Below are 46,629 nucleotides of genomic sequence, written 5' to 3'. Positions count from 1 at the left end.
GAGGGACGGGGGCCTTCACGCGCTTGAGCTCGGGTTGTTACGCCGTCTTGAAGCAGAGAGTGGTCGGCGGCGTCGAGTACGTCGCCACCCTCGTGGCTTCGGTGCCCTCACAGGACGCCTTGTCCGCGGTAGTGGCGACCTTCACCACCTCCGCGTCCTTGGCGGGGTCGGTGCAGGACACCTTCTGGTAGCCGGCGGTCTCCGACATGAAGCCCTTGAGACAGTCGCCCTGCTTGACGTTGACGATCATGCACAGCTTGTACGACATCCGGCCGGTCATCGAGATGGTGTCGTAAGCACCCTCCGGACAGGACTCGCTGCCGCCAACGCGGGCGCCGATCTTGACGTTCGCCTCCGGCGCGCCGCAGTCGATCTTCTTCGGATCGTCGGCCGCCTTGGAGAACTCCGTCACGCTCAGGCAGTCACCGGCCTGGGCGCTGCCCGTCCCGGTGACGTAGTTGAAGAGGAACAGGCCGCCGCCGATCACGACGACGAGAACCGGGATGGCGAAGCGCAGCCAACCGAACTTGGAACGCTTGGGTGCCGTCGGCTGACCGCCGGGAGGCGGACCGAAAGCGTCGGGCTGTCCCACCGGCATTTGGCCCCCAGGGGCCGGCTGGGAAGTGGTCACCGAGAAACCTCACATGTGTGAAGAGGAATGAGAACCTCGGTATCAAACACTGAACGTGATCAACCACATAAACCGACCCCCCAAACGGGTGAAAACCCCAGGTCGAGGTCGCTATTTGGCGCTCTTGACGCAGACCGTCGAGGGCGGCGTCGAATAGCTCTTCAGATGCGTCGCTTCGGTGTCGTCACAGGTCGCGACGCTGTCGACGACCTTCACGACTTCCGCGTCCTTCGTGGGGTCCGAGCAGGAGACCTTCTGATAGGCCACGCTGTCGGCCAGGAAGTTCTCGAGACAGTCGCCCTGCTTCGCGTTGATCATCATGCAGAGCTTGTACGAGGCGAACGTCTTGTCGACGACGAGCTGGTCGTACTCGCCCGCCGGGCACGCGCCACCGGCATCGGTCTTCGCGCCCGCCTTCGCGTTGGCCTCGATCGAACCGCAGTCCGCTTTGGCCGGATCCGCGTCGACGTCGCCGAACGTGGTGATCGCGTAGCAGTCGCCCACCTGGATGCCGTCGGTGTTCGAGAGGTATCCGACGATCCAGGACGACGCGCTGAGCACCACGATCGCGACCGGCACCAGGATGCCCACCCAGAACCACTTGGATCGCCTCGGCCTGGCGGATTCGCCACTGTGCTCGGTCATGGGGCCAGAGTATTCACGGGAACGAAAAAGGGCGCCCCGATCGCTCGGAGCGCCCTTCCGTGGAGAAACCCGCGTCAATCGTTTTGGAAGTACGACAGCAGTCGCAGGATCTCGAGGTACAGCCAGACCAGCGTGGTCATCAGGCCGAAGGCGGCGAACCACGCCCACTTCGACGGCATGCCTTCGCGGATCATCCGGTCGGCCTGGTCGAAGTCGAGCAGGAAGCTGAACGCCGCGACACCGATCACCACGAGGCTGAAGATGATCGCGATCGGCCCGCCGTCACGCAGCGGGTTGAAGCCGAAGAAGCTGGTGATGAGGTTGACCAGCATCAGGATCGCGACACCGACGACGGCGCCGATGATCCACTTGGTCAGCTTCGGGGTGACCTTGACCGCACCGGTCTTGTAGACGACCAGCATCGCGATGAACACACCCGCGGTACCGATGATCGCCTGGATCGCGATCCCCGGGTAGAGCAGTTCGAACAGACCGCTGATCGCACCGAGGAACACACCCTCGGCAGCCGAGTACGCGAGCGTGAGCGGGCCGCTCGGCTTCTGCTTGAAGATGATGACGAGCGAGATCACGAGACCGACGATCATGCCGCCGACGAGCGCGCCGATGACGGCGCCCGGAACGGCGGTGACCTTGCCCGAAGCCGAGGTCGAGATCTGGCTGATGGCCCAGATCGCGGTGAGCACACCGGTCACCAGCGCGGTGCCGAGGCTCAGCGCCGTCTTGATGACGACGTCATCGACCGTCATCGGACGGTCGTCGGCGCCGGCGGAGGTCTGCGGAGGGCCGTAGCCGGGCACGCCGCCCTGGGGTTGGTTGAAGCCTACGTTGGGTCCGTACTCCGCCGCGCCGCGCGGCAGGTTCCGGAACGCCGGGTTGCTACTGGATCGCACCTGATCCTCCTGGATCTACTGGCACCTGCATCGGGTTCAACGACCGCGCGGGCCGCCCGGTTCCCGTCGAAGTAAAGACGACTTTACTCACATTCGACGGGAGGCCCATCCCCCACACCGTATGCGGCGGAGATCACGACCGTTCACCGATACCCCACCTGATGCCCTATTGCCAAAACCGCTGATCACAGGACACCCTGCACGTTGCGTGTTCGGATACTCACCGAAGGCGTGTCGGGGAACCTATCGATCGTGTGACCTGCGTCGACGTAAATGCGGCGGGGCAGAGCACGGCCAAAGGAGTCAACACACCATGGGGTGGACCACACGCCCGAGCGTGCGTTCGCGCGCCTTGACCAGCCTGATCGCGACGTGCCTGCTCGGCGCGCTATCCGCCACCGTCGCGGCGACACCGGCCTCGGCAGCCAAGGAAGAGGGCGTCGGCTACCAGGTCACTCCCGGCCAGACGGTCGACAGCAAGCCCAGAGAACGGGACTGGCTCGGCTCCTACGTCGTCAACGGCAAGCACGTGTTCTGTGTCTCCTTCCAGCTGAAGGCGCCGGACACGAACGAGAAGTACCAGCCCGGTGACGAACTCCTCGACAAGTGGGGCGCGAAGCTTCCCGAGGACACCGCAGCCAACATCTCCTACCTGCTGCTGCGTTACGGCGGCACCACGAACAACGCCGAAGCCGCGGCGCTCGCGCACCTGCTGCACTCGTGGACTTCGAAGCCGCGTTCCGATGAAGACCTCAAGCCGAACCTCCCGCCGGAGAAGATCGGCTACGACGTCCAGAGCCACCTCGACAAGCTGAAGGCCCAGCACTCCGACGCCGCCGAGGCCGTCGAGAAGCTGACCAAGGACGCCGAGGCCAACCGGGGTCCGTGGACGACCGCGATCGCACCGCCGAAGGAAGACCAGCACATCGGCACCGCGGGCGAGTGGACGATCAGCGTCAAGAACGCCAAGGGCAAGGGCGTCTCCGGAGTGCCCGTGCAGCTCACGCCATCGAACGCGACGGTCGACGAAGGTGACAGCACCAAGCCCGCGTCGACCTCGAACGCCAAGGCCGAGAAGGCCACCACGGTGAAGACGGGCGAGGACGGCACCGTCACGGTCAAGGTCACGCCGACCGGTGACCAGCCGAAGCTGGCCAGCTCGCTGTCCGCTCCCGCGGACCGGCCGTACGTGCAGTTCCCGGTCGAAACCGGGGTGCAGAAGGTCGTCTCGACAGGCGGCGAGAAGGAACTGAAGGCCCAGGGTGTCGCGGTCGTCTCGAAGCCGGGCAAGGTCGAGGTGACCAAGGTCGACGCGAAGACCGGCAAGGGCATCGCGGGCGCCGCGCTGCGGATCACCGCCAAGGACAAGTCCGCCGCCGCCCTCGGTCAGGACGGCAAGCCGCTCAACGGCGCCGACGGCAAGCCCGCCGTCGTCACCACCGAGGGCGAGAACGGGACTGTCACCGTCGAGAACCTGAGGACCCCGCAGGAGATCTGCGTGATCGAGGTCAACGCGCCGCCGGGCTACACCAACGCGTTCGACCCGAAGAATCCGCCCTCCGCCTGCGGTGAGGTCAAGCCGGGTGAGACGCTGGCGCTCAAGGTCGCCAACACGCCCAACGAGGTACCGCGCACCATCCCCGCCGGCGACCGGCCGGTGGCGATGATGCAGGGCACCGTCGAGAACACGGCGTCGACCGCCGGGATCCTCGGCGTCGGCGCGCTCGCGCTGCTCGGTTCGGTGATGGTGGGCGTGGCCGCGCGGCGGTCCTCGCGACGCTAAGAGGTTTCGGGAATGTCAGTACGACGCGGGTTCGCGCTGGGAGCCGTCACGGTCCTGTGCGCGGACCTCGTCGCGGCCGTGCTCATCTGGCCGCCGACGACCGTGGTGACGGGGACGGCTCAGGCCGTCTCCGTCTCCGTCGCGGGCGGCGCCCCCGCCGCGCCCGCCCAGCAGGAGGTCCCGCCTCCGCCGGAAATCGTCCCCACGACTCCGACGGCCGCTCCGCCGTCCTCGAAGCAACCCGAGGCCCCGAAGCCGCAAGGTCCGGGGACGATCCGGCTGCCCGCCGGCGGCGGCGCGAAGCTGATCCGCAAGCAACTCGGGCCAGGCGCGGAGCTGCCTGTGCCGGAGAACCTCGGCGAGGTGACGTGGTGGGGTGCCGAGCTGAGTTCCGCGACCGGGGCGAGCGTTTTCGCCGGGCACGTGAACTGGAAGGGCGCGACGGGTCCGTTCGCGGAACTGTGGACCGAGCGGATCGGCGGCACCGTCACCGTCGTCGACAAGGCCGGGAAATCCTGGCAGTACAAGGTTTCCCAGCTGATCACGCTGAAGAAGAACGAACTGCCGCAGCGGGCGGACGAGCTGTTCGGCCAGTCCGGTCCACATCGGATAGTCCTCGTCACCTGCGGCGGCCGCTGGGTCGGCGGGGAGACCGGCTACGCCGAGAACCGGGTGGTCATCGCCGACCCCGCCTAGTTACCCGTGAGTAACTTCACGGGACGCGACGGTGGTCCTCACCGTGATGATGCAGCAGAATGCCTGTGGACGCGGGCGAGCACGGTGAAGGGTGAAGCAGATGGCGACTTTTCTGGTGACCGGGGCGACCGGACTGATCGGGCGCCAGTTCACCCGGCTGCTGCTCGCCAGGGAGGACGCCGACGAGGTCGCGCTCGTCGTCCGAGCGTCCTCTCGGGACAAACTCGCGAAACTCGTGAACGCCTGGCCGCATCCGGAGCGCGTCACCCTCGTCACCGGTGATCTCGGCGAGCCACTGCTCGGCGTCGGCGAAGAGGACCGAGAGAAGCTTCGCGGTGTCGATCACGTCGTGCACCTCGCCGCCCTTTACGACCTCACCGCCGACGACGAAGCCAGCATCAAGGCCAACGTCGAAGGCACCGCGCAGGTGATCGCGCTCGCCGCCGATCTGAACGCGGGCTGTCTGCACCACGTGTCGTCGGTCGCCGTCGCCGGTGACCACGAGGGCATGTTCACCGAGGAGATGTTCGACGTCGGCCAGCGGCTCGTCACGCCGTACCACCGCACGAAGTTCGAGGCGGAGCGGCTCGTGCGCGAGCAGCACGACGTGCCGTGGCGGGTGTACCGGCCCGCGGTCGTCGTCGGGAACTCCGAGACCGGCGAGATGGACAAGATCGACGGCCCGTACTACCTGTTCCCCGCGATCAGCAGGCTGGCCGGGCTGCCCGACGTGCCGATCGTCGGCCCCGACCTCGGCGACACCAACGTCGTCCCGGTCGACTACGTCGCGAAGTCGCTGAACGCCCTGATCACCACGAAAGGCCTCGACGGGCGCGCGTTCCACCTGGTCAACCCGGAGCCCCAGCCGGTCGTCTCGGTCTACAACGCCTTCGCGAAGGCGGCGGGCGCGCCGACGATTTCCGTGCAGCTCAACGAACGGGTGTCCAAGGGCATCGTCAACCTGGTGAAGCTGAGCGAGCACATCCCCGGCTTCACGATCGCGCGCGACGCCGTGATGGAGCGGCTCGGCATCCCGCCGGTGTTGCTGGAGACCATGGCGTTCCCGTCGGTTTTCTCGTCGGCGTCGACGCGCAAGGCCCTCATCGGCTCGGGCGTCGAGGTGCCGCGGATCGAGGACTACGCGCCCACCCTGTGGCGCTACTGGCGTGAGCACCTGGACCCGTTCCGTGCCCGGAAGCACGGGCCGCGCGGCGAACTGGACGGCCGCCGCGTGATCATCACCGGCGCGTCCTCGGGCATCGGCCGGGCGACCGCGATCAAGGTCGCGGCCGCGGGCGGGGTGCCGCTGCTCGTGGCCCGGCGGCAGCACGAGCTCGAAGAGGTGCGGGACGAGATCATCGCCGCGGGCGGCACGGCGTCGGTGTACCCGGCCGACCTGACCGACGAGGAATCGGTGCACAAGGCCGTCGACGCGATGCTCGCCGAGCACGGCCGGATCGACATGCTCGTGAACAACGCCGGCCGGTCGATCCGGCGTTCGATCAAACTGTCGTACGACCGGTTCCACGACTACGAACGCGCGATGGCGATCAACTACTTCGGCGCGGTCCGGCTGATCCTCGCGGTCCTGCCACATATGTCCGAGCGGAAATTCGGGCATATCGTCAATGTTTCGTCGATCGGCGTGCAGGGAATCGCGCCGCGCTTTTCGGCATACGCGGCGTCGAAGGCCGCCTTGGACTATTTCTCCCGGATCGCCGCCACCGAAACCCACGGTGACGGGATCACCTTCACGACCATCCACATGCCACTCGTGCGCACGCCGATGATCCGCCCGACGAAGATCTACGACGCGTTCCCGACGAAATCCCCGGATCAGGCCGCGGACATGGTGATGAAGGCACTGAAGGAGCGTCCGAAGCACATCGGCACGCCCGCCGGGCAGGCGATCGGGCTCGCGTACACGCTCACCCCGGGGCTCACGGATGCCGTGGCCTACCAAGGATTCCGCGTGTTCCCGGACTCGGCTGCCGCCGGTGGTGGCGGCGGACTCAAAATCGGCAAGGGCGAGCAGCATCTGTCCCGTGCGGCGATGGCCCTCGCCCGGCTCAGCCGCGGCTTCCATTGGTGACACTGCGCACATGGGTAGCGGCCGTTCAGGTGAGGGAACGCAGCTAGGAGCCGACACACGTCGGTGAATCACCAAGCCTGGCCACGGCGACGCCGGGTACGCAGGTACCGTCGTGGCCATGGTTCCCGAGCGAGACAACGGCCTGTTGCCCCTGCGGCGCGAGTACACCCAGGCCTGGCACGGCTTCGACCGGAACGAAGTGCGCCAGTATCTGGATCATCTCGAAGCGCAGCTGCATCGCGTGATCACCGACCGCGACGCCGCGATCGCGCAGGCGACGTCGGCCACGCGCGAACTCGAAACCGTGCGCCACGAGGTGGCGAAGCTGAACGCCAGGATCGAGGAGCTGAAGAAACCGCCGGAGCGGCTCGAAGACCTCGACGAGCGGATGCAGCGCACCGTCACGCTCGCTCAGGCGCGTGCGGAAGAGGTCACGAAGCGTGCCGAGGTCGCGGCCGAGAAGCACTGGGCGTCGTCGAGCGAGGCTTCGAAGAAGCTCCGTGAGCGCTACACGCGGCTCGTCGCCGAGCTGGACAAGCAGGCGGACGCGCTGCACTCCGAGCACGAGTCCGCGCTCGCCGAGACTCGGGCCGAGGTCCAGCGGCTGACCGTCGAGGCCGCCCAGCGCCGGGAACTGCTGGACAACGAGGCCGAGCGCAAGCGCCGGAAGATCGAGCGCGAGTTCGATCAGACGATTTCGGCTCAGCGCGCTTCGCACGAGAAGCACATCGCCGACCAGCAGACGGCCAGCAAGAATCAGGCCGAACGCCGGATCGCGGAGGCCACCGCGGAGGCCAAGCGCCGCGTCGACGAGGCGACGAGCGAGGCCAAGCGCCGGCTCGACGAGGCCACGACGACCGCCGCCCAGCGCACGACCGCCGCCCAGCGGAAGGTCGAGCGGCTGGCGGAGATCCGCGAACAGGCCCGCAAGAGCCTGATGCAAGCCGACGAGGTCCTGAAGGGCAGCGAGGCGATGCTCGCGGCGCTGCCCGAGGAGTCGGTGATCCCGCACGCTTCGAAGCTCGTCGGCGGCGACAGCAAGGCCGAGGAGACGAAGCCCGCGGGCAAGCCCGCCGAGCCACCCGCGTCGAAGGCCGCCGCTCCGGCTCAGACGCCCGCTTCGACGCCGGCCAAGCCCGCTCCCGCCAAGCCCGCTTCTTCGGCGCCTGCCGCCGCTGCGCCGAAGAACGGACAGAGCGAGCAGAACGGCCCCAAGGCGAACGGGCAGAAGCCCTCGCCTGCCAAAACCGGCTCCTGACCAGCGCGAAGTAGCAAGGGACCTTTGCTATCGCTCTCCTGAAGAGAGTGATAGCAAAGGTCCCTTGCTCTCTTCCGGGCGTGGTCAGGAGAGGGTGGTGCGGGGCCAGGGATTGGCCGCTTCGAGCTGGGCGGCGAGGCCGAGAAGGAGCGCCTCCCCACCGGGCGCGGCGACGAGCTGAACGCAAGCGGGGATACCCGAGGGGTGCACGCCGACCGGCACCGACATCGCCGGATAGCCCGCGAGATTCCAGAGGCCGGCGAAACCCGCGACGCGCACCGATGGCAGCACGTTGGCGATCCACCGGCTTTCGTGCCACTTGCGTGCCTTGAGCGGGAGGGTCGCGATCACGGGCGTGACCAGGACGTCGTGGTCGGAAAAGAACTCCTCGGCACGCTCCAGCCAGCGCTCACGGGTGCTTTCCCGGACGCGCTTGGCCATCAGACGCCCGAGCCGGACGTGCGTGCGCGTGCGGGGCTGAAGTGCGGCGAGATCGAACTCGGCCGCTTGTTCGGCCGGGCCCGCGACCCAGCGCGCGAGAAGGCCCCCGATCGCGCCGGCGTTGTACCGGGGTGTCCCGGGCGCGACGGTGTGCCCGGCCGCGCGGAACAGGTCTCCGGCCTGTGCGACGGCCCGGCTGAAAGCACGCGGCAACGGCGCCCTCGTCAACGGGACCTGAGTGGACAGGGCGATGCGCGATGGTGCCGGGTCGGCGAGGTCCGCCAGGCCGGGCTGTTCGGCGAGGACCGACATCAGCACGGCCGCGTCGGCCACGGTGGTCGTCATCGGACCGTGTGTGGACAGGCCGAACCAGCCGTTCTCCCCCGGTACGCGGACCACGCCCTTACCCGGTTTGAGGCCGACGATGCCGCACATCGCGGACGGCAGCCGGATCGAACCCAGGCCGTCCGTGCCGTGCGCGATGGGCACCAGTCCCGCCGCTACGGCCGCGGCACTCCCGCCCGACGAGCCTCCCGCGGCGTAGGACGGATTGCGCGGGTTACGCGCCGTCCCGTCCGGGTCGTCGCTCGACGGCCAAATGCACAGCTCCGGCACCCGGGTCAGGCCGACGATCACCGCACCGGCCGCACGCAACCGCCGGGCAACCTCGCCGTCCTCTGTGGACACCGTCGACGAACCCGCGCGCGACCCCCACGAGGCGTACTCGCCCTCGACCGGCGCGACGTCCTTGACCGCGACCGGTACCCCGGCCAAGGGCAGGTCGACCAGGTCCGCGCGTTCGGCGACGGCGGCTGCCTCGGCGAGCGCCTCCTCGGCCCTGACCCGGCGGAACGCGCCGACCACTCCGTCCGCGGCCGCGATCCGGGACAACGCCTCACGCGTCACCTCGACCGGGTCGAGCTCCTTGGCGCGCACAGCCGCCGCGATTTCCACTGCCGTCTTGACCATTCCCGCACTGTAGATCGGGCGGCGAAGATCAGCTGCGCGCCGAACAGGCGAACTTCGCCGAGTCCGGTTCGAACGCCGGGAAATCGGTGTAGCCGTCGAGCCGAGCGCCGTAATAGACGTCGTGGTGCGCCTGGGCGAGCGGGGCGTCGAGCGCGAATCGGGCGGGCAGGTCCGGGTTCGCGATGAACAGCCTGCCGAAGGCGACCACATCGGCCAGCCCGGATTCGACCAAGGACTCACCCTCCTCCCGGGAGGTCGGCTCCTCGGAACGCAGGTTCGCGACCAGCGTTCCCGGCCACAAAGGCCGCAGGTGCGACAGCACCTCGACGTCGGGAGCGTCGATGACGTGCAGGTACGCGAGCTCGTACCGGCGTAGTTCCGCGAGCAGTCGTGAGTACACCTCCTTCCAGTCGTCTTCCACGACGTCGTTCTCCGGGTTGCCCGGCGAAATCCGCAGGGCGACCCTGGCTGCGCCGATCTGCTCGACCACGGCCGCCACCACCTCGAGCGGGAACGCGAGCCGGGCGGCGACGGAACCGCCGTACCTGTCTTCCCTGAGGTTGGTGTTGCGGGCGAGGAACTCCTGGATGAGGTACCCGTTGGCACCGTGGAGTTCGACGCCGTCGAACCCCGCTTCGACGGCCCGGCGTGCCGCCGCGGCGAAGTCCCGGACGACCTCGCCGATTTCTTCTTCACCGAGCGCACGGGGCTCGACCGTGTCCGTCCAACCCCCGGCCGAGAAGATCCGCCCGGCCTGCCGGACCGCCGACGGCGCCACCGGCGTCCGGCCCGTCACGCCGGGATGGCCGACCCGGCCCGCGTGCCAGAGCTGCGCGAAGATGCGGCCGCCTTTCTCGTGTACGGCCTCCGTCACCTCACGCCAGGCCTCGGCCTGCCGTTCAGTCGCCAGCCCCGGAATCCCGGGGCCGCTCTTACCGGTCTGATTGACCCAGACGCCTTCGCTCACGATCAAGCCGGCGCTCGCGCGTTGCGCGTAGTACTCGGCCGTCCTCGGATGTGGCACACCTGTCGTGTCGTCGGCACGTCCCCTGGTCATCGGGGCCATCGCGATGCGGTTCGGCAGCTGGATCGCGGTGCCGCGGAATGCTTCGAGCAACCTCATGAACGCGAAGCTAAACCCTGACACCGGCGTCACGGTCAACCTCGGTTTCCGCGACTACTGTGGACTCATGCGGATCGGCGAACTTGCGGAACGGACCGGGGTGAGCGTCCGTTCGTTGCGGTACTACGAAACGGAAGGCCTGCTGCGTCCCGATCGACGCGGCAACGGCTACCGGACCTTCACCGAAGACGACATCGCCCGGGTTCTGCAGATTCAGCTCTTCTATTCGGCTGGCCTGTGCAGCGGCAAGATCGCGCAACTCCTTCCCTGTGTTTCCGGGGACCACACGCATTTGGTGCCTTCGCCGGGGCTGACCGACGAACTGGAGATCGCCAGGACTCGGATCCAGAACCAGATTTCTTTGCTCACCACCTCTCTATCGGTTCTGGAGCGTGTCCTGGCCGCGGCCAAGGGGACCGATACCGCCGAGGTACCGGTTCCTTCCAAGCCCGTCCGGCGGCACCGGGGGATCCACGTCTGACGCGGATCAGGCGTTCGGGTCCCGGCCCAGCAGTCCGAGCAATCTGTCCTGCAAGGGCGCGTCTTCGGGAACCTTCACCTCGGGACCGAAGACGACGATGCCGGGACCGAACGCGCCGGGGATCCTCATCTGCTCGGGGATCGCCTGGGCCCCTGGCCACATCCGGGCGACCTCGTGCGGATCGATCGTGTCGTCCTGACCGGTGGCACGGGCCAGGTCCCAGCCGTGGACGACCATGTCGGCACTGACCACCTGGTCGATGTGCTGTTCGGCGGTCATCTTCCCCGCCGGCGTCTCGTGTTCCGTGGCCCCGAGCACCGGGTCGGCGAGGACGGCTTCGACATCGGCCCGAGCCGCCCGGAAGGCGCCGAGCGGATCTTCCTCGATCGAAGGCGCCGGCCTCAGCTCACGGTCGAGAGGACGCAGCATCGCACCGTGCATGTCGACGATGTGCCCGACGACATCCCTGGCGTTCCACTCCTCGCACGGCGACTTGCTTTCCCATCGCCCGGCTCCGACGGCGGCGACCTTGCTCTCGAAGGCGTTGGCCCGGACGCGATAGCGGTCCGCGATGGCGTTCATCGAGCTCCCGCCCTCACCGGAACGGCCACGACCTCGGCCAACCTGTCGAAGCCCTCACCGACTCCCCGCTCCATCCCGGATTCGAGCACGGCGTCCCGGATCCGCTTCGAGCCGTATCGCACCACCTGGGTCAAGGTGGTGACCCCGCCGTCTTCGACCAAGGTCAGAGTCGCCAAGGCATCACCTTCCGAGGCCTCGCAGTCCTCGTTCGTCTCTAGGGAAACGAGCCTTTCCGGACGGCTGATCTCCTGGTAGACGCCCTGCAGCACCATCTCTTTCCCGCCGTCGTGAAGCAGCCGGTAGCGCCATCTACCGCCGACCCACAGGTCGATCTCGCATTCGACGACTTCGCAGCCGTGCGGGCCGAACCAGCGGCGCACCAGCTCCGGTTTGGTCCACGCGTCGAACACCAGCCCTCTCGGCGCGTCGAAGGACCTCGTCATGACGATCTCGAGATCGCCGGATTTCGTCACGCTGAGACTGCGTCCCATCGTGGTGCTCCTTTCCGCTCGTGCGGTGGTCAGTCGGTCTCGCCCCGGCTCTCCGGGTGTCGCTGTTCTCCTTCGAGGACGAGGTCCAGCTTCGAGAAGGCCCCGTCCCAGAAGCGGCTGTACTCACCGAGCCATTCGGTGGCGTCCTTCAGCGGCTCGGCCACCAGCCGGCAGGGGCGACGCTGGGCATCACGTCCCCTCGCCACCAGCCCGGCCCGCTCCAGCACCTTCAGATGCTTGGAGATGGCGGGCTGGCTCATCGCGAACGGCTCGGCCAGCTCCGTCACAGTGGCCTCGCCGTGCGCGAGCCGCGCGAGGATCGCGCGGCGGGTGGGGTCGGCGAGCGCGGCGAAGGTGACGTCGAGCAGATCCTGTGTCACGGTCGCCCGCCTTTCGGTTCTCACGAGTTCGAGTTCTCACGTCCGGCTCCGGCGGCGCCTATCGGCACCGTGGATAACCTTGCGGTTCCATAACCATGTGGTAATGTAGCTCGCATCGGAGCAGCCTGTCAAGCACGACCAGCAGGAACGCGAAGAAGGAAGGAGGTGAGGCAGAGGCGAGCACGCGCAAAAGGGCACGCGATCGCGTACTAAAGGGCAACTGGGGTTACCGTCGATATCGGCATGGACGACGAACGAAACGAGCCGATGAACTCCGGGCGACCGAAGACGACGAAGCGATGGCTGGCCGTCATCCTGGGAGCGGCCGCCGTACTGCTCACCAGCGTGCAATGCGGCACGACGACCGAAGAAACCGGAGCGGCACAGCCCGCGGGGGCCACGCCCCCGCCGCGGATCAACGCCACTTCGAGCCCGTCCAGCTCCGGCACACCCGCGCCCTCGCCGTCACCGAGGGCGGAGCAGGCTCCTGATCCGGGTTGCGAGGCCGTCATCGCCGGGATGAGCCCCCGGCAGCGGCTGGCCCAGCTAGTGGTGGTCGGCGTGAACGCCGGCGATCCGCAAGCGGCGGTGAAGCTGGTGCGCGATCAGCAGGTCGGAGGGATCTTTCTCGGCGGCAACGAGACGGCCCTGCTGCAGAATCGCGCACTGGACGAGGTGCAGAAGGCCGCGAAGGTGCCGGTGTCGGTGGCGATCGACGAGGAAGGCGGCCGCGTACAGCGGATCGACGCCCTCGACGGCGATATGCCCAGTGCCCGGAAGATGGCCAAGTCCATGACGCCGGCGCAGGTGCGGACGAAGGCCGCCGACCGAGGACGGCAGATGCGGGCTCGCGGCGTCACCGTGGACTACGCACCCGACGCCGACATCACCGACCAGCCGGATCGCGACATCGTCGGTGACCGGTCGTTCGGCGCGGACCCGGAAGTCGCGCGCAAGTACGTTCTGGCCTTCGCGCAGGGCCTGCGGGACGCCGGGGTGCAACCGGTGCTGAAGCACTTTCCCGGGCACGGGCACGCCACCGGCGACTCCCACAAGGGACTGGTGCGGACGCCACCGCTGGCCTCGCTGCGGAAGGTCGACCTGGTGCCGTACCGGAACATCGACGAGTACGGCGAGGTCGGCGTGATGGTCGGACATCTGGACGTGCCCGATCTGACCGGCGGTACGCCGTCGACCCTGTCAGCGCCCGCGTACCGGCTACTGCGGAAGGACTACGCGTTCGACGGCCCGGTGATCACGGACGATCTCGGGGCGATGAAGGCGATCACGTCGCAGTACCCGCTGCCGACGGCGGTGCTCAAGGCCTTGCAGGCGGGAGCGGATCAGGCGTTGTGGTCCTCCGGAGGCAACGTCGGCACGGTCCTGACCACGCTGGAGCAAGCGCTTGCGTCCGGCGATCTCCCGGCCGCCCGGGTCGATGAGGCCCTGGCTCGGGTGCTCACGGCGAAACGGGCTTGCGGCTGACCGACCGCGAGCCCCGGCGAGGCGGTCGATCAGCCGCCCGACGGGGTGACAGGACCAGCGATCCGAAAACTCAATGAACACAATGCTGACCAGGCTCGAGCCGAGGGTGACCCTGATCACCGCCCCGCCGCCCGATCAAGGAGGATCGCGTGCCTGGTCCCACGAAACACCTGCGCCGTGTCGCACTGGCGGTCGCCGCCGCTGCCGGTTTGAGCCTGTTCGCCGTACCGATGGCGTCGGCCGCGCCGTCGCCGATCGACAGTCCGGTGCGGACCACCGGCTGTCATCGTCCGTCCCCGGTTCCCGCGGGGGCGACAACGCCGCGGACCTTGACGTCCGGCGGCCTGACCCGCGAGTACACGGTGCACGTTCCCGCGCGGTACCAGCCGTCACGGCCGTACCCGCTGGTGTTGTCGTTCCACGGACACAAGCGGACGTCGAAATACCAAGAGGAGCTATCCGGGTTTTCCGCGTATGACGCGATTTCCGTCTACCCGCAAGGACTTGTCGGCACCGACGGCGAATCGGCCTGGACCGGCGCACCGTATTCGGCGGCAGCCGACGACGTGCTCTTCACCAGCGATCTGCTGAACGCGCTCCAGCGGGAACTGTGCGTCGACTCCCGCCGGATCTACGCGACGGGCAAGTCGAACGGCGGCGGATTCGTCGGCGTCCTCGCCTGCCGGATGCCGGGCCGGATCGCGGCCTTCGCCCCGGTCGCCGGTGCGTTCTACCCGCAAGGCGGCGAGTGCGACCCGTCGCGCCCCGCTCCGATTCTCGACTTCCACGGAACGGCCGACACGACGATCCCCTACACCGGGAATCCCGCGAAGGGCTTGCCGACGCTTCCGGACTGGCTCGCCGCTTGGGCGGACCGGAACGGCTGCTTCTCTCGCCCGATCGAGTACTCGCCGAAGACCGACGTCACCGTCCAGCGCTGGCTCGGTTGTTCGCTCCAGCACTACCGGGTCGAAGGCGCCGGGCACGTCTGGCCGAGCACCGGACCGAACAACGACTCCGCCACCCCGACCGTCATCAACGCGACGCCGGTCATCTGGAACTTCCTGCTCGCCCACCGTCTGCGTTAAGAACCCGTCGATTTCCTTGCCGGACCCGTCCCTCCGGCGCTACCGTCGAACCTGACCGGATGACCAGATAAGCAAATCTGGTCACGAAGTCAGAGACTGGGAGCGCACGTGACAGAACGTCCGGACCGCACCGCCGGCCGCGCCGATCGCATCCTCGACGCGGCCGGCGTCCTGCTGTCGCGGCTGGGCTATCGCAAGGTGACCATCGAGGACATCGCGAGTCAGGCGGGCATCGGGAAAGGCACGATCTACCTGCACTGGCCCACCAAGGAAACCCTCTTCCACGCGTTGCTCCTGCGCGAATCCCTCCGGGCCGCCGCGAATCTTCTCGATCGGCTGGCCGAGGATCCGGCGGAAGTGGTCCCGCATCGGTTCCAGCGGGCCGCGTTCCTGTTCACCCAGCGCAATCCGTTGCTCGGCGCGCTCATCACCGGCAACACCGAACTGCTGGGCCGGTTGAAGCGACATCCCTTGCAGGATCAGGACGCCGTCGTCACCGAGCGGTATTTGAAGACGATGACCGACCGGGGCCTGCTCCGGAACGACATCCCGAACCTGCTCTTTTCCCTGCGCGCCTCGGCGTTGGGGTTCTACCTGATGGACAGCTTCACCAGCGACGGCACCGGCCTCACACCCGAGGAGAAGGCCGACGCTCTCGCGCACATCATCCGGACGGCGTTCGAGCCGCCGGAGCAGGCGTCCACGGCGAATCTGGCCGACGCCGCGGCCGAAGTGATCGAAGCGTTCCGGGATCTGATCTCGTCCTATGACGCCTGGATCTACCGAAAGGACGGCACCGAGGAGCCTGGCTGATCCGAGCTCCTCCACCACGAGAAGAAGGGGGCAAGCCATGACCACGATCGCCGAAAACTGGGGTGTCCACGAGGCACAGTTCTGGCTTCGAGGTGAATTCCCGGCCGACCCGGTCGGTTTCGAACCCGCGACGGGTGCGTGGAATGTCTACGGTCACGCCGAAGCACTGAAAACCTTGAGTGATCCCAAGGTGTTCTCCTCCGACACCGCCCGCCTGATCCCCAAGGAGGTGTCGCCGGCGAAGGACCAGTTCGTCGAGGGCAACCTGCTCCAGATGGACCCGCCGGACCACAAGAAGCTGCGCACGCTGGTCAGCCACGCCTTCACGCCGAAGGTCGTCGCGGACCTCGAACCGCGGATCGCCGCGTTGACGAACGAACTCCTCGACGCCGTCGACGGCGCGGACTCGATGGAATTGGTGACACACCTGGCTTATCCGCTGCCGGTGATCGTCATCGCGGAACTGCTCGGCATCCCGGCGAGCGATCGCGACCTGTTCAAGGAATGGGTCGACACGTTGCTGCGGAACAGCCAGCAACGGTCGCTGACCAAGCAGACCGAGGCGGACAAGAAGGCCGCCGAGGAGACGCAGGAACAGCTGAACAACCTCGTCGGCTATCTGGGCGAGCACGTCGACGACCGACGGAAGAACCCGCGTGAGGACCTGCTGACCAAGCTCGTCGAGGCCGAGGTCGACGGCGTGAAACTCACGCAGAACGAAGTCGTCAATTTCGCGAACGTGCTGCTGCTCGCCGGGCACATCACCACCACGATGCTGCTCGGGAACACGGTGCTGTGCCTGGATTCCCATCCGGACGAGTACCGGCGCGTCCGCGAGGACCGCTCGCTGCTGCCCGCCACCATCGAGGAATCACTGCGTTTCCTCAGCCCGTTCGCCCTCGTCGCCCGCGCCACGACGACCGAGGTCGAACTGGGCGGACAGACGATCCCGGCGGACAGCATGGTGTTCACCTGGGTCGCGGCGGCGAACCGGGATCCGCGCACGTTCACGGACCCGGGCGTCTTCGACCCGGCGAGGGCGCACAACCCGCATCTCGCCTTCGGCCGCGGGATCCATTTCTGCATCGGCGCCCCGCTGGCCCGGCTGGAAGGCAAGACCGCGCTCAACATCCTGCTGGACCGGTTCCCTGATCTGCGTACCGATCCGGCCGTTCCGCCGTCGTTCATCCCCAGCCCGCACATGACCGGGGTGAACGAGCTCCAGCTGCTGCTGAAGCCCTAACGGTCGGCGTACCGGGACGCTAGCGGGACCACCACCCGCGGAATCCGTTTCCCGGGCGTGTATCGCAGTTCGGTGATGTTGCCGTTCGGCACGAGGTAGGTGTCGGCGAACGTGCGGAATCCGCGCATGGCCTCGCTGTCCGGGGTGGTGACCCCGGTCAGCAGTGACCACATGACCGCGCGGATGAAGAGCCCGTGCGTGAAGACCGCGATCGGTCCGGGTTCCCGTTCTCCCAACCGTGCCAGGAATTCCCGGGTCCGGGCGAAGAGATCGGCGAAGGATTCCGCGCCGTTCACCGCGTGGTGTGGATCGGCCCGCTCCCAGTAGGCCTCCGTGTACGGCTTGCGGGTCGCGGTGGTGGTGACCTGTCCATGGAGTTCGCCGAGAAAGGTGAACTCCTGGACAGGCCACTCCTCACGCTCCGCGCCGGGGTACCGCTCGATCGTCGGCTCGGCGGTCTGTCGCGCCCGCAGGAACGGCGACGTCACGATCAACCGAGGCGGTTCCGCCAGTGATTCCGCGACTTCGAGGGCTTGCCGTCTGCCGAGTCCGGTCAGTGCCGACGCCCCCGGCTCGCCGCCGGGAAGACCCGCGTTGGACTCGCTCTCTCCGTGCCTGATCAGCCACACCCGTGCCACGATCGCCTCCTAGACCCCGTGTGTCCTCGACGATCGCACCGGGCGGAGTTGATCGCGACTCCCAGGATGCTCTGAATCATCCCGGAAGCGGCGCGGTTTCTCAGCTTTCGAACTGCCCTGGCGCGCGGCCCTCTCCCGCGGGACCGCGGTACGCCTGCGCGATGTCCAGCCAGTGCTCCGCGAGCGCGCCTTCGGCACGGACGTCGAGATCGTCGCGGTGACGGCGCCGCGTGACCAGGAGGCAGAAGTCCTCCGCGCTCCCGGTGATCCGCTGCGGCGAGTCCTCGGGGCCGAAGGTCCACAGCTGCCCCGACGGCGAAGTGATCTCGAAGCGGAACTCCTGCTCCGGCGGGGTCAGGCCTCGTGCCTCGTAGCCGAAGTCCCGCACCCGGACGGCGAATCCGACGAGGTACGCGAGCCGGTCGGTCCGTTCCGGCCGCACGCCCAGCGCGTCCGCGATGTCCTGGCCGTGGGCGAACAGTTCCATCATCCCGGCGCAAGCGAGGATGGCCGGTGGCAGCGGGTTGACCAGCCACGGCACGACCTGGTCCGCCGGGACCGCGGCGAGCGCCTTGATACCGGCGTCGCGTTCGGCGCGCCACCGGCTCAGCAGGACCTCGTCGGGGTCGCCGAGGTAATCGTCGAGCGCCGCGTTGACGGCGGCGTCGAAGCCGCGCGCCATCGAGCTCTTCATGACTTCGGCGAACTTCTGCGGTTCGGCCGCGGACAACCCGGCGATCTTGAAGATGAAGGAGAGATGAGCGATCTGGTGCTTGATCGACCAGCCGGCCGCGGGCGTGGGCAGATCCCATCCCGCGTCGTCCAGATCGGACACCAGGGCGTCGACCTGTTCACCCTCCGTGGTGAGGTCCCTGATCACGTACCGGAAGTCAGTCACCGTGCCGTCCTCTCGCCGTTTCCACCCTCTCGAATGATGCGGACGCGCCGCGCCGCCGTCTTCTCCTCGTGAGCCCCGTCGGATTTCGGGCTTGATTCTGGAGCCGGGTCCAAGTTCTACGCTCAGGACATGCGAACCGAAGCGGCGACGGCGTTGACGATGTCCCAGGTGACCTCTCGCGCCGGGGTCCGGCCGGACACCGTGCGCTACTACGAGCGCATCGGCCTCCTGCCCGTCCCGGCGCGGACGAGCGGGGCGCACCGGCGCTACGACGAGAACGTCATCGACAGGCTGCGGTTCATCCGCGGCACCCAGCGGCTCGGGCTGACGCTGACGGAGATCGGTGACCTGCTGAGCGTGCGCGACACCGGGGTGTGCCCGTGCGAACCCGCCGAAACCATGCTGAGGCGTCATCTCGCCGAGATCGAGGCGGAGATGAGCCGGCTCGGCGAGTTGCACGCCGAACTCAGTTCCCTGCTGTCCGGGATGTCCGGCGAGAGCTGCGCCGATCCGCTTCCCGGCGCCTGGTGCCCACCTGCCCGCGAATCCGGGGAAGGAGGTGGATGACCATGCGGAACGACGACTGGTGCGACTGCGACTGCTGCGGCACCGGCTGCTGCTGACCCGCTCCGGCGGGACCGGCCGGGCTTGACGTCACCCGGCCGGCCATCCGAGTCAGTCCTGCGGCAGGAGCACCGTCTCCCCGATCCGGTCCTTGCAGACTTCGGCCGAATAAGCCATCAGCCCACCGGCCTGCGCGTCCCGGAAAAGCCGCTGGATCGGCGAAGTGCGCAGGAAGCCCGATCCACCACCGGCTTTCAGCGCCAGCTGGGCGACGTCGCGGGCGATGTCGTTCGCGAGCACCTTCGCCGTCATGGTCGCGGGCAGGAACTCCGGCGAGTTCCGGTCCGCCAGCCACGCCATGTGCAGCGAGTACATGCGCGCCGCTTCGAGACGGGTGTGGACATCCGCGGCTTCGAACCGCAGCCATTGCATTTCCGCGAGCGGCTGTCCCGTCGCGGGGATGACGCGGCTTCGCGCATGCGAGATCAGCGCGTCCTCCGCCGCGTCGGCTATCCCCAGGGACAGGAACGCGAGGCCGGCCGCGATGTGGTTCGGGCGCCGCTCGGCCGAGGGCGGGCACCTGCGGTCCGCCCGCAGAACGGTCCCTTCGAAAGAGACGAGCTGACTGCGGCTGGCGCGCAACCCCATCGTGTCCCAGATCGGTACGAAGGTCATCGTGTCGTCCGGCGCCACACCGAAGAAGGTGGGCGCGCCGTCGACGAGCGCGTTGACCAGGAAATGGTCGGCGACCTCACAACCGGAAACGAACCGCTTGGCACCGGTGAGCCGGTGCCCGCCGTCGACGGGCTCGGCGACCTGCTGCGGCATCAGGAACATGTTCCCGCCGCTCGGTTCCGACAGCGCGTTCGCGAACCGTTTGCCGTCGATGAGTTCCCCGGCATAGAACCGGCCCAGTTCGGGAGCGGACAGCTGAGTCAGTCCGACCGCGGCACCGATGTGCATCACCCAGACGCACGCCGTGGAGGAACAGGCGGCGCTGAGGATCCGGACGATCTCGCCATAGGCCCGATAGCTGAGGTCCTCACCGCCGAACTCCGCCGGCAAGGTCGCCCTGTCGAGTCCTGTCGCATGGAGCGCGCGAAGGTTGGCGATGGGCAACTCGGCCGTTTCGTCGAACTCGGCGGCGCTCGCGGCGAAGTCCTTCGCCAGTTCGGTGACGGTTTCGATCCAGCGACGTTCGTGGGCGGGCGGGGCGAACGGATGGACGGTCTCGGTCATGCCCGCATCATGCCGGAATCGCGAAGGCCTCCCCGCCACCCCGAGAATGGCGAAGGAGGCCTTTCACCGCCCGGCCGTCACACTCCGGTGCAAGCGGCCGTGGCGAATTCCCCGGAAGCGGTCTTGGTGGACACCACCGCGCCGTCGACGGTGATCTTGCAGGTGACCGATCCGCCGGTCTCACCCGTCGAAACCGTGAGCGTCCCGCCCTTGTAGACGCCCTTGTTCTCGACTTCCTTGTTCCAGGGCAGCGCCGGAACCGTTTCGGTGACGGGGTTGAGCACCTCGCCGTAGATGACCTCGACGTTCGTGGCGTCGCCGGTGATCTCGTAAGACACCTTCGCGGTGCGGTTGATCTCGTTGTTGACCTCGTTGACGGCCGCGTTGAACACGAAGATCCACACCACGCAGACCACGAGCCCGAGCGCGGACAACGCGATGCCGGTGATGGAGAGCCCCTTGTTGGAGGCCTTTCCGTTCTTGACGCGGATCAGCCCGATGATCGAGAAGATCAGGCCGAGGATCACCAGCGGCCAGGCGATGACGCCGACGAACGGGATCGGGGAGAAGACCAGCCCCACCAGGCCGAGGACGAAGCCCGTGACGCCGATGCCGTTGCGGGGTGGCATCGGGCCGCCAGGGGCTTGCGGGGCCGGCGTGTAGGGGGTTTGCTGGGTCACGGGTTTTCCTTTCCAAAGGGATGAACGAGGCGGCATACAACCAGCGATCGCGAGGCCTCCGCGTCGTCCTCGGCGCTTGAACCCGTTACGACGAAAGTCGTAATTCGCGCTTCCGGAAGGATCTGTTCCGCTGATGCGGGGGACCAAGCCACTTTGCGTACGCTCAACGCATGGCAAGACGTGCGCTCGAGGTGGTGCTCACCGTGGTGGCGGTCGCGGCGTGCGTGGTCAGCAGCATTTTCGTCTTCAGCGCCCAGGGGTACCTTCCGGAGACGAAATCGTTCGATCCGACTTGGTGGTCAACGCTCGGTTTCTTCACCGGGATCGCGGCGGCCGTCATGCTCTGCTGGCGACACAAATGGCCGGAACTGGTCCTCGGGATCGCCCTCGTGCCGCCGCTTTGTTTCCGGTCCGACGCGCTGGCCGCGCTGGTCGCCCTCGCCGCCTTGACCGCGCGCCGGCGCGACCGTCTCATGTGGATCGGTTCCGTGCTCGTCTACGTCGCGACGGCGTGGGCGTTGTTCGGCGACGCCAACCGCCATCCCGACGTGACCGTCGCGGGGCAGATCGTCGGCAAGCAGTTCTCCGCCGTGCAGCTGATGGGGACGCTGACGGTCGCCGTCGTGATGACGGCCGTGCCGCTCACCGTCGGGGTCGTCCGCGGGATGCAGGACACGCTCGCGATCCGTGAGGCCAAGGAAGAAGAACTCCGCGCCGAAATGACCCGGCGCGCGGAACGCACCCGGATCGCGCGCGAGATGCACGACGTCCTCGGGCACCGGCTTTCCCTGCTGTCCCTGCAAGCCGGCGCGCTCGAGGTCAGCAAAGGACCCGCGACGACGGAAGCCGCGAAAACCGTCCGCACGACCGCGCGCCAGTCACTGGAAGACCTGCGGCAGGTCATCGGCGTCCTCCGCGACGGCCAGGGTTTCGGCGAGAACGGCGAGAGCGGCACCCAGCCCGAGCCGCCGCAGCCGACGCTGGCGGACATCCCCGAACTGGTCGCCAACGCCCGCAAGGCCGGGCTGGGGGTCAACGTGACGATCCTGCTCGACGACGCGGGCGGGGCTCCGGCGCTGCTCGGCACGACCGCGTACCGGATCGTCCAGGAGTCGATGACCAACATCCTCAAGCACGCGCCGGGCGCGGCGGCCGAGGTCTCGGTGCGGGGAGGGCCGGGGAACGGGCTGACCGTCGAGGTCGTCAATCCGCTGCCCGCGACACCGGGCGCGGGGAAGACTCCGGGCGCGGGCACGGGGCTGACCGGGATCGGCGAACGTGTCACGCTGATCGGCGGGAACGTCAGCGCGGGCCCCACCGAAGAACGCACATTCGCCGTCCGGGCTTGGCTACCATGGGGACACCACTAACCTGTCCGAGTGAACCAGCGCCCACTGCGAGTGCTGCTCGTCGACGACGACCCGCTCGTGCGAACCGGTTTGTCGATGATCCTGTCCAGCACGGACGACATCCAGGTCGTCGCGGAAGCGGGCGACGGGGACGAGGCCGTGCCGAAGGTGACCATGCACGCTCCCGACATCGTGCTGATGGACATCAGGATGCGGCGGATGAACGGTCTCGCCGCGACCGCGGCCGTGACCGCGCTGCCCAACCCGCCGAAGGTCCTCGTACTGACCACCTACGACCTCGACGAGTACGTCTTCGACGCGCTCGGCGCGGGCGCCAGCGGTTTCCTGCTGAAGGAGGGCTCGCCGCAGGAGATCATCGACGCGGTGCGCGTGGTCGCGGCGGGCGAGGCGATGTTGTCGCCGCGGACGACGCGGAAACTCATCGGGCATTTCGTCGCGGCCCGGGTGAGCCCTCGCCGTCATCGGGCGCGGGCCGGGCTGAGCACCCTGACCGAACGGGAACGGGAGATCGTCACCGCCGTCGCCCAGGGCTGGACCAACGCCGAGATCGGCGCGGAACTGCATCTGAGCGAAGCGACGGTGAAGACCCACATCACCCGGATCTTCGCGAAACTCGACGCGACGAACCGGGTCCAGCTGACGATCTTCGCCTACGAAGCCGGGCTCGTGGCGCCCTGACGATCCGTCCCGAGCAGCCCGGCGACGACGGTCGCCCAGAGCACCACGGCACCGCCGAAGCCCGGTACGAGCTGCCAGGCCGCCGTCCAGCCCGCGATCGCGAGCACGGCGGCCAGAACGGCGACGACGCACAGCAAGGCGCTCAGCACCAGGAAACGCCGCGAGCCGAACAACTTCGCGAACGGCAGGAAGTGCAGGCCGACCACGAAGAGCACCCACGCGGGCACGGCTTCCGGAAGTGCGAAAACCGCCGAGAGCACTCTCGCTCCAGCGAAGATCCCCACCAGCATGAGCAGCACGGCGATCCCGTACTGCTTGCCGAACGGGCTTTCCTCCCGGCCGCCGCCCGCGGGCAGCCCGGCCCCTCGCCGGGCGGTCAGCACGAGCCAGCCCGCCAGCCCCAGCACGGCGACGACACCCACGACCACCAGCGTCGTCGATCCGCCCGAGACGGAAGAGGCGCCGAAGAACCACCAGGCGGCGCCGAATCCCACTCCGATCGCGGAACTGATCAGCAACGTGATCAGGTGTCCCTTGGTGAACTGTCCGTCCGTCATCGCTCCTGGGTCTCCTCCTCCCCCCGGCGGAACAGTACCCCGGGGGCTACGCGAGCCCGGCGAGGATGGCCGCCGCCTCCTGCGGGTGCATGAGGAAGCGGACGTGGCTGCTGTCGAGCGACCGCACGTCGGTCGGGTTGTCCGGGGTGAGCGCGTCCGCCTCCTTGATGAAACGGTCCTGGAGCGCGAGCGGCATCGACCGGTCCCCGGTGAGCCTGATGTACGTGCGCGGGATCCGGCCCCACGTGGCGGCGTCGGCGCGTTCGGTGCCCGCGTCCAGGGTCTCGTCCGGTTCGAGGGTGTTGAGGTAGGCGAAGAACTCCTGCTCGGTGCCGTCTTCGAGCATCGCGGTCTTCAACGCGGCCAGCAGGGCGGGATCGGCCGTGCGCCAGTTCATCCGGAGCGCGCCGAGTTCGGCGGGGTTCGCGACGACGACAGCGCCGACGTCGTTGAGCGCGCTGCTCGCGTTCTCGGGTCCCTGCATGTACTCGCCCACCGTCGCGTCGACGCAGCACCACGCGGAGATGTAGACGATCCGGTCGATCAGATCCGGGACGGCGTTGCCCGCGCCGGTGAGCGGGATCCCGCCGCGGCTGTGCCCGACCAGGATGACCGGCCCGTGCTCGGCGACCTTGCGCACGACGTCCACCACGTGTTCGACGAGTTCGGCGGCGGTGACGCCTGCCTGGCTCGACGGCGCCGTGGCCAGCGTCCCCAGGTCCTGCGGCGCCTGGTACGCCGCGTGGAATCCGGCGCTGAAGCCGTGTCCGGGAAGGTCGACGGCCAGCGTGCGGTGCCCGAGCAGGGCGAGCTCGCGTTGCAGCGGGTTCCAGGTGAAGGAGTTGCAGTTGGAGCCGTGGACGAAAACGTAAGTCGGTTTCACGGTTCGTATCCTGACAGCCCTGCTTTGCCCGGATGACGGCTCAGTCCGCGATGAGCACCTGGCCCGCCCCGTCGAACCGGTAGCCGACCCCGCGCACCGTCGTGATCGGTGTCAGCGCGGGCTCCAGTTTCCCGCGGATCTTCCGGACGTGGACGTCCACGGTCCGCCCGTTGCCACCGGACAGCCCCCACACCTGCGCCATCAACGTGACACGGTCGAAGACGCGGTCCGGATTCCGGCTCAGGAACAGCAGGAGGTCGAATTCCAGCCTGGTGAACTCCAGCACTTCACCGTGCAGCTGGACTCGCCGCGGTCCCGGTTCGATCCGCAGTGGCGGCGCCACTTCGCCGAGACGTCGGCGCCGACCGGCGAGTTCGACGACCTGACCGGAATTCGTTTCACCGGCTTGGAAAGTCCGCGCCGTCAGTGTCACGCCGACAGTGTCCTCAAAGGACTCAAGCAGACGCGCGGCGATCGCGGCGGCGTGCTCTGAGTCGGTGCTCACCCGCAACGCCAGGGTCAGCTCGACGGTCGGTTCCCCGCTCACCGCGACCGACTGGGTCATCTCACACCACCCGGACCGGATGCCGGACGACGGCGTCGAACAGGTAGCCCTGGGTGTTGTGCGGAGTGACGTCGGGCTGGGTGATCCCGGCGATGTCCGTGGCCCGCGCCCGCAGGGTCTGGACGCCGGGAACACCGGCGCGCCAAGGGATTTCCCAGCGTTGCCAGCCCCGGTCCGCGGCCGCGCCCACGAACTTCGCCCGACGCCAGCCGTCGCCCGCGTCGACTTCGACCCGCCGGATCCGGCCGTTGCCCGACCACGACCGGCCGCGCAGCACATGCCTGCCGCCTGCCGCGAACTCGGCGTTCCACGGCAGTTCGAACGCGCTCTTGACCACCTGCCGGGTCACGACCGTGCCCTCCGCCGGATAGTCCGGCCCGAGCAGCCGGTAGTACTGCGTGTTCCACGGCGACACCAGCGGCGTCTCCGAAACCTCTATGCGCCCCAGCCATTTGATCGACGAGATGCCGATCCAGGACGGCACGACGAGCCGGACCGGATGGCCGTGATCCGGCGGGAGCGGACGGCCGTTCATCTCGTAAGCCAGCAGGACGTCCTGCAACGCTTTGGCGACCGGCAGCGGGCGCCGCACCTTGCCCAGGTTGGTCCCGCCGGTGACGTAGTCGGCGTCCAGTCCTTCCGGCAGGACGTCCACCGCGTGCCGGGTCAGCCCCGCTTTGGCCAGCACCGTGGAAAGCCGGACACCGCGCCAGCGCGCGACTCCGATCGCGCCGAGCTTCCACGCCGTGCCGGACACCGCCTGTCCTTGCTGGCTGGTGAAGTAGCTCCGGCCGTTGCCCGCGCATTCGATGGCGGACGTGATCGTCTCGGAGGGCAGGTGACGTAGATCGTGATAGCTGAATTCGACGGGCTTGTCCGCCGTCGGCGCACCGCGCAATCCGGTTCCGAACAGCTTCAACCGCCATGTGCCGACGTCGATCGACGGGGTGGCGGTGTGGTTCCGCACGAAGAACCGCTCGACCGGCGTCAGATATCCCTGACCGCTCAGCGCCTCCCAGCGCGTTTCCGCGTTGGTGCCGTAGACCTCGAAGATCTCCGGTGGCAACGGCTTCACGATCGGCGCGGCGGCAGACGCCGTCCCGACCGGAAGCGTTCCGAGTGCCGTCAGCGCGAGCGAGCCGCCGGCGGCAAGCCGAAGCATCCCGCGCCGCGATATCCCGGCGGCTCGTGCCTCCCCCGCACGCCACTGCGCGAGCCTTGTGCGGTCATAGGTGGCTTCGTCGGTCAGGCCGGTTCCGGTCATGTGGGTCATTGTCGGCAGCGGCCGTCCACACCGACCACCACGTCCACAGAGCGGAACGTCTTGTGCCCCGGACGGGGATCGAACCCGCACTGTGTCGATTTTGGCGCGGCAGTGATCGACATTTGTCATTCACTGCCGCGCGTTCGCATGACCTGCATGATTCGCAAAGGTTAACGAGCGTCGCTTCTCGTTGATCATCACCCGCTGACGTCCATTTCCGGGGGAAAGTCGGGGGTTTGATCTTCGATCTCAACCTACAAGTGGGGGCCTCTTCGTCCATCCCATCGACCTGGCGTCAGCCCGATCGAGCCTGTCAAGGGGGCACCGATCCCGCTGTCGTGAGAGTACCGCCGGACTGCCCCCTTGACAGGCTCGATAGCCCTCAGGAGGTCGGTGGGATGGACGACAGGCACACACGAACGCGAGTTCCACGCTCTCCTCGCCCATCCCGGAGACCTGCCCGTCCGGCGAGGACATTGCTCTTGTGGGCGAAAGCGAACCGCTAGCCCTTGCTCTCCCGGGGGTCACGAGAGCGCGGGTAGGTGTTCCGCTCCCCGATCTTGCCGTCCTGCTTGTGGACGACGTGTTCGACGCCTCGCTCGATGGCCATCTCCCGGCCCTTTGCCTGAGCTTCCGCCTTGGTCGACGCCGTGTTGCTCACGCGCTGGCCGCCCTCGACCTTGTTCGCCCAACCGTCTCCGTGCTTCACCGTGTGAACGTCGCCTTCTGCCATTTGAGCCTCCCTGAGCAGCCGTGTTTCCCGCGAAGTCGTCTGACTACAGGACTGCGTAACGGTTGTTACCGAGAGGTGATCCACTCAGGATGGCCGCCCTTGTTGACGGAACCTCACCGCGGGGCCACGCCGGCACTCCCGTATCCCCTGGTCCACGGCTCGAACCCTTGTTGACGGCCCCTCCGACGGGTGGGCCGCTGGCTGGCTTTTCCACGGGCGACCGCCGGGGACCGGGCGCCAGCCCGCACGCCTCGGCGGGGCTTGCCCGTGGATCAAACACCCTGGCCAGCGGCCCCGGAGGGGCCGCCTTGAACAAGTAATGAAACTCTGAACACGAGCACCATGGAGCCTCGTGGTCCGAATAGGAAACGCCCCGTGATCGCGAGGTGTGGCCCACGTTGCGATCACGGGGCGTTCAAGCTTGAACGATAGCGCCAATGACGGCTCGGAGTCGTCAACCGGTTCGGGGTGGTAGTTCGCACGCTGGGGTGAACTCGGCTTTGCAGTGGTAGCACCGAGACGCTGTGAAGGCCACGTCACGATAGCCGCAATTGGGGCACCCGTTTAGACGGACTGGGTACGTCTCTCCAAAATCGACAATGACCTCATGTGGTGTTGCGTCGCCGTACGGACGCTCCGGGTCGACTGAGCCCGAAGCGTCTGAAACGTAAGGTGCATCGTCGATTTCGGGATGGTGGCTCATGCGCTCGTCCTACCTGGGTCGGTCCATGAGGTACGTGAACTCGTATCGATCGCTCGGAAAGACGATGTCTGCCGCCTCGATGGGCACAAGGTCGTCAGTATCGTCATGTGTTGCACGCACAGTCTGCCTGATCTCGACGACTGCGACACCCGGCGGGATCGAGAGTGCTCCAACCTCGATGGTTGTTGGTTCACGAACGACAAGGTTCTCTTCGATCTGAGCCAGCGTCCAGCCAATGGCAGCGAACCGGGCATTGAGCCCATGCGTGGCGTGCGGCCCCTTGTGTGGGTGCTCGATGCTGGTGCCTCCGGTGATGCTGCGAGGCTCCCACGACGTCGACATGCTCATTGGGCGACCGTCTGCCGAGATCTGGTACTTGGTCTCTGTGACGGCATCACCGAGCTGAATCTCAAGTCGTCGCGCGACCCAGTCAGGCGCGTCAATGACCCGGGTCTCATGCTCTGCGGTTGGCGTTCGTCCCGCCCTCCCAGCCTCGTGAACGTAGGTCCGCTCGGCTGCCTGGAAGTGACGGAACGGCATGGTTCGGACCATTCGCTTCATCTCGGCAACGAAGGTCCCCTTCCCAGGGACGCTGTAGAGCAGGCCTTCGCTCTGCAAGAGCTGAAGTGCCTTCTTGCTCGTGATCATGCTGACGTCGTGCTGCTTGCAGAGAGCAGCAGCGCTCGGCACGGGTCCGTCAACCGGGAGAAGGCCAGCGCGGATCTGCTGGCGGAGATCCTCCGCAATCTGCATGTACTGCGGAGCGGGCTTCGTGGCACTTCGGTCATTGCTGCTCATGGCCTGCCGTCCTTAGTCCATTCGAGTGAGTCAGTTGGTATGCGTTGACATACCTGGTCTGCCATCGCATACTAGGTATGTAACACGATACCAGCTACCAGGAGGACGACATGAGGAACATCCCGGTGAACCTGGCGGGCTACCGGCTCACGGTCTCGGAGAACGTGGAGATGAAGATGCGGAAGGAGGACGGCGTGGAGAAGGTCGTGACCGACGACAAGGGCAACACCAAGTTCGTGGTCGCGCTCATGGTGAAGGCGAAGGGGCAGAAGGGCGAGGAGATCCGGGTGACCCTGGACACCGACCCCGGCGAGGGCTTCTCGGAGGACGACATGACCCGTGTCGAGCTGATCGACCCGCGCGTGACGCCGTACTCGTTCAAGAACGACAAGAACGAGACCGTCTCGGGTGTGGCCTGGGGTGCGGCCGGAATGAAGGCCCTGTTCTGATCACGCGTCGCGTGAATCCTGCCAAATCGGCATTCTGCCCGCTCGGGCACTGAATTCTTCTGATCATTGACAAATACATAGTGAGCCCAACTATGCCCAAAAACGCGCCTAATACGGCTACGCGCTTTGGTTCCTGACCTCATTTCGTCAGGGACTGGCGGGTGTATCCGTCCTAGACGAAATGAGGGTTCAAGAATGAGTGAACACGAAATTTTGGCCGCACAGTTGAATTCGTGGCCGTGGCTGCACCTGACGGAAGGTGATGAGCTGTGAAGACTGCAAATGAGGGCTTGACTGACGAGTTCGCGGCGATGCTTGAGGAATTGCGGGTTCTCGCAGCGCGGGCTTACCGCCTTGAGAGTGCCGGATCGCTCCACGACGCTGCTCATTCGCGTGTGCGGAGGGTCGCCCGGGAACTGATGAACTGCGCGGGCGATATCCAGTCGGCTGCATTCATTCAGGCGGACTGGATGCACGAGAAGGGGGAGTCATGAGCAAGGCAACTGTGAACGTTTCACGGAGCGGTCTTTCGTCGTTCGATCCGAATGGCCCGAAGCGGGGTGCGTGATGGGGAATCACGTGTGTTCGGCGAATTTCTGGCTGTCTCCGACTCGTGTCGCGACCTGCAATGTGTGCGGTCGCCAGTGGAATATGTGAGGTGCTGATATGTCGAGTTTCGCGAGTCTGACGTTCTATCCGCTGTGGCTGTTGCTGGTTGCTGCGTTGGTGGTCGCGATGCCGGTGGCCGGTGCTGCTGCCCTGGTTCTGGGTTTGCTGGTGGTGGCTGGCACGTGGGGGAAGCGATGAGCGCTCACGAGGGATTCACGGGTGTTCGGAAGGATCGACTGCTTTCCAGTTATTTCGACGCTTCGGAGTACAGCGTAACGGTTCTCAGGCTGATCGAAGAGGTGGTTCCGGAGACAATTCTCGCTGGCGACGGACTTTCCTTGCAGGGGCGAAAGTTGGCAGAGCAAGCGCGCTTGCTGCATGTCGACCTGTTGGCCATGTATCGGCGAATTGATGGGGTGTCCACCCATGAGTCCTGAGTCTGTGGACCTATTCGGGAATCCCGTGGACGAGCCGGTGACGACGGGATCGGCTGCCCTGCCGATCAATGATATGGGCCTGATCGAGAGGGTGTTACAGGTTGCGGAGAACACCGGGTATGTGCTGGTCGGGCATTCGGAGCGGGTGTATCACCTTGTGGATTCGAAGACGATCGAGGCCGCCCCCCGTTTCGAGGAGGAGGCGGTGCACCAGCTCCTGGCCTCGAAGTGGCTGACGAAGGGAGGTGTGCACGTCTACACCCATCACGGGTTTGAGGGGCCGGGCAATTCGGTTCTGGTGCCCAAGTCCACGAGGGTGAAGGCGCGTCAGTGGCGCAACTTGGCGCCGATTCCCTGTTCTCGCAAGCGAAAGGCATCATGATGACGTCGCAGACGATCAACAATGTCAACAAGGCCCGGTTCATCGAGTTCGAGTTCGCGCTCGATGAGGTTCGCAAGGCGTTTGATGAGGTCGGCAAGCTCGGGAAGTCCCTGGACGACAAGGGCGCCACGGCGGACCGGTTCGAGGGTTGGCAGGTCCCGACCAAGGCCGAAGTACAGGCCGCTCTCCGGGACGCGTCCACCGCGCTGGACGAGCTGCGGGAGGCCGCGCTCAAGCGCAAGGCGGAGCTGATCTCGCGGGGCTGGCGGGTCTGATGGCCACCCGCGAGGAAGATCTCGTTCACATCGCCGTGGAGGAGTCGTTCTGGTCGGGGGACATGACCGCCGCGTGCGGGATCACCGCGAACGTGGCCGATGTCGAGACCGCCTACTTCGGGTTCTGGTTCGCCACCTACTGCCCGGAGTGCCGACGGCTGGCTAAGAAGACCTGGTTCTGAACCGAGCGCCGAGGGAGAGACCGATGAGCACCAACCAGATCGACGGCAAGTTGACGGAGCTGGACAACGCGATGAAGAAGCTCCGCAAGACGCTGACGCACCTGTCCAACCGAGTCGCCGGGCTTGGAAAGCAGCACACGAATGCCGCCCGCAAGGTCGCGACCGCGATCACCACCGTGGAGTCGGCGAAACCGCTGTTCCCCGACCGCTCGAAGGCGAGGCCCCGCGCCCGGCGCCGCTGACGGCCGAACCGTAGTGCTGACAACCGCATGATCGATCCGTCTGGACGTAGTGAGGGCCGTAGACCTCGCGTCCAGTGTCCGGGGGCTCTACGGCCCTCCTGTGTCCACGAAACACAGGAGATCTACCGATGAAGACCCCGAAGTCGAAGACCCGCCGTCAGAGCGGGAAGACCCCTATCCCGGCCCGGTGCGCGGGCTGGATGCTGCGCCACCCGGGCATCACGACTATGCCGGCCGTTTTCGGCACGAGCGTCGTCGAACTGGGCGCGGTCACCACCGGTAGCGCGGTAGCTGGCCTAGTCGGTGCCGGGCTGTCCTGGCGCTACCTGCACAGAGACTCCTACACGGCGCTGGTGTCCCCGCGGCTTCGTGCCGTCCGCCGCCGCTGGACCCGCTACATCGGCCGATCCTGGAAAGAATCGCTGGACGCCTGCAACCTGGTGGGGCAGGACCGGCGTACCGGCGAACTCCTGGTCCCGCGTCTGCTGAGGGTGGCCGCACCCACCCCGTCGATCGACCTACTCAAGGTCAAGTTCGTCAAGGGCCAGTCGCTGCGCGTCTTCCAAGACGTCCAGGACGAGCTAGCCGCCGCGCTCGGGGCGGATGTGATCGCGATCGAGAAGACCGACAAGCCCCGGATCCTGTCGATCACCCTGGTGCACGGCAACCCGTTCGACGACGTGATTCCCCCGGCGGACCTGCCCGGCGAGGTGGATGAGGTCGATCTCAAGGCGATCGAGCTGGGCGACACCGAACAGGGCGAGGTCTGGTCCGAACCGCTGCTCGGTCACCACTGGCTGATCTCCGGCGCGTCCGGCTCCGGTAAGGGGTCGCTGCTGTGGAACCCGCTCCGGGCGATGGGGCCGATGATCCGGGAGCAGATCGCCCGGATCTGGATGATCGATCCCAAGGGCGGCATGGAGACCGAACGAGGCAAGCCGCTGTTCTACCGGCACGCCACCTCCGCCGACGAGGACGTGGAGTACGACGACGGCACCGGCCCCGAGGACGTCGACCCGATGCTCGCACTGCTGCTCGAATTCCGGGACCGCATGCGGGAACGTCAGGCCCACCTGAGGGAGCAGAAGCTCCGCAAGGCCACTCCTTCGGCCGAAACCCCTTTCGAAGTCCTGATGATCGATGAGCTGGCGATGCTCACCGCCCTCGGGGGCAGCCGGTCGACGATCAGCCAGGTGAACCGGATCCTCGCCGAAATCCTCACTCAGGGACGCGCGGCCGGATTCGCGGTCGTGGCCTACGTCCAGGAACCCACCAAGGACATCGTCCCCGTGCGGGACCTGTTCACCCGCCGGGTCTCGCTGCGCACCGGCTCGGCCTCCTATGTGGACATGGTGCTCGGCGAGGACGCTCGGCTTCGTGGCGCTCTCGCGGACGAGATCCCGGAAGAGGGCTGCGAGGGCATCGGCTACCGCACCTCGGAGAAGTCCCGCACCCCGATCCGGGTCCGCGCGGGCTACAGCACCGACGACGACATTGACGAACTCGTCCGCCTGTGCACACCGCACTTCGACGACGACGAACCGGGCGGCGTCCTGGTCCCCTTCGCCGCCTGACCATCCAGAAAGGACATGGAACATGACCATGGCACTTGCTCCGCTTGAGGGGGCCGCCAAACTCGCGGCCATCGCGACACGCATCATCCGGGAGACTCCCGCGCCCGAACCGGCCTCGGTCTGCCTTACGCCGGGCACGTCCAGCATCAGCATCCAGCCGAGTGTCGGACGCGACCCGGTGACCGTGATCGGCTCGCTGCTGGTCTGGACGCACTCGCTCACCGGCCTACACGGCGACTGGTGGCGCACGGCCCACGAAAGCCTGCACATCACCCTCCGTGGGCGGGGCCCGTCCGGTTCGCGGGTGTGCGTCTATGACGCCTTCCCCTACAGCCTCGCCCGGAAACACGTCACCCTCCGCAAGGGAGACCACGAAACCGTCACCCCGGACGAGCTGTACCTCCTCGCCCTCGAAATCGCCAAAGGTGATCACCGGTGACCGGGGGTACGTTGCTGACGCTGGTGATTTTCGGTGGCCTGTTCCTGACCGCGCCCCGATTCTTCCTTGAACCTCTGCTCGCGATCTTGGTGATAATCGTATTCCTCACTGCGGTCGCGCTCTTTTCGCTTATCGGGCTGTGCTGCACACCCTGGAAGACCAAGAGCAAGAAAGGACATGATCAGTGATCACTCTCAAGCTTCTCGGGCTCTGGCTCAAAATCACCGGCCTCACCGTTCTCGCGGTCATCTTCGAAGGTGTGCTCATCCGGAGCTTCTGGTGGACGTTCCTCGCGGTCGGCGTGACCGTCCTGGTCTACATCGGACTGACCGCTGGGATCTGGAAGGAGTGGCGCGCGGAACGCAACGGCGCCGGAACTTATCAGGTCATCCACTACACCCGCGACTGACCAGAAAGGGCTAGGCGATGTACGAATTGAGCTACTTCGGCGACTCGTACGAGGATATGTTTCAGGAGATCGACACAAAAATCGGAAAGCTGTTGACCGATTTGCTCTATTGGAAATGGCTGTTCACGGTGGGGGAGTACAACGCGCACTGTGACAGTGACCTCGAAGCGTTGAAGGCGCAGCGAGACAAAGCGAAGCACGAGGTGGAGGAGATGTTGTACCAGGCGCACAAGCTTCTCAGTAATGCGCGGGCTCTGTGATGTCCCACGTTGAAGAGGCGACTACCCCGGGCACCGTTCCGGACTCCGGCTCCGATGTGTGGCACTCGGCGGTGTCCACATTGGAGGACGGGTTAGCGATCTACCCGATTCGCTCGATCGAGGGTGTGCGGTTCGAACGGGCCAGGGTCACGAACACCGCCGTTGCTGGCACCGCGTCTATGGTGCTGCTCCGGGTGAGCCAGTCCCCGCCAGGGAAACCGGACCAGGCATGGGAACTAGCGATGCCCCCGGAGTTCGCCCGGTACCTCGCGGCTCAGCTCGACGCGCAAGCCCGCTACATCCAGACCGCTCCACCGGCAGGCACGGAGTCCTCGCGGAACACGTGAGATCTCCGTCGTGCCACGGGCGCCTCGCCCGTCCACCCCCGTGAAAGGAGGCAACATCATGTTCAGGAAACCCAAGTCTGACGGCGAGGACACCCCGCCACCCTCCCGCCGGGTTCGCGCGCTGGCCGATCAGCTCCACGAAGCCCGCGACGTCCACCGGCTCTCCACCGACCCGATGCTGGGCGCGGTCACCGCCGACCGGTTCCGGGCCTCGATCACCCGCACGATGTGGGTGTTCCTCGCGATCGGGCTCGGGTTCACCACAACCGGCGTGCACGACTTCCTGGCCGGTGACCGGCCGATCACCGATCCGTTGTGGTGGGGCGCGTGGCTGGCCGAACCAGCCCTCGCGGGCATCCTGGTCACCCTCCTTCGCTGGGAGGCCTCGATGCTCTCGCACGGCGTCACCGTGGACGTCAGGCCGGTGCGCTACCTGAAACGGCTGCTGCTCGGCGCGACTCTGGTGGCGAACGTGTGGGCCGGACTCGCACCGGCTCACGGCGCAGTCTCCAAGGGCATGGTGTTCTTCCACCTGGTGATCCCGCTCGTGGTGTTCCTCCTGGCGGAAGTCATGCCGGTGATCCAGCAGACCTGCACCCGCGTCCGCGAACAAGCCCTCGCCACAGGTCCGGCCCCGGCCAGCACGAACACCGTGAGGCAAGCCGCGGCTTCCCCGGTGACTATGCCGGCCGAAATCCAGACCCCCCGCCCCTCGGGGGTGAGCGGCACCCTCGCGAAGCTCCCCGCCAGCATCCGCACCACGGTCACCGGCATCACCGAGACTGCCCACGACGCTGGCAGGCCCGTCACGGCCGCCGATCTGACCGCGAGGGTCAATCTGCCGGACGCGATGCTCGCCACGCTGGTGGACGAACTGAACGCCTCGATCAACCACCACCCGGTCACCGCCTGACCGGCCCCCTCCCGCACCACGCACGTTCGCTGGGCAGCCCCCGGTGAACGTGCTGGGGTCTGCCCGGCTCTCTCGTGCCCGCACGAATGGAGAGCCATGATCACCGAGCACGACGGGTCCTCACTGGCTACCCGCATCACCCGCCACCTCAACATGAGCCACGTCCGTGACCGCGTCACCGCGACGGGCGGATGCCTTCAGCCGGTGCACCTGTCCGGCTACCGCGTCGTCACCGACCGCGCCACCGGCCGTACCCTCGACCACCACGCCGGGACCGTCTACGCCCCGTGCGGCAATCGCCGTGAGTCCGTGTGCCCCGCTTGTTCCGACCGGTACGCCGCTGACGCGTTCCACCTCATCCGCGCAGGAATGACCGGCGGCAAGACGATCCCGGAGATCGTGGCGGACAAGCCCCGCCTGTTCGTCACCCTCACCGCCCCGAGCTTCGGCGCCGTCCACGGCCGTCGCACCAGCCGCACCGGCCGCCGAATCCCGTGCGGATGCGGGGAATACCACCACGAAGCCGATCCCCGCGTCGGCACCGCGATCGACCCCGAGAGCTATGACTACCGGGGCGCGGTCCTCTGGCAGGGCCACACCGGGGACCTGTGGCACCGCTTCACGATCCGTCTTCGGCGGGAGATCGCCCGCGCGGCCGGGCTCAAGGTCAGCGAGTTCGCCGACCACGCCCGGCTTTCTTACGCCAAGGTCGCCGAGTACCAGAAGCGTGGCCTGATCCACTTCCACGCGGTGATCCGGCTCGACGGCCCCGAGGGTGCCCACGACCCCGCACCAGCCTGGGTCGATAGCACGCTGATGGAGCACGCCGTCCGCGCGGCGGCTGAAACCACCTGCGTGTCCCGTGAACTCCTGCTCGACGGCGAGACCACGGGACACGTGTTCACCTGGGGCCAGCAGATCGACATCCGCCCCATCCGCCCGGCACACGCCGCGCAGATCGAGGGTGATGACGGCGAGATCAGTGACCGCGCGCTGGCCGGATACATCGCCAAGTACGCCACCAAGGGCACCAGTACCAGCGAAGTCCCCGACCGTCCTATCCGGTCCGAACGCGCGATCGAGCACCTGGACGTCCTGCCGCACCACCGCCGCATGATCGCCACAGCCTGGGAGCTCGGAGCCAGCGAAGACCTTGCGTTCCTGAGGAAGTGGGCGCACATGCTCGGCTTCCGGGGCCACTTCCTCACCAAATCCCAGCGCTACTCCGTCACCTTCACCACGCTGCGCAGTGACCGCCGCGCCCACCAGCAAATCGCGACGCTCGAAGCCCTCGGAGCCAGCCCGGACAGCGTGACCGTCGTCAACCACTGGAACTACACCGGAAACGGCCACAACAATCCCGAAGAACGCGAGATCGCTGAAGCGATCTACGAAGGAAAACGCCTGCAACGTAAGGAAAAGCTCGCAAAGGAGAGCCAACCATGAACAAGCCACTCATGACCGTGGAAGACCTCTCGACCCATCTCAGTGTCCCTGTCGGCACTCTCTACCGGTGGCGCACCACCGGCTACGGCCCGGTCGGCAAGCGCATCGGCAAGCACCTCCGCTACCGCCCCGAAGACGTCGATGCCTGGGTCGCCGAACAAGGGGGCGCGTGATGGCCCGGCCACCTCTCGATGTGGGGACACACGGGAAGATCCGTTTCAGCGACACGGCCACCGGCGTCAAGGCTCGTGCGAGCTACCGGGGCTTTGACGGGAAGGTGCACGACATTGAGCGCACCGGCCCGACTCGTCCCAAGGCTGAACGGCTGCTGAAAAAGGCGATCAGCGAAGCCCTGAAGGCGCCCGGAGGTGGCGACATGGATCACAACACGAAGTTCAGCGTGGTCGCCGACAGGTGGATCACACGGCAGGCTGGGCGCGTCGAAGCGGGAGAGCGAGCACACGGCACCCTGGACAATTACCGAAGTGTGCTCAAGAACCACGTGCTTCCCGCGCTCGGTGATCTCCGGCTGCATGAGGTGACCGTGCCCCGGCTGGATGCGTTTCTCCCTGCGGTCAAGGCGAAAACCAGTGCGTCTCATGCGCGGACGACGCGTGCCGTGGTGAGTGGCGTTCTCGGCTTCGCCGTTCGTCAAGGGGCCTTGGGATCGAACCCGGTCCGGGAACTTGAACGGATCGAAGGCGGGAAGCGCAAGAAGCCTCGCGCCTTGTCGTCGACCGAGCGCCGCAAGTGGCTCGAACAGCTCGAAGCCGATCCAAAGGCCGTCGCGCGAGACCTGCCGGACCTGACGCGGTTCATGCTGGCGACCGGAGTCCGGATCGGCGAGGCGTTGGCGACCTTCTGGGAGGACGTCGATCTTGACGCCGGAACGGTCGCGATCGACTGGAAGGTGATCCGCATCCGGGAGGTCGGGTTGCGGCGGGTGAAGAAGCTCAAGACCGAGTCCGGGGATCGAACACTGCCGCTCCCCTCGTGGGCAGTGTCGGTGCTTCGGGAGCGTCGTCGTCTGGCCGAAGAAGCTGGGCGAGGCCCGGCCACCCCGGTCTTCCCGGACACGCTCGGTGGGCTACGCGATCCCTCGAACACCCGGCGGGATCTCCGGGAAGCACGCGGCACGGAGGACTTCGCGTGGGTCAAGTCGCACGTCTTCCGCAAGACAGCGGCCACAGTCCTGGACGACGCGAAGCTCAGTTCGAGGCAGATTGCCGATCAGCTCGGCCACGCTCGGCCGTCGATCACTCAGGACGTCTACATGGGGAGGACGACGGTCTCCCGGGACAACGCGACCGCGCTGGAAGGCATGTGGGATGACGAAGATCCTGCCAATTCCGGGGGTAAACCGGGGGCCGGTCAGGACCAGCAAGACCAGACAGAGCCCTGACCTGGGCGAATGGTGCCCCGGACGGGGATCGAACCCGCACTGTGTCGATTTTAAGTCGACTGCCTCTGCCAGTTGGGCTACCGGGGCACAGGCAAGCCTAGGCGATGGCTCTCAGCCCGCCGCTTCAGTACGCCGATATTCGAGCCAGCGAAGCCCGAGTTCGTTCCAGACGGCCTGGTACTCCTCGAACTTCTCGGTGATCAGCTGGGGATCGACCTGCTCAGGCGGGGTCGACGCGATGTAGAAGCTGAGTTCGTCGCGCAACCGGTAGAGCCGGAATTGAACCTCTTCCATCAGGACCCACAGGGAACGCCAGGCGAAGAAGGGTTCGAGCGCGCCGATCACGGTCGTCACGGCCACGAGCGCGAACGCGACACCGGTCCAGCCGTTGAGGTTCTGCAATCCGAGGATGATCGTGGACATCGCCGACAGCGCGAGCAGCAGAAGCCTGATCGACACGGCGCGCCAGCGGAAGCGCTTCTTCCGGGAACGGGCGTGCGCGTTGTCGCGCTCGATCCGGTCCAAGACGTGTTTCGCCAATTCGGCCGGGGTCAGGCCGGTGGCGAGCGGAACAGCGGGTACGGACCTCCGGAATGCCTGCACCGAAACACCCTAAACGCCGTGAAGGCCTCCTTCCCCACGCTGAAAGTAGGGAAGGAGGCCTTCACGGAGCTACCGCCTCAGGACTTCGACAGCCTGTCGAACTCCTCGCGCGGGTTGTTGATCTGGCCGAGCGAGATGACCTCGCGCCGGAACAGGCCACCGAGCATCCAGTCGAACAGGATGCGGATCTTGCGGTTCCACGTCGGCATCGCCTTGAGGTGGTACGCGCGGTGGAAGAGCCAGGCCGGGAAGCCCTTGATCTTCAGGTTCAGCGCGTCGGCGACACCCTTGTGCAGGCCGAGGCTGGCCACCGCGCCCAGGTTCTTGTGGTAGTAGTCCTTCGGCTTGCCGCCGCGGATCACCTTGATGATGTTCTTCGACAGCAGGCGCGCCTGACGGACGGCGTGCTGCGCGTTCGGCGGGCAGGTCGCGGTCGGGTCCTGCTCGGTACGCGACAGGTCCGGCACGGCGGCGTTGTCACCGGCGGTCCAGACGTCGGGGTGCCCGACGACCTGCATCGCGGCGGTGGCCTCGACGCGGCCGCGCTTGTCCAGCGGCAGGTCCGAGCTGGCGAGCACCGGGTTCGCCTTCACGCCGGCGGTCCAGATGATCGTGTCGGTGTCGAACTCGGTGCCGTCCGAGAGCACGACGTGCCCGTTCTCGAACGACTTCGCCGCTGTCGACAAATAGACTTCGATGCCGCGCTTTTCGAGCTGCTCGACGGTGTACACACCGAGCGTCTCGCGCACCTCGGGGAGGATCCGCCCGGCCGCCTCGACGAGCACCCAGCGGATGTCCTCGACCTTGAGGTTCGGGTAGTAGTTCTCCACCGCGAAGCGGGTCATGTCCTCGAGTTCGGCGAGCGCCTCGATACCGGCGAACCCGCCGCCGACGACGGTGAACGTCAGTAGGCGCTTGCGCTGCTCGGGGTCGAGCGTGCTGGCAGCCTCGTCCAGCTTCGTCATGACGTGGTTGCGCAGGTAGATCGCCTCGCCGATGGTCTTGAAGGCGATGCCTTCCTCGACCAGGCCCGGGATCGGCAGGATGCGCGCCACGGCGCCGAGCGCGACCACGAGGACGTCGTAGTTCAGCTGCTCGACGTGCCCGTCGGCGGCCTCGACCGTCACGGCCTTGCGCTCGTGCTCGATCTTCGTCACGCGCGCGGTGAGCACGTGGCAGCGCTTGAGCACGCGCCTCAGCGGCACGACCACGTGCCGCGGTTCGATCGCACCGGCCGCCGCCTCGGGCAGGAAGGGGGCATAGGTCATGTGCGGCTGCGGATCAACGACCGTCACGGACGCTTCGTTGGCCCGGAGCATCTTCTGCAGCCCGTACGCCGTGTAGAGCCCGACGTACCCACCACCAAGGACGAGGATCCGTGTCGGTTCCGACTTAACACCAGCCATATTTCTATAGTCGCACCCATCAGCTGAGATCGCTCGTGTACCCCATCCCGCTGTGACCAGCGTCGCCACGGTTTCCGCACCGATTCAGTTCAGCCCGGCCACCGAGGTCGCGGAGGCCAGGACGTCGCACACCATGTCAAGCGTCAGCCTGCCGGTCTGGACATTGCGCTGCGACACGTGGTAACAGCCGAAAAGGCGCAGGTCGCCGAGTCCCACCTCGGCCCCGTGACCGAATTTCGGGCGTGGCGCGGGCACCGGCCAGCCCGTCTCGGCGAGCACCGGCAGCAGTGCTTGCCAACCGAACGCGCCGAGCACCACGACGGCCTTCAGTGTCGGCTTCAGCAACCCGAGTTCGGCCGCGAGCCAGGATCGGCAGGTGTCCCGTTCCTCAGGTAAGGGCTTGTTGGCGGGTGGCGCGCATCTCACCGGGGCGACCATCCGGGTCCCCCGCAGTTCGAGACCGTCACCGATATGGGTCGACGTCGGCTGTGAAGCGACACCGATCCGGTGAAGCGCCTTGAACAGGACGTCACCGGAGGGGTCGCCGGTGAACATCCGTCCGGTCCGGTTCGCGCCGTGTGCCGAAGGAGCCAGGCCGACGATGGCGAGCGACGCGTCGGGCGGGCCGAATCCGGGCACCGGCCGGGCCCAATAGGTCTCGCCGGCGAAGGCCGCGCGTTTGACCTGGGCGATCTCCTCGCGCCACGCGACCAGCCGCGGGCAGGCCCGGCAATCGACGACTTCGGCGTCGAGTTCGGCGAGAGAACGGAACTTCATAGCGCCTCCTTCAACGCGTCGCGGCAGAGGCGATCGGCGTGCCGGGTCGTCTCCGGCTGCCGGAACGCGGGGCACAGCCGCAGCACCTGGCGGCACGCGTTGTCCAGCGAGATCTTGTGGCCGACGGAGACGTAAACGGGTTTCACGCCGCCCTGGGTACGCAAGACCGCACCGATGACCTCGCCGTCGTCCAGCAGCGGCGCCCGCGAGCCGCGTTCCGCGCCGGGCTCGTCGTGCTCGCCGATGAACCGGGTCTTGCCCACCCCGATGGACGGCAGACCGGTGACCACCCCGACGTGGCACGCCAGGCCGAACCTGCGCGGGTGCGCCAGCCCGTGCCCGTCGCAGACCAGGAGATCCGGGACGTGATCGAGCGCGCGGAGGGCGTCGAGAAGCGGAGGCAGCTCACGGAAGGCGAAAAGGCCCGGTTCATACGGGAACGAGACCTCGGAAACGACGGTGCGCTTTTCCACGACACGGAATCCGGCGATTTCGAGCGTGACAGCGGCGGCGGCGATCAGGCCGCTGCCCTCGTCGTAGGCGACGTCCAGGCCGGTGACCGTGGCGATCTCTTGTGGACAGCGATCCTCGGGATCAACCAGGCCACGCAGGGTTTCCTGGATCTCGATCGCCTGGCCGGGCGTGTTCGGGCGATCATGCGCCGTGACGATGTCCACCGGTACAGACTGCCAGTAAGTTGGGAGCATGCCGGACACCAATTCCGAATCGAACACCGCGAAGGCCGCCGACGAGAAGGACACCCCGTCGGCGGAAACCAAGGTCGAGCCGACCGACGACCTGGTCACCACGAAGCACACGCTGACGCTCAAGCGGCGCAAGCTCGCCTACACCGCCCGGACCGGGCGGCTCGTGCTGCGGAAGGAGGTCGTCACCGACGGGAAGTCCGAAGGCCACAAGGCCAAGGCCGAGGTGTTCGTGACCGCCTACACGCTCGACGACGCGGAACCCGGCAAGCGCCCGGTGACCTTCGCGTTCAACGGCGGGCCCGGTTCGGCGAGCGTCTGGCTGCACATGGGCCTGCTCGGCCCGCGCCGCGTGCTGTCCGGCGACGTCGACGACCCGGTCGCGCCGCCCTACGGGCTGACCGACAACCAGGAAACCCTGCTGGCGCACAGCGACCTGGTGTTCATCGACCCAGTGTCGACCGGCTACTCGCGCGCCGTGGACGGCGAGAAGGCCAAGGACTACCACGGGTTCGCCGCCGACATCGAGTCCATCGGCGAGGTCATCCGGCTGTGGGTGTCCCGGGAAAAGCGCTGGCTCTCGCCGAAGTTCCTCGCCGGCGAGTCCTACGGCACGCTCCGCGCGGCCGGGCTGGCGTCGCATCTGCAAGAGCGTCACGGGATGTACCTGAACGGGCTCCTGCTGATCTCCTCGGTGCTGGACCTGGGCACGCTGCGGTTCACCGAGGGCAACGACCTGCCGTACTCGCTCTACGTGCCGACGTACGCGGCCATCGCGCACTACCACGGCCTGCACGGCGACCGTCCGCTCGACGACGTCCTCGCGGACGCGGAGGACTTCGCGGCCAAGGAGCTCCCCTGGGCCCTCGCGCGCGGCGCCCGTCTGTCCACACAGGACCGCGCCGAGGCGGTGGCGACCCTCGCTTCCCTGACTGGACTGAGCGAGTCCTATGTGGACCGGGTCAACCTGCGGATCGAGCACGTCCGGTACTTCACCGAGCTGTTGCGGGACAAGGGTCTCGTCGTCGGCCGGATGGACGGCCGGTTCACCACGTGGGAGCCCGACGGCGGCCGCGAGCACATGAGCGACGACCCGTCGATCTCGCGGATCATCGGCGCCTACACGGGCGGGCTCAACCACTACGTGCGCGACGAACTCGGCTACGAGAACGACCTGCCGTACGAGATCCTCTCGACGGAGGTCTTCAAAGCCTGGTCGTACTCCGACTTCGAGGGCCGGTCGGTGTCCTCTGTGGACTCACTCGCTTCCGCGATGCGGGCGAATCCGCATCTCCGGGTGCACGTCGCCTTCGGTCACTACGACGGCGCGACGCCGTACTTCGCTTCGGAGCATGTTCTCGCGCGGCTTCAGATCCCCGAGGAGCTGCGGGAGAACATCGACACGGCGTACTACCCGGCCGGGCACATGATGTACGTGCACGAGGAGACGCGGGTACGGCAGGCGAAGGACCTCGCGAAGTTCATCAAGGCGGCCACCGCCGACTGAGCGGCTCGTGAGTGGTGAGGACGGTCAGAACCGTCCTCACCACTCACGAGAGCGTCAGCTGGACCGCAGTACCGCCCACGCCCGGTGCAGTTCCGCGGTGAGACGGTCGATCTCGCGCTTCTGCGCGGCGACGGTCTCCGCCAGGTGGTCGAGGTGCCCCGCCTGCCCCGCCGCCTCGAACTGCATCTGCAGCACCCTGGTGTACAACGCGATCCGGTTGTTCTCCAGCGCGGCCAGCAGGTTCGACGACGTGAACGGCCGCAGCGCGCGCTGCAGCCCTTCGTCGGTATCGCGATCCGTCCGGTACAGGATGCCCATCCCGAAAACGGCGGGGACGAGTTCGAACCGCCATTCCGGATGCGCGGCCAGCGCGTCTTCGACGGCCGTCAAGACGCCGTTCCGCTCGCCACCGGCGTGCTCGGCGACGGTGAAGGCGCCCAATCCGACGAAGCCCGCCGGGGTGAGATCGTCGTGCCAGACCGTCGGCCCGTCTTCGCTCACCGGATGCCGGTCCGACTCGGCCAGCGCGGACGGTTCGTAGTACAGATCCCGCCTTCCCCACGGCCAGAGGACGTCGTGCATCGCGACGACGGCGTCCGGGGCGTGCTCCAGGATCCAGGCCAGTTCCTTCTCGACCACGGCGTAGTTGTGATCGCCGTCGAGGACGTAGAGATCGGCGACCGGCAGCTGCGGCAGGACTTCGGGCGACGGCACGGTGACCAGACGCAGCGCGTCATGGGCCTCGACCGTCTTCCGCACCCGTTCGGTGGGCGCGGGATCGACACAGTAGACCTCCGAGGCGCCGAGTTCCGCGTAGATCCCGCTGACCTGGCCGGACTCGACGCCGATCTCCACGACCGTGCGGATTTTCCGCCGCGCGAAGATGAGCTCGAAGATCTCCCGGAAGACCGACATGGAGTGCAGCAGGACCGGCGCGTTCCTGGCCGCCCTCGTCTGCGCGTGCGGGTCTTCCCTGGTGCCGAAGTCGAAATCCGTCACCTATTCCTCAGCTTCCTCACCGCGATCCTGGCGGCACCTACGGCGAGACCGGTCGGGCCGTGCTCACGCAGCTCGTCACGCACCTTCGCCGACAACCGCTGGGTGCGGCCGGCGGCGGGCATGCGGTGCCCGAGCCCGGAGCGGGACCGCGGAAGCATAGCGAACGCGACGGTCAGCTGGAACGAACTCACCGGAGCACCGGCGCGGGCCGCCAGCGGCAGCCAGATCGCGGCGAGCGGCGAGTGGAACTCGACCATGTTCGCGCCGAGCCAGGTGCAGTCCTCGTAGTGCACCCGGGCGAAGTCCTCGGGAGTGGTCCAGCGCAGCGTCTGGGGCCGTCCGCCCGCGATGACCCTCGCCTCGATCCAGTCGACGCGCACGAGAGCGGGCCTGCCCGGCACCGCCAGCGCGATCTCCTCGATGTCGGACGCCTCGACGTCCATCCGCGCGAACGACAGCCCGTTGTGGTTGATCCGCACGCGGCGGTCGGCGCCGTCGAACCACTCGCCCTCGGTGGTGCGGTACCGCACCGAAGTCGCGGAAGGCTCACCCGCCGGTTCGAACATCGCCGGGTCGATCACCCCGGCGCGCACCGCGCGGGCGGCCGCGCCCAGATGCGGGTCGGACGCCGCGAGGAGGGCGGGCCAGAACGAGTCCCGCATCCCCAGGTCGTCGAGGTCGCTCGGCGACAGGTACGGCACCGCCGGGACGAGGTCCTCCGGCAGGACACGGGTGACCATTTCGGAGCCGAAATTGTCCTCGTGCTCCCAGTTCCCGAACACCGACGCCTCTTCGGCGGTCGGCAGCTTCAGCGCGGAGACCAGGATGTTCGCCAGCCTGTCGCGGCCGATGCCGGTCAGGATCGGCCAGGACCCGTCCGACGCGGTCACGTAGCGGTTCCACTGGCTCTGGAAGGCCCGGATGCCGTCGTGGATGGCGGAGCGCTCGGCGTTCTGCGCGTCGCTTCCGGCGGCTACGCCAAGCACCGGCGTCCCGTCGTCCGCGAAGTCGATGAGCGAGCCGCACAGCGCGTTCACCGACTGCTCGAGCACCTCCGGGCTGCGCACGATCGCCCCGACGGTCTCCAGCGGATGTCCCGCCTGACCGAGGTAGCCTTCCGCGCGCAGACCCGCGAGCAGCACCCGCTCCGACCTGTTGTCGGTGGCCAGGTAGAGGCCCGCGGGAGCGATGTCGATCCCGGCCAGCCGCAGCACCCTGGCGAGCTGGAGCTGGATGGTGCCGCCCCAGCCGAGGTCCACGAGGGTGAGGTCCGGCCGGTCGAGGGCCCCGACCTCGCGCAGCGAGCGGATCAGCCGCTCCCGCGCGGCCGTCGCGGTGACGGCGAGGCGGTTGACCAGGTGTGGGGTTTCGGTCAGCGCGACGGCGAGGCGGCCGACGATCTCGTCGTTGTCCAGGACGGTGTCGAGGTCCTGCGCGAGATGCGGTACCTCACCGACCCTCAGGTGCAGCATCTCCAGCAGCTGCCGCACGGTCAGCTGATGGCGTTTCCGGACGAACTCGTGGATCGAGTGCCGGTCGGCGCTGTCCAGCGCGGCGATCGAGGTGACCTGCCGGGACAGCCACACCGGTTTGGCCTTGACGTCCCAGCCTCGCGCCCGGGCGGCGCTCTCGACCAGTTCGGCCAGCAGTTCGCCTTCCCGCATGGGGCACCACACGACCGGCGTACCGGCTTCATGGGCCTTACGGGCGACCCACTCCGCGAACCCGGTCATCACCGGGCCGATGACCGCGGCCCCGTACCGCCAGGCGAACCGGGTCGCCGAAGGTCCGCTGGGCGCGTGGGCCTTCAGGGTCTTCGCGCGGAGGCTGGTGAGCCCGAAGTCGCCGTCGACCGGGTCGAGGTCCGGGGAGTACGGCCCGAACGGGTCCTGCGGCTCCCCTTCGCGCTCGAGCAGCTCCACCAAAGCCTCGTCGGCCCGCTCGTAGTGCACCGTCCGGATCCCGAGCTCACCCGGGATCTCGACGTCGGCGACCGGGTTGTCACCGATGTGGAGCAGTTGCTCCGGCCTGCGGCCGAGATCCGACAGGACGATGTCCCACAGCCCGGACGCCTTGTCCAGCCCGTGCTCGTGGGACCGGAAGATCCGGGCGTCCTTGAGTGCCTCCAGCTCGGGCCGGTCCAGCAGGTGCCCCAGCTGCTCTTCGGTGAAGTAGGTGTCGGAGACCAGGACGACCGGGAGGTCGTTGTCCTTCGCCAGCCGGATGAGCTCGGCGATGTCGAGATCGACCTCGGTCAGCTCACGCTCCGCGTCGACCTCGGCACGCACGAGTTCGTCGAGAGTGGCGTCGGGGAACAGCGAAAGCGGCATCGCCCGCCAGATGCCGAAGAGCGAAACCTCGCTTCCGAGCGCCTCCTCCCCCCGTCCGCGAGATCCTTTCCGCCTTGACACGCATCCGGCGGAAATCGGCGTCCGAGATCCATTCCGGACATTTCCCCGCCTTCCGGAGGCGGGCGGCCACCAAGCCGAACACATCCGCCGGCCGCGGGGTCCGCCGCCAGAGGATCGTGTCGAAGATGTCGAACGAGACCGCGGCGCAGGATCGGTCGGCGATCCGCCGAGCGG

General features: G+C 67.2%; 54 protein-coding genes and 1 tRNA gene. 30 read left to right on the top strand and 25 right to left on the bottom strand.

Annotated features, from left to right (window positions below):
• Positions 1–37: 37 nt before the first annotated feature.
• From B0293_RS26575 to B0293_RS26565, 3 genes are all read right to left on the bottom strand, one after another.
• The gene (locus tag B0293_RS26575) at positions 38–631 is read right to left on the bottom strand and encodes an LppU/SCO3897 family protein (protein ID WP_245191930.1); all 594 of its coding nucleotides are present in this window, start codon (positions 629–631) and stop codon (positions 38–40) included.
• 111 nt (positions 632–742) lie between these two features.
• The gene (locus tag B0293_RS26570; protein ID WP_039917362.1) at positions 743–1,276 is read right to left on the bottom strand and encodes an LppU/SCO3897 family protein; all 534 of its coding nucleotides are present in this window, start codon (positions 1,274–1,276) and stop codon (positions 743–745) included.
• A 74-nt stretch (positions 1,277–1,350) separates the two neighbouring features.
• A complete protein-coding gene (locus tag B0293_RS26565) occupies positions 1,351–2,187 on the bottom strand; it encodes a Bax inhibitor-1/YccA family protein (RefSeq protein WP_005155843.1) in 837 nt (278 codons plus the stop codon).
• Between the two features lie 313 nt (positions 2,188–2,500).
• Between B0293_RS26565 and B0293_RS26560 the strand changes: the two genes are divergently transcribed.
• The 4 genes from B0293_RS26560 (at position 2,501) to B0293_RS26545 (ending at position 8,016) form a co-directional block, all read left to right on the top strand.
• Positions 2,501–3,970, top strand: a complete 1,470-nt coding sequence (locus B0293_RS26560; protein WP_039917359.1) for a SpaA isopeptide-forming pilin-related protein — start codon at positions 2,501–2,503, stop codon at positions 3,968–3,970.
• A gap of 12 nt (positions 3,971–3,982) precedes the next feature.
• Entirely contained in the window at positions 3,983–4,666 is a 684-nt protein-coding gene (locus tag B0293_RS26555) for a class F sortase (RefSeq protein ID WP_005155841.1), read from the top strand.
• Between the two features lie 100 nt (positions 4,667–4,766).
• Positions 4,767–6,758, top strand: a complete 1,992-nt coding sequence (locus tag B0293_RS26550) for an SDR family oxidoreductase (RefSeq protein ID WP_039917416.1) — start codon at positions 4,767–4,769, stop codon at positions 6,756–6,758.
• 118 nt (positions 6,759–6,876) lie between these two features.
• Complete coding sequence (locus B0293_RS26545) at positions 6,877–8,016, top strand: coiled-coil domain-containing protein (protein WP_005155839.1); 1,140 nt, start codon at positions 6,877–6,879, stop codon at positions 8,014–8,016.
• A gap of 84 nt (positions 8,017–8,100) precedes the next feature.
• Here B0293_RS26545 and B0293_RS26540 read toward each other — a convergent pair whose 3' ends face one another.
• Together B0293_RS26540 and B0293_RS26535 are read right to left on the bottom strand one after the other, a co-directional pair.
• Positions 8,101–9,426 (bottom strand): amidase, encoded by a 1,326-nt coding sequence (locus B0293_RS26540; RefSeq protein ID WP_039917357.1) that lies wholly within the window; start codon positions 9,424–9,426, stop codon positions 8,101–8,103.
• 28 nt (positions 9,427–9,454) lie between these two features.
• Complete coding sequence (locus B0293_RS26535) at positions 9,455–10,549, bottom strand: alkene reductase (protein ID WP_005155837.1); 1,095 nt, start codon at positions 10,547–10,549, stop codon at positions 9,455–9,457.
• Here B0293_RS26535 and B0293_RS26530 point away from each other — a divergent pair.
• Positions 10,548–11,030 (top strand): MerR family transcriptional regulator, encoded by a 483-nt coding sequence (locus tag B0293_RS26530; RefSeq protein ID WP_005155836.1) that lies wholly within the window; start codon positions 10,548–10,550, stop codon positions 11,028–11,030. The genes B0293_RS26535 and B0293_RS26530 overlap by 2 nt on opposite strands.
• 6 nt (positions 11,031–11,036) lie before the next feature.
• On the opposite strand, the gene B0293_RS26525 is transcribed toward B0293_RS26530, so the two are convergent.
• From B0293_RS26525 to B0293_RS26515, 3 genes are read right to left on the bottom strand one after another with little or no spacing between them, the layout of a single operon-like run.
• Positions 11,037–11,612 carry a TIGR03086 family metal-binding protein gene (locus B0293_RS26525; RefSeq protein WP_005155835.1) on the bottom strand — a complete coding sequence of 192 codons (576 nt, stop codon included), beginning with the start codon at positions 11,610–11,612 and terminating at the stop codon, positions 11,037–11,039.
• Positions 11,609–12,103, bottom strand: coding sequence for an SRPBCC family protein (locus B0293_RS26520; RefSeq protein WP_005155834.1), 495 nt, complete (start codon positions 12,101–12,103; stop codon positions 11,609–11,611). The genes B0293_RS26525 and B0293_RS26520 overlap by 4 nt, the downstream gene beginning before the upstream one ends.
• Positions 12,104–12,132: 29 nt before the next feature.
• Positions 12,133–12,483 (bottom strand): ArsR/SmtB family transcription factor, encoded by a 351-nt coding sequence (locus tag B0293_RS26515; RefSeq protein WP_005155833.1) that lies wholly within the window; start codon positions 12,481–12,483, stop codon positions 12,133–12,135.
• A gap of 243 nt (positions 12,484–12,726) precedes the next feature.
• Between B0293_RS26515 and B0293_RS26510 the strand changes: the two genes are divergently transcribed.
• From B0293_RS26510 to B0293_RS26495, 4 genes are all read left to right on the top strand, one after another.
• On the top strand, positions 12,727–13,968 hold the full coding sequence (locus B0293_RS26510; protein WP_005155832.1) for a glycoside hydrolase family 3 N-terminal domain-containing protein: 1,242 nt from the start codon (positions 12,727–12,729) through the stop codon (positions 13,966–13,968).
• Positions 13,969–14,117: 149 nt separating this feature from the next.
• Positions 14,118–15,056 (top strand): alpha/beta hydrolase family esterase, encoded by a 939-nt coding sequence (locus B0293_RS26505; RefSeq protein WP_005155831.1) that lies wholly within the window; start codon positions 14,118–14,120, stop codon positions 15,054–15,056.
• Positions 15,057–15,164: 108 nt separating this feature from the next.
• Positions 15,165–15,869, top strand: a complete 705-nt coding sequence (locus tag B0293_RS26500; RefSeq protein WP_005155830.1) for a TetR/AcrR family transcriptional regulator — start codon at positions 15,165–15,167, stop codon at positions 15,867–15,869.
• Positions 15,870–15,906: 37 nt separating this feature from the next.
• Positions 15,907–17,112, top strand: a complete 1,206-nt coding sequence (locus B0293_RS26495) for a cytochrome P450 (RefSeq protein ID WP_005155829.1) — start codon at positions 15,907–15,909, stop codon at positions 17,110–17,112.
• Here the strand turns inward: B0293_RS26495 and B0293_RS26490 are convergent.
• Both B0293_RS26490 and B0293_RS26485 read right to left on the bottom strand, forming a co-directional pair.
• The gene (locus B0293_RS26490) at positions 17,109–17,750 is read right to left on the bottom strand and encodes a histidine phosphatase family protein (RefSeq protein ID WP_005155828.1); all 642 of its coding nucleotides are present in this window, start codon (positions 17,748–17,750) and stop codon (positions 17,109–17,111) included. The two genes, B0293_RS26495 and B0293_RS26490, sit on opposite strands and share 4 nt — an antisense overlap.
• A 100-nt stretch (positions 17,751–17,850) precedes the next feature.
• Entirely contained in the window at positions 17,851–18,648 is a 798-nt protein-coding gene (locus B0293_RS26485) for a TIGR03084 family metal-binding protein (protein WP_005155827.1), read from the bottom strand.
• A 129-nt stretch (positions 18,649–18,777) separates the two neighbouring features.
• Between B0293_RS26485 and B0293_RS26480 the strand changes: the two genes are divergently transcribed.
• Complete coding sequence (locus tag B0293_RS26480) at positions 18,778–19,215, top strand: MerR family transcriptional regulator (RefSeq protein ID WP_005155826.1); 438 nt, start codon at positions 18,778–18,780, stop codon at positions 19,213–19,215.
• A 108-nt stretch (positions 19,216–19,323) separates the two neighbouring features.
• On the opposite strand, the gene B0293_RS26475 is transcribed toward B0293_RS26480, so the two are convergent.
• Positions 19,324–20,451, bottom strand: coding sequence for an acyl-CoA dehydrogenase family protein (locus B0293_RS26475; RefSeq protein ID WP_005155825.1), 1,128 nt, complete (start codon positions 20,449–20,451; stop codon positions 19,324–19,326).
• A gap of 77 nt (positions 20,452–20,528) precedes the next feature.
• On the bottom strand, positions 20,529–21,080 hold the full coding sequence (locus B0293_RS26470) for a DUF4190 domain-containing protein (RefSeq protein WP_005155824.1): 552 nt from the start codon (positions 21,078–21,080) through the stop codon (positions 20,529–20,531).
• Positions 21,081–21,301: 221 nt separating this feature from the next.
• On the opposite strand from B0293_RS26470, the gene B0293_RS26465 reads away from it, so the two are divergent.
• Positions 21,302–22,501: a sensor histidine kinase gene (locus tag B0293_RS26465; RefSeq protein ID WP_039917352.1), complete on the top strand. Its 1,200-nt coding sequence runs from the start codon at positions 21,302–21,304 to the stop codon at positions 22,499–22,501.
• A 30-nt stretch (positions 22,502–22,531) separates the two neighbouring features.
• Positions 22,532–23,179, top strand: coding sequence for a response regulator (locus tag B0293_RS26460; protein WP_005155822.1), 648 nt, complete (start codon positions 22,532–22,534; stop codon positions 23,177–23,179).
• Here the strand turns inward: B0293_RS26460 and B0293_RS26455 are convergent.
• The 6 genes from B0293_RS26455 to B0293_RS26430 form a co-directional block, all read right to left on the bottom strand.
• Positions 23,152–23,736: a DUF7010 family protein gene (locus B0293_RS26455; protein WP_005155821.1), complete on the bottom strand. Its 585-nt coding sequence runs from the start codon at positions 23,734–23,736 to the stop codon at positions 23,152–23,154. The two genes, B0293_RS26460 and B0293_RS26455, sit on opposite strands and share 28 nt — an antisense overlap.
• Before the next feature lie 46 nt (positions 23,737–23,782).
• Positions 23,783–24,619: an alpha/beta fold hydrolase gene (locus B0293_RS26450; RefSeq protein ID WP_005155820.1), complete on the bottom strand. Its 837-nt coding sequence runs from the start codon at positions 24,617–24,619 to the stop codon at positions 23,783–23,785.
• A gap of 40 nt (positions 24,620–24,659) precedes the next feature.
• Positions 24,660–25,184 (bottom strand): winged helix-turn-helix domain-containing protein, encoded by a 525-nt coding sequence (locus B0293_RS26445; protein ID WP_005155817.1) that lies wholly within the window; start codon positions 25,182–25,184, stop codon positions 24,660–24,662.
• A 1-nt stretch (position 25,185) separates the two neighbouring features.
• Positions 25,186–26,448 (bottom strand): sulfite oxidase, encoded by a 1,263-nt coding sequence (locus B0293_RS26440; RefSeq protein ID WP_005155816.1) that lies wholly within the window; start codon positions 26,446–26,448, stop codon positions 25,186–25,188.
• Between the two features lie 502 nt (positions 26,449–26,950).
• The gene (locus B0293_RS26435; protein WP_005155815.1) at positions 26,951–27,181 is read right to left on the bottom strand and encodes a DUF2188 domain-containing protein; all 231 of its coding nucleotides are present in this window, start codon (positions 27,179–27,181) and stop codon (positions 26,951–26,953) included.
• A gap of 712 nt (positions 27,182–27,893) precedes the next feature.
• Entirely contained in the window at positions 27,894–28,682 is a 789-nt protein-coding gene (locus tag B0293_RS26430) for a GntR family transcriptional regulator (protein ID WP_039917348.1), read from the bottom strand.
• Positions 28,683–28,792: 110 nt separating this feature from the next.
• Between B0293_RS26430 and B0293_RS26425 the strand changes: the two genes are divergently transcribed.
• From B0293_RS26425 to B0293_RS26345, 17 genes are all read left to right on the top strand, one after another.
• Complete coding sequence (locus B0293_RS26425) at positions 28,793–29,131, top strand: hypothetical protein (RefSeq protein WP_005155814.1); 339 nt, start codon at positions 28,793–28,795, stop codon at positions 29,129–29,131.
• 666 nt (positions 29,132–29,797) lie between these two features.
• Positions 29,798–29,938: a hypothetical protein gene (locus tag B0293_RS43560; RefSeq protein ID WP_157376422.1), complete on the top strand. Its 141-nt coding sequence runs from the start codon at positions 29,798–29,800 to the stop codon at positions 29,936–29,938.
• The gene (locus B0293_RS26415; RefSeq protein ID WP_039917343.1) at positions 29,935–30,177 is read left to right on the top strand and encodes a hypothetical protein; all 243 of its coding nucleotides are present in this window, start codon (positions 29,935–29,937) and stop codon (positions 30,175–30,177) included. Before B0293_RS43560 ends, B0293_RS26415 begins: the two co-directional genes overlap by 4 nt.
• Positions 30,178–30,202: 25 nt before the next feature.
• Positions 30,203–30,559 (top strand): hypothetical protein, encoded by a 357-nt coding sequence (locus B0293_RS26410; RefSeq protein WP_143254644.1) that lies wholly within the window; start codon positions 30,203–30,205, stop codon positions 30,557–30,559.
• Complete coding sequence (locus B0293_RS26405; RefSeq protein WP_052014415.1) at positions 30,556–30,834, top strand: hypothetical protein; 279 nt, start codon at positions 30,556–30,558, stop codon at positions 30,832–30,834. Before B0293_RS26410 ends, B0293_RS26405 begins: the two co-directional genes overlap by 4 nt.
• Positions 30,834–31,016: a hypothetical protein gene (locus tag B0293_RS26400; RefSeq protein WP_005155812.1), complete on the top strand. Its 183-nt coding sequence runs from the start codon at positions 30,834–30,836 to the stop codon at positions 31,014–31,016. The genes B0293_RS26405 and B0293_RS26400 overlap by 1 nt, the downstream gene beginning before the upstream one ends.
• A 23-nt stretch (positions 31,017–31,039) precedes the next feature.
• On the top strand, positions 31,040–31,258 hold the full coding sequence (locus B0293_RS26395; RefSeq protein ID WP_005155811.1) for a hypothetical protein: 219 nt from the start codon (positions 31,040–31,042) through the stop codon (positions 31,256–31,258).
• A 128-nt stretch (positions 31,259–31,386) separates the two neighbouring features.
• The gene (locus B0293_RS26390; protein WP_005155810.1) at positions 31,387–32,832 is read left to right on the top strand and encodes a hypothetical protein; all 1,446 of its coding nucleotides are present in this window, start codon (positions 31,387–31,389) and stop codon (positions 32,830–32,832) included.
• Between the two features lie 22 nt (positions 32,833–32,854).
• The gene (locus B0293_RS26385) at positions 32,855–33,271 is read left to right on the top strand and encodes a hypothetical protein (protein ID WP_077241388.1); all 417 of its coding nucleotides are present in this window, start codon (positions 32,855–32,857) and stop codon (positions 33,269–33,271) included.
• Complete coding sequence (locus B0293_RS26380; protein WP_005155808.1) at positions 33,268–33,459, top strand: hypothetical protein; 192 nt, start codon at positions 33,268–33,270, stop codon at positions 33,457–33,459. Before B0293_RS26385 ends, B0293_RS26380 begins: the two co-directional genes overlap by 4 nt.
• Complete coding sequence (locus tag B0293_RS26375) at positions 33,456–33,680, top strand: hypothetical protein (RefSeq protein ID WP_005155806.1); 225 nt, start codon at positions 33,456–33,458, stop codon at positions 33,678–33,680. The genes B0293_RS26380 and B0293_RS26375 overlap by 4 nt, the downstream gene beginning before the upstream one ends.
• A gap of 17 nt (positions 33,681–33,697) precedes the next feature.
• A complete protein-coding gene (locus B0293_RS26370) occupies positions 33,698–33,940 on the top strand; it encodes a hypothetical protein (protein ID WP_005155804.1) in 243 nt (80 codons plus the stop codon).
• Positions 33,940–34,287, top strand: coding sequence for a hypothetical protein (locus B0293_RS26365; protein WP_245191928.1), 348 nt, complete (start codon positions 33,940–33,942; stop codon positions 34,285–34,287). The genes B0293_RS26370 and B0293_RS26365 overlap by 1 nt, the downstream gene beginning before the upstream one ends.
• A 58-nt stretch (positions 34,288–34,345) precedes the next feature.
• Positions 34,346–35,200: a hypothetical protein gene (locus tag B0293_RS26360; RefSeq protein WP_005155801.1), complete on the top strand. Its 855-nt coding sequence runs from the start codon at positions 34,346–34,348 to the stop codon at positions 35,198–35,200.
• A 96-nt stretch (positions 35,201–35,296) separates the two neighbouring features.
• The gene (locus tag B0293_RS26355; RefSeq protein ID WP_005155800.1) at positions 35,297–36,646 is read left to right on the top strand and encodes a replication initiator; all 1,350 of its coding nucleotides are present in this window, start codon (positions 35,297–35,299) and stop codon (positions 36,644–36,646) included.
• Complete coding sequence (locus tag B0293_RS26350; protein WP_005155799.1) at positions 36,643–36,819, top strand: helix-turn-helix transcriptional regulator; 177 nt, start codon at positions 36,643–36,645, stop codon at positions 36,817–36,819. The genes B0293_RS26355 and B0293_RS26350 overlap by 4 nt, the downstream gene beginning before the upstream one ends.
• Complete coding sequence (locus B0293_RS26345) at positions 36,819–38,048, top strand: tyrosine-type recombinase/integrase (protein ID WP_039917338.1); 1,230 nt, start codon at positions 36,819–36,821, stop codon at positions 38,046–38,048. The genes B0293_RS26350 and B0293_RS26345 overlap by 1 nt, the downstream gene beginning before the upstream one ends.
• A gap of 10 nt (positions 38,049–38,058) precedes the next feature.
• Here the strand turns inward: B0293_RS26345 and B0293_RS26340 are convergent.
• The 5 genes from B0293_RS26340 to B0293_RS26320 all read right to left on the bottom strand — a co-directional run bounded on the left by B0293_RS26340 (position 38,059) and on the right by B0293_RS26320 (position 41,511).
• Positions 38,059–38,135, bottom strand: a tRNA-Leu gene (locus tag B0293_RS26340).
• A 24-nt stretch (positions 38,136–38,159) separates the two neighbouring features.
• Positions 38,160–38,651 carry an SLATT domain-containing protein gene (locus B0293_RS26335; RefSeq protein ID WP_005155797.1) on the bottom strand — a complete coding sequence of 164 codons (492 nt, stop codon included), beginning with the start codon at positions 38,649–38,651 and terminating at the stop codon, positions 38,160–38,162.
• Between the two features lie 77 nt (positions 38,652–38,728).
• On the bottom strand, positions 38,729–40,057 hold the full coding sequence (locus B0293_RS26330; RefSeq protein ID WP_005155795.1) for an NAD(P)/FAD-dependent oxidoreductase: 1,329 nt from the start codon (positions 40,055–40,057) through the stop codon (positions 38,729–38,731).
• A gap of 84 nt (positions 40,058–40,141) precedes the next feature.
• The gene (locus B0293_RS26325) at positions 40,142–40,834 is read right to left on the bottom strand and encodes a uracil-DNA glycosylase (RefSeq protein WP_005155794.1); all 693 of its coding nucleotides are present in this window, start codon (positions 40,832–40,834) and stop codon (positions 40,142–40,144) included.
• Positions 40,831–41,511 carry an endonuclease V gene (locus B0293_RS26320; RefSeq protein ID WP_005155793.1) on the bottom strand — a complete coding sequence of 227 codons (681 nt, stop codon included), beginning with the start codon at positions 41,509–41,511 and terminating at the stop codon, positions 40,831–40,833. The genes B0293_RS26325 and B0293_RS26320 overlap by 4 nt, the downstream gene beginning before the upstream one ends.
• A gap of 28 nt (positions 41,512–41,539) precedes the next feature.
• Between B0293_RS26320 and B0293_RS26315 the strand changes: the two genes are divergently transcribed.
• The gene (locus B0293_RS26315; protein WP_005155792.1) at positions 41,540–43,045 is read left to right on the top strand and encodes a S10 family peptidase; all 1,506 of its coding nucleotides are present in this window, start codon (positions 41,540–41,542) and stop codon (positions 43,043–43,045) included.
• 54 nt (positions 43,046–43,099) lie between these two features.
• Here B0293_RS26315 and B0293_RS26310 read toward each other — a convergent pair whose 3' ends face one another.
• A complete protein-coding gene (locus tag B0293_RS26310; protein WP_005155791.1) occupies positions 43,100–44,044 on the bottom strand; it encodes a class I SAM-dependent methyltransferase in 945 nt (314 codons plus the stop codon).
• The gene (locus B0293_RS26305) at positions 44,041–46,374 is read right to left on the bottom strand and encodes an HAD family hydrolase (protein ID WP_052014413.1); all 2,334 of its coding nucleotides are present in this window, start codon (positions 46,372–46,374) and stop codon (positions 44,041–44,043) included. The genes B0293_RS26310 and B0293_RS26305 overlap by 4 nt, the downstream gene beginning before the upstream one ends.
• Positions 46,375–46,629 lie beyond the last annotated feature (255 nt).

The organism is Amycolatopsis azurea DSM 43854 (assembly GCF_001995215.1).
Lineage (GTDB): Bacteria > Actinomycetota > Actinomycetes > Mycobacteriales > Pseudonocardiaceae > Amycolatopsis > Amycolatopsis azurea.
Note: the sequence above shows the minus strand (reverse complement) of the source record. Positions and strands in the feature narration are given on the sequence as shown.

Bases quoted from the DNA above. Each gene is read 5' to 3' on its own strand.
- B0293_RS26570 (WP_039917362.1), bottom strand. From the start codon at position 1,276: ATGACCGAGCACAGTGGCGAATCCGCCAGGCCGAGGCGATCCAAGTGG.
- B0293_RS26560 (WP_039917359.1), top strand. From the start codon at position 2,501: ATGGGGTGGACCACACGCCCGAGCGTGCGTTCGCGCGCCTTGACCAGC.
- B0293_RS26555 (WP_005155841.1), top strand. From the start codon at position 3,983: ATGTCAGTACGACGCGGGTTCGCGCTGGGAGCCGTCACGGTCCTGTGC.
- B0293_RS26550 (WP_039917416.1), top strand. From the start codon at position 4,767: ATGGCGACTTTTCTGGTGACCGGGGCGACCGGACTGATCGGGCGCCAG.
- B0293_RS26545 (WP_005155839.1), top strand. From the start codon at position 6,877: ATGGTTCCCGAGCGAGACAACGGCCTGTTGCCCCTGCGGCGCGAGTAC.
- B0293_RS26540 (WP_039917357.1), bottom strand. From the start codon at position 9,426: ATGGTCAAGACGGCAGTGGAAATCGCGGCGGCTGTGCGCGCCAAGGAG.
- B0293_RS26530 (WP_005155836.1), top strand. From the start codon at position 10,548: ATGAACGCGAAGCTAAACCCTGACACCGGCGTCACGGTCAACCTCGGT.
- B0293_RS26535 (WP_005155837.1), bottom strand. From the start codon at position 10,549: ATGAGGTTGCTCGAAGCATTCCGCGGCACCGCGATCCAGCTGCCGAAC.
- B0293_RS26525 (WP_005155835.1), bottom strand. From the start codon at position 11,612: ATGAACGCCATCGCGGACCGCTATCGCGTCCGGGCCAACGCCTTCGAG.
- B0293_RS26520 (WP_005155834.1), bottom strand. From the start codon at position 12,103: ATGGGACGCAGTCTCAGCGTGACGAAATCCGGCGATCTCGAGATCGTC.
- B0293_RS26510 (WP_005155832.1), top strand. From the start codon at position 12,727: ATGGACGACGAACGAAACGAGCCGATGAACTCCGGGCGACCGAAGACG.
- B0293_RS26495 (WP_005155829.1), top strand. From the start codon at position 15,907: ATGACCACGATCGCCGAAAACTGGGGTGTCCACGAGGCACAGTTCTGG.
- B0293_RS26480 (WP_005155826.1), top strand. From the start codon at position 18,778: ATGCGAACCGAAGCGGCGACGGCGTTGACGATGTCCCAGGTGACCTCT.
- B0293_RS26475 (WP_005155825.1), bottom strand. From the start codon at position 20,451: ATGACCGAGACCGTCCATCCGTTCGCCCCGCCCGCCCACGAACGTCGC.
- B0293_RS26470 (WP_005155824.1), bottom strand. From the start codon at position 21,080: ATGCCACCCCGCAACGGCATCGGCGTCACGGGCTTCGTCCTCGGCCTG.
- B0293_RS26465 (WP_039917352.1), top strand. From the start codon at position 21,302: ATGGCAAGACGTGCGCTCGAGGTGGTGCTCACCGTGGTGGCGGTCGCG.
- B0293_RS26455 (WP_005155821.1), bottom strand. From the start codon at position 23,736: ATGACGGACGGACAGTTCACCAAGGGACACCTGATCACGTTGCTGATC.
- B0293_RS26445 (WP_005155817.1), bottom strand. From the start codon at position 25,184: ATGACCCAGTCGGTCGCGGTGAGCGGGGAACCGACCGTCGAGCTGACC.
- B0293_RS26440 (WP_005155816.1), bottom strand. From the start codon at position 26,448: ATGACCGGAACCGGCCTGACCGACGAAGCCACCTATGACCGCACAAGG.
- B0293_RS26435 (WP_005155815.1), bottom strand. From the start codon at position 27,181: ATGGCAGAAGGCGACGTTCACACGGTGAAGCACGGAGACGGTTGGGCG.
- B0293_RS26430 (WP_039917348.1), bottom strand. From the start codon at position 28,682: ATGAGCAGCAATGACCGAAGTGCCACGAAGCCCGCTCCGCAGTACATG.
- B0293_RS26425 (WP_005155814.1), top strand. From the start codon at position 28,793: ATGAGGAACATCCCGGTGAACCTGGCGGGCTACCGGCTCACGGTCTCG.
- B0293_RS43560 (WP_157376422.1), top strand. From the start codon at position 29,798: ATGTCGAGTTTCGCGAGTCTGACGTTCTATCCGCTGTGGCTGTTGCTG.
- B0293_RS26415 (WP_039917343.1), top strand. From the start codon at position 29,935: ATGAGCGCTCACGAGGGATTCACGGGTGTTCGGAAGGATCGACTGCTT.
- B0293_RS26405 (WP_052014415.1), top strand. From the start codon at position 30,556: ATGATGACGTCGCAGACGATCAACAATGTCAACAAGGCCCGGTTCATC.
- B0293_RS26400 (WP_005155812.1), top strand. From the start codon at position 30,834: ATGGCCACCCGCGAGGAAGATCTCGTTCACATCGCCGTGGAGGAGTCG.
- B0293_RS26395 (WP_005155811.1), top strand. From the start codon at position 31,040: ATGAGCACCAACCAGATCGACGGCAAGTTGACGGAGCTGGACAACGCG.
- B0293_RS26390 (WP_005155810.1), top strand. From the start codon at position 31,387: ATGAAGACCCCGAAGTCGAAGACCCGCCGTCAGAGCGGGAAGACCCCT.
- B0293_RS26385 (WP_077241388.1), top strand. From the start codon at position 32,855: ATGACCATGGCACTTGCTCCGCTTGAGGGGGCCGCCAAACTCGCGGCC.
- B0293_RS26370 (WP_005155804.1), top strand. From the start codon at position 33,698: ATGTACGAATTGAGCTACTTCGGCGACTCGTACGAGGATATGTTTCAG.
- B0293_RS26365 (WP_245191928.1), top strand. From the start codon at position 33,940: ATGTCCCACGTTGAAGAGGCGACTACCCCGGGCACCGTTCCGGACTCC.
- B0293_RS26360 (WP_005155801.1), top strand. From the start codon at position 34,346: ATGTTCAGGAAACCCAAGTCTGACGGCGAGGACACCCCGCCACCCTCC.
- B0293_RS26355 (WP_005155800.1), top strand. From the start codon at position 35,297: ATGATCACCGAGCACGACGGGTCCTCACTGGCTACCCGCATCACCCGC.
- B0293_RS26350 (WP_005155799.1), top strand. From the start codon at position 36,643: ATGAACAAGCCACTCATGACCGTGGAAGACCTCTCGACCCATCTCAGT.
- B0293_RS26345 (WP_039917338.1), top strand. From the start codon at position 36,819: ATGGCCCGGCCACCTCTCGATGTGGGGACACACGGGAAGATCCGTTTC.
- B0293_RS26330 (WP_005155795.1), bottom strand. From the start codon at position 40,057: ATGGCTGGTGTTAAGTCGGAACCGACACGGATCCTCGTCCTTGGTGGT.
- B0293_RS26325 (WP_005155794.1), bottom strand. From the start codon at position 40,834: ATGAAGTTCCGTTCTCTCGCCGAACTCGACGCCGAAGTCGTCGATTGC.
- B0293_RS26315 (WP_005155792.1), top strand. From the start codon at position 41,540: ATGCCGGACACCAATTCCGAATCGAACACCGCGAAGGCCGCCGACGAG.
- B0293_RS26305 (WP_052014413.1), bottom strand. From the start codon at position 46,374: ATGCCGCTTTCGCTGTTCCCCGACGCCACTCTCGACGAACTCGTGCGT.